This window comes from Pseudoalteromonas sp. SCSIO 43201 (assembly GCF_023716725.1).
GTDB lineage: Bacteria > Pseudomonadota > Gammaproteobacteria > Enterobacterales > Alteromonadaceae > Pseudoalteromonas > Pseudoalteromonas peptidolytica.
The window spans coordinates 445,001-502,671 of sequence record NZ_CP072683.1; the positions used below are offsets into that span (position 1 = coordinate 445,001).

Genomic DNA, 57,671 nt, shown 5'->3' on the forward strand with positions numbered 1-57,671 from the left:
CGTAAGATGACGTATACGGTGTGACACCTGCCCGGTGCCGGAAGGTTAATTGATGGGGTTAGCTTAGGCGAAGCTCTTGATCGAAGCCCCGGTAAACGGCGGCCGTAACTATAACGGTCCTAAGGTAGCGAAATTCCTTGTCGGGTAAGTTCCGACCTGCACGAATGGTGTAACCATGGCCACGCTGTCTCCACCCGAGACTCAGTGAAATTGAAATCGCAGTGAAGATGCTGTGTACCCGCGGCTAGACGGAAAGACCCCGTGAACCTTTACTACAGCTTGGCACTGAACATTGACCCTACATGTGTAGGATAGGTGGGAGGCTTTGAAGCGCAGACGCTAGTTTGTGTGGAGCCGACCTTGAAATACCACCCTTGTAGTGTTGATGTTCTAACTTAGGCCCCTGAATCGGGGTTGAGGACAGTGCCTGGTGGGTAGTTTGACTGGGGCGGTCTCCTCCCAAAGAGTAACGGAGGAGCACGAAGGTTTGCTAAGTACGGTCGGACATCGTACGGTTAGTGTAATGGTAGAAGCAAGCTTAACTGCGAGACAGACACGTCGAGCAGGTACGAAAGTAGGTCATAGTGATCCGGTGGTTCTGAATGGAAGGGCCATCGCTCAACGGATAAAAGGTACTCCGGGGATAACAGGCTGATACCGCCCAAGAGTTCATATCGACGGCGGTGTTTGGCACCTCGATGTCGGCTCATCACATCCTGGGGCTGAAGTCGGTCCCAAGGGTATGGCTGTTCGCCATTTAAAGTGGTACGCGAGCTGGGTTTAGAACGTCGTGAGACAGTTCGGTCCCTATCTGCCGTGGGCGTTTGAGAATTGAGAGGGGCTGCTCCTAGTACGAGAGGACCGGAGTGGACGAACCGCTGGTGTTCGGGTTGTGATGCCAATTGCATTGCCCGGTAGCTACGTTCGGAATCGATAACCGCTGAAAGCATCTAAGCGGGAAGCGAGCCTCGAGATGAGTTCTCACTTTGACTTAGAGTCAACTGAAGGGCCGTTGAAGACTACAACGTTGATAGGCGAGATGTGGAAGTGCTGTGAGGCATTAAGCTAACTCGTACTAATTACCCGTGAGGCTTAACCATACAACGCCAAAGTGGTTTAGCGACAGAAGTTAATAGACTGAAGTAGACAAAAGAATTTAATAGCTTTTCTAGATTTAAGAATTAAACAAGGTGACCAACCTCAGCGATATAGCAAATCGGTTCACCTTGCGCAAATGGAATGCTCGTGCGAGGCACGATGTCATTAAACATTTGCACCCAGATTTCCTGGTGACTATAGCGTTTTGGAACCACCTGACCCCATGCCGAACTCAGAAGTGAAACAAAACAGCGTCGATGATAGTGTGGGCTTCCCATGTGAAAGTAGAACATCGCCAGGGCCTTATTAGAGAAACCCGTTGCAGCAATGCGACGGGTTTTTTGCATTTGTAGTAAAGTACTTCCATGTAGTATTTCCCCTTCGCGTATCCATGCGCTCACTTCCTCGAACTGGAAGCGTTGCTTCGGTTTCTTGTCACCCAAACTCAGAAGTGAAACAAAACAGCTCGAAGGCGAGCCCCGCGAAGGGTCGGCCCCGGTCAATGATAGTGTGGGCTTCCCATGTGAAAGTAGAACATCCTACTTCGTAGCGAGCCAGGGCCTTATTAGAGAAACCCGTTGCAGCAATGCGACGGGTTTTTTGCTATGTGGGATTTGAAAAGAAAATCTCACAAGATAATCAACACCTCACAAAACAATCAACACCTCGCGAGGTAAACTCGCTCCCACCACGACACTAACAAAGTGCAGCACTGGTAGGAGGCGGTTTACCCGCCGAAAAGAAACCCGTTGCTGCAATGCGACGGGTTTTTTGCTGTGTGGGATTTGAAAAGAAAACCTCACAAGATAATCGACACCTCGAAAAGCAATCAATACATTACAAAACAATCAACACCTCGCGAGGTAAACTCGCTCCCACCACGACACCACCATAGTGCTGCACTGGTAGGAAGCGGTTTACCCGCCGAAAAGAAACCCTTTGCAGCAATGCAGCGGGTTTTTTGCTATGTGGGATTTGAAAAGAAAACCTCACAAGATAATCAACACCTCGAAAAGCAATCAATACATTACAAAGCAATCAACACATCGCGAGGTAAACTCACTCCCACCACAACATCAACATAGTGCAGCACTGGTAGGAGGCGGTTTACCCGCCGAGCTGTTGGGCTTCAAACAAAAAGAATAAAAACATCCTACTTTGTAACATCACGAGGTAAACTCGCTCCCACCACAACACCACCAAAGTGCAGCACTGGTAGGAGGCGGTTTACTCGCCGAGCTGTCGGCTTCAAATAAAAAGAATAAAAACATCCTACTTCGTAACATCTCGAGGTAAACTCGCTCCCACCGCAATATCAACATAGTGCAGGACTGGTAGGAGGCGGTTTACCCGCCGAGCTGTCGGGCTTCAAACAAAAAGAATAAAAACTAACTACATGCACTCACCTCAATGAAAGCAATCAATCTATGAATATTTACCTGTTTTAATAGCTGCTTAATTTACAGACGTAAGTCGAATGCTACGGTGTTAAAAACTCATTATCAATACTTCAGATTGAGAAGAAAAGAGCAAAGCTGTGGCGTTATTTTTGGCTAATTAGGTAAGTACCATTCGGTATTTTTGATACCGAATGGCTAAAATGAAGTAACTTGAAAGGTAAGGGCTAAATTACGCGTGAGAAGCGTGTTGTTTTAATTTGGCTTTGTAAATAAGCGTCAAAGCACATACAAATAATGCGGATAAACAGGTTTCCACTACTGGTGACTTTGATGGTGTGTTTAGTTAGCGTCACGAGTCCATCTGCTGCTAGCGGCGCTAATGCGGTGAGAGCTTGAGAAAAATATTCATCAAAATTAATATCAAAACGTTGTTCGAACTGCCCTTTATCTAATTCAAAATGACAAATAAGCTGTTTTATCACCGAGGCACGAATTTCATCATCATCACTTAATGTGATGCCTTTGCTAATAGCGCATTGCTTAGCTTCAATAGCTTGGTAGTAAGGCTTTAAATCTTTCTCATTTTGCAAGATCATATGACCAATTTGTGAAATAGAAGAAACACCTAAGCCTAATAAGTCGCAGTCACCATGGGTTGTATAGCCCTGAAAGTTGCGGTGAAGATGGCCTTCATTTTGCGCCATAGCCAGCTCATCGTCTTTTTTAGCAAAGTGATCCATACCAATGAATTGGTATCCTGCTGTAGTCATCTGCTCTAGCGTTTGTTTAAAGATAGCCAGTTTTTCGTTTGCACTTGGCATATCGATTTCCTTTAGCTTTCGCTGAGCTGCAAATCTATCAGGAAGGTGGGCGTAATTGAACACTGATACTCTGTCAGGAGACAGTGCGATAAGCTGTTCAATCGTCTTTTTATAGCTCTCTACCGTTTGAAATGGTAACCCGTAGATCATGTCCATGTTGATAGACTTAAAGCCAAGCTCTCTTGCCTCAGTTAACGTAGCGAGCACTTCATTAAGGTGTTGTGGGCGATTTACTGCTGTTTGAACTTCGTCATTAAAATCTTGTACACCGAAAGACACACGATTAAATCCGAGCTGATGTAGGTGACGCATCATGTTCGGTGCGAGGGATCTGGGGTCTATTTCGATACCACGCTGTGCACCATCTGAAAACGTAAAGGCGTTATTCAACATGGTGATTAACCGAGTCATTTGCTGTTCGGTTAAGAAAGTGGGTGTACCGCCGCCTAGATGTAGCTGTTCTACCGTATAATGCTCAAAGAAAAGTGCTTTTGCGACAATCTCCTGGGCTAAATAATCAAGATACAGATCGGCTTTTGACTGATGGCGGGTGATGATCTTATTACAACCACAGTAATAACAGAGCTGATGACAAAAAGGAATGTGAATATACAAGGAAAGCGTTCGAGAGTTTGACCCCATTATTGCCGTTTGCAAGTCATTGTGGGAATAGCCTGTCTCTAGCGATAGCGCTGTTGGATAGGAGGTATATCTCGGACCTGAGATATTATACTTGCTGATAAGGGAGTCATTCCAAATAGGTAAATTAATCACGATACGCACTCTCGAGTTATAGTATTGACGAGAGTGTACTGCGTCCAAGCCGATTTGGGTTTGCCTCAGATCAAAGCATGCCGTGGTTACGGCATGCTTTAACGTATAGATTATAACTTAAATTGATTAACGGTTGAGTTAAGCGCTTTAGCCAAGTCATTTAAATCTCGAGCCTCATCAGCCAATACGTTAGCGTGGTTGGCAGTGCTATTAACTAGCTCATTGATTTGATTGAGGCTGTTATTTATATCTTCTGCCACTACCGTTTGTTGCTCAGTTGATGTAGCTATCTGATGACTTTGATCTTGGACTGTTTTTACTGACTCTGTAATTTCTGTTAAAGCGTTAAGGACTGCTTGAGTTTCTTCAACAGTACCTTCTGCACGCTCTTGTCCTTGTTGCATCATAACAGAGGCTTTTTGCGCAATTTGCTGCAAACGGGAGATCATATTACGAATATCGTCGGTTGATTCTTGTGTCCGGCTTGCAAGTGATCTTACTTCATCTGCTACAACGGCAAACCCTCTACCTTGCTCACCTGCACGAGCTGCCTCTATTGCAGCGTTGAGCGCTAGTAAGTTGGTTTGCTCAGCAATACCATTGATCACATCTATCACTGCTCCGATGTTGCTGGTTTCTTGCTCAAGACCTGCTACCACTTTTGCTGCCTCACCAATATGTAGTGCCAATTCAGTCATTACGTCTTGTGCTTGTGAAGAGCGGCTTGCTCCCTCATTGGTTACGCGTTGCACGACGTCAGCAGCTTGATTTGTTTCTTGTGCGTTGCGAGAGATCTCCGTAACGGTTGCGGCCATTTCAGTAACCGCAGCACTGACGCTATCTACTTGCTCTTTCTCACGCTGAATTTCACTATTTGTGTTGTTTGATACTTCACGCAGTTGTGCCGATGCGCTACTTAGTTGCTGTGCTTGTGCTGCGGTATCCAGCATCATGGCTCTTAACTTATCAATAAAGGTATTCATATGATGGGCAAGTTGGCCTACTTCATCTTTACTGGTAATGTCGATGCGCCTTGTTAGATCTCCTTCTCCAGATGCAATATCACGCATGGTTTCTGTCAGCGCCACAATCGGCCTTGTGATCATCTGTGTAGCGATAAAAATCATGACTACAATAATCATTATAATAACAATCAAAATGGTGATGATACCCATCACCGCTTCGTCGACAGGTTCGTTAATTAAAGAAACAGGTATAAGGATGCCGACATGCCAATCTAAAAGTGGGTTGTCTAGTTTTACATTATCGTAAACAACATAATATTCCTGTCCTTTGAAAGTGACACTTGCAAAGCCTACAGGGTTACTTTTTATTGCATTATTAAGAGCTGCAAAACCATGGGTATTATTAAATTGGGATTCCAGTCCATCTAGTCCTTCTTTTCCCTTAGCGCCTTCGTCTGTTGTTGAAAGTGAATGCCCCGTGCGCTCGGATAAATGTACCACTTTTAAATCACCATCGAGTAAGAAGCCATAGCCCTTACCTTGAAACTGGATTTGCTCCACCATGTCATTTAATTTATTAATTTGCAGATCAACACCACCCATAGCGACTAATTTACCATTACTGCCATAAATAGGTTGGCGGATCACGGCTGAAACAGCCCCTGTGTTTATATCTGTGGCAATTGGGCCAACATACAACTGACCGACATCAAGTGTTTCTTGCCACCAAGGACGCTTGTAAGCGTAGTAAGGCCTGCCATCAGAATAAGCTGAAGTTCGGTCGTTTTCTTTAAAGTACTCACCGGTATTGGCAGACGCGATGAAAGCCGAGAGAATATTTTCATCACCACGGGCTATCCGAACTAAGTCTTCGTTAACCTCTTGATAATCTTTATCGCGACTAAGATCAGCACCGCGTGTTTTGTAATTCTCGAACCAATGAATGTTATGTGGGGTAGAGACAAAGGTTTCAACGACTTTGCCGTACTGACCAAAAAATGCTTCCATGGCAAGTTTTTCAGCCTGAATATAGCTTTGTGTTTCCCGTTCAATCCCCTCTCTTGAGAGTGTTGCAATATGATTTACAAAAAAGCTTGATGCGATGATTAACAACATCGAAATAGTGCCGCCGATCAACAGCAATATTTTCTTTCGTAGGGATAAATTCTCGAGCATGACAGTTCTTATTTTTAGCTTATGCAAACAATAATAAACCATAGATAAAAACAGAACGCTACCGTTTGCGTTGACTTGTTTTACATAGATAATACAAGTGAACTCAAAGGGTAAGGCTATATTAAGATGAAAGTATTAAATTGTAATGTTGTGGTATTAGGTGCAGGATGGCTAGGTCAGGCAATATGTCAACACGCTCAGCTACAAGGTTGGCAAGTTGAGGGGACGAGAACACAATTGCATCATACTCACCCTTGGTCTAGACAATTCGTGTTGACGGAGCAAGGCCAAGTTGAGCACTCTGTGACCCTAGAACATGCTTATTGGATCTGTGCTATCCCGCCAAGAGCCAGACAGGTTGATAGTAATTACCTTAACACCTTAGAGCAGGCTTTATCTCTGGCCAAGAAAATGTCTGCTAAAGGGTTTTTGCTTTGTTCTAGCACTGGGGTTTATGACACAGCTGACGCGGAATATGATGAGCAAGGCGCACTTGCTGACAAGTCAACTTTACGAGTTAGTATACTTAGAGATGCTGAAGAGCGGGTGCTAAATAGTGGCGGTAAGATTGCACGCCTTGCTGGTTTACAAGGGCCAAACCGAGAGCCTGGCAGGTTTGTTGCGGGTAAAGCGTTATCAAGCTCAGCAAATGCTCGAGTCAATATGGTACATAGGGATGATGTCGTTGCGGCGATAACTAGCATTGTTGCTCACTGGCAGGAAGCAGCAGATATCTATAACATTTGTTATCCGTCTCATCCAACACGAAAAGCGTTTTACCAACGCCACTGTAAACAGTTGGGTAATCCAGAGCCGACGTTTGCATCCTCTGCAACTCAGGATCGCATTATAAAAGCCGAGCGTATTACTGAGCTCGGCTTTGAGTATCGTCATGCGATTTATTGAGATTATGTAACTGGAGTTGACGGTAATAGCTGAGCTGGCAGTAGGTGTGCCAGCGCTGCTTGCTCCAGTAAATTATTTGCAGCTTCGATATCTGGCGCGAAATAGCGGTCTTTATCATAGAAAGTCACCACTTCACGAAGAATATGGTGGGCTTCTGTTACTTTACTCGATGGTTTAAGTGGCGCTCTAAAATCCAGCCCTTGTGCGGCTGCTAGGTATTCTACTGCCAACACTCCTTGAGTGTTGTCGGCCATGTCTTGCAAACGCCTTGCTGCAAATGTGGCCATTGAAACATGGTCTTCTTGGTTGGCTGAGGTTGGCAGACTGTCAACACTGCCTGGGTGTGCGAGTGTTTTGTTTTCAGAGGCCAATGCGGCTGCGGTGACTTGTGCAATCATAAAGCCAGAATTTACACCGCCATTGTTAACTAAGAAGGGTGGTAATTTTGATAAACTTGAGTCGATGAGCAGGGCTATACGACGCTCAGCTAAGGCACCAATTTCAGCAATCGCGATCGCTAGGTTATCAGCAGCCATAGCAATAGGCTCTGCGTGGAAGTTGCCGCCTGAGATAATGTCACCGGCATCTGCAAAGACCAATGGGTTATCAGTAACACCATTCGACTCAATAAGGATAACCTCAGCTGCTTGGCGGATCTGAGTTAAACAAGCACCAAGGACTTGTGGTTGACAGCGTAAACAATATGGGTCTTGAACTTTTTCACAGTCTACATGGGCGTCACTGATTTCAGAACGAGCTTGCAATATATCGCGAAACGCAAATGCAGTATCTATTTGACCTTGTTGACCGCGAACCTCATGGATACGTGCGTCGAATGGTGAGCGACTTCCCATCGCCGCTTCTATACTCATTGAACCAACTACGCAGCTTTGGGCATAAAGATCCTCAGCTCTAAACAGGCCTTGCAATGCAAAAGCAGTGGATGCTTGTGTACCATTTAATAGCGCTAGGCCTTCTTTGGCAGCTAATGTAAGTGGCGCAAGTCCAGCGATCCTTAAGCCTTCTTTAGCATCAATGAGTTTGCCTTGGTGACGTACTTGGCCTTCCCCTAATAGCGGTAAACACATATGTGATAATGGTGCAAGGTCGCCAGATGCACCGACCGAACCTTTCTTTGGTACGCATGGATAGACTTGCGCATTCAACAAGGCTGCCAAAAACTCAATCACTTTAAGGCGGATCCCAGAAAACCCTCGAGATAGCGAGTTGATCTTCAACACCATCATGAGTCGGACAGTACTATCGTCCATCAGCTCGCCAATGCCAGCTGCATGCGACAGTACAATAGAACGCTGCAATAACTCCAGCTCATCTTTAGCAATCTTTGTGTTAGCAAGTAGTCCAAAGCCGGTGTTGATCCCATACACAGTGCGACCTTCTTTAATCACTTGTTGTACAGTTTCTGCACTGTTTTCAATGGCCGCTTTTGCTGACTCATCAAGGCTTAAAGATACAGGGTGTCGGTTGATTTGGCGCAAAATACTCAGCGTCAACTGGCCTGGGAGTAAATTTAGTGAGTACATGCTTACTTTCCTTCCAGCATTGGTAAATCAAGTTTCTGTTCTTTTGCACAGTCTTTTGCAATGTCATATCCTGCATCTGCGTGGCGCATCACACCGGTGCCTGGATCGTTCCATAGTACCCGAGATAAACGAGCGTCAGCTTCGTCTGTGCCATCCGCCACAATGACTACGCCAGAATGTTGGCTAAAGCCCATACCAACGCCACCACCGTGATGCAGTGAGACCCACGTTGCACCACCTGCGGTATTTAACAGGGCATTGAGTAACGGCCAGTCTGATACTGCATCGGAGCCATCCATCATTGATTCGGTTTCCCGGTTTGGACTCGCTACAGAGCCAGAATCTAAGTGATCACGGCCAATAACAATTGGTGCTTTGAGTTCCCCATTTTTGACCATTTCATTGAATGCTCGTGCAAGGCGTGCTCTATCTTTTAGCCCAACCCAGCAAATACGAGCAGGTAGACCTTGGAATTGAATACGTTCGCGTGCCATGTCTAACCAATTGTGAAGGTGTGGGTCGTCTGGAATAAGTGCTTTAACCTTCGCGTCTGTTTTATAAATATCCTCAGGATCGCCAGATAACGCAACCCAGCGGAATGGACCTATGCCTTGGCAAAACAGTGGGCGAATATAAGCAGGAACAAAACCCGGGAAATCAAAGGCGTTATCGACCCCTTCCTCTAGCGCCATTTGGCGAATGTTATTCCCGTAATCAGTTGTTGCAGCTCCGCGCGATTGCAGCGTTAGCATGGCTTTTACTTGCACCGCCATAGATTGTTTTGCCGCTTTTACAACCATTTGTGGATCGCTTTGACGAAGTGCAGCTGCCTGAGCCATAGTCCACTCTTGCGGTAAGTAGCCGTTTAGTGGGTCGTGCGCAGAAGTTTGGTCGGTCACTGCGTCAGGCGTGATGTTGCGCTCAACCAACTCAGCATAAACATCCGCAGCATTGCCCAACAGACCAACGGATACTGGTTGTCCAGAAGCGTTAGCTTCATTAATGATAGCTAACGCTTCATCAAGTGTGGTTGCCTTTCGGTCGACGTAGCGTGTGTTAAGACGAAAATCAATTCGTGACTCATCACATTCAACAACGAGGGCGCTAAAACCAGCCATTGTTGCTGCGAGTGGCTGCGCACCGCCCATGCCGCCAAGGCCACCGGTTAGGATCCACTTGCCTTTTGCTTCACCATTGAAGTGTTGTTTTGCCATCGCGACAAAAGTCTCGTATGTGCCCTGTACAATACCTTGTGAGCCAATATAGATCCAAGAGCCTGCGGTCATTTGGCCATACATCATCAGACCTTTTTTATCCAGCTCGTTGAAGTGATCCCAGTTCGCCCAATGTGGTACTAAATTTGAGTTAGCAATTAAGACACGAGGCGCATTACTGTGAGTTTTGAATACGCCGACCGGTTTACCTGATTGCACCAGTAAGGTCTCATCTTCTTCTAAGCGGTCTAACGTTTCAACGATTTTATCAAAACATGCCCAGTCGCGAGCGGCACGACCAATACCACCATAAACCACCAGTGCATTAGGGTGCTCAGCCACTTCAGGGTCAAGGTTGTTCATCAACATTCGCTTTGCGGCTTCGGTAAGCCAGCTCTTTGCGGTGATCTCTGTTCCCCGCGGTGCGCGGATCTCGCGATTTGTGTCTAATCTTGGGTTTTCACTCATTCTGCTCTCTCCTGTTGTATATACAACCTAAGTGAGAAGTCTAGTGGAAAGCATAGTTGAACTTCGCTTCGTTAGGTTGTGTGCTTATTTTTTACATAATAAGCGCGTTATTATGTGTGTTGATGATGCTGCCGTAGCGCTTTAGCCACGGCGTATTGTATTTATTGTTTCTGTTTAAAGGTGAGGTGCCCACCTAGTCGGTATTTACTGCCCGGTGAAATGAGGCGTGCAAAGCTGACAATCCCTTTTGCTGACCAGGTTCTGCGAATCATTTGCAGACAGGGTTCCTCATTATACAGTCCAAGCCATTGGCAAACTTCTTGTGATGGCATAATGGCTTCCACCGTATGCCTTGCTTCAGTCAGCGGTGCAACGTGAGATAAATACTCATGTGGTGTGATCTGTTCAAAGTTTTGGTCAAGATATTCAGGCGCTGACAGCGGATTTACAAAGCGCTCTTCAACTTGCAGCGGTTGCTCATTTTCATTATGAACGATAACGCTTCTATACACAGGTGCATTAGCTTCAACACCAAGAGCGATAGCAATAGGTGCAACGGCTGCAATTAATTCTAGCGTTAATACTGTACAGGTATACTTACCATTACGTGCATTCACCTCATCAGCAATGTTTCGGATCTCCAATAGGGAAGACTGAGATTTAAAGCTTGCTACAAAAGTACCTAACCCTTGGCTACGAGTTAAAATTCCAGCTTCAGTGAGCTCGCTTAGTGCACGCCTTGCAGTCATTCTACTCACTGTAAACTGATCCGCTAATTCATTCTCCGAGGGAACCCGGTCGTTCTCGTGCCAACGAGCTGCACGAATGTTGTCGATAATATACTGTTTTATCAACGCAAACTTTGGAAGATCGGCCACTGTTGTTATCTCGAGTTAGTATTTATGTAAATAAAGATGGCACATTTATCTTGTATATACAAGTATGCCTGTTAGACTCAGGGCATAAATTTATGGTCTCTATACTTCTCTTATTGAGCAATTGCGGACTGTTTCACCTCAGAGTATTCAGGTTTAGATAGGAAAACGATAATGTTAGAAGCTGATTTATTGATTATTGATGTTAACCTCGCAACCATGGATCCCACCCTCGATAACCCTTATGGAGCAATAGAAAACGCGGCTATAGCTATCAAGGACGGTAAAATCAGCTGGCTTGGCCCTTGTTCATCACTGCCTGAAACCGATGCGCTAGCGACGCCCATTCACAAAGCGAATGGCCAATGGTTAACACCAGGGTTAATTGACTGCCATACGCATATTTTATTCTCAGGATCTCGAGCCAACGAATTTGAACAAAGGTTACTAGGCGCATCCTATCAGGAGATTGCAGCGCAAGGTGGAGGGATCGCAAGCACGGTCAAAGCAACGCGTTTAGCCGATAGAGAGTCCTTATTTGTAAATGGCAAAGACCGTCTCAACAGCCTTTTAAGAGAAGGAGTGACCACAGTTGAGAGTAAATCTGGCTACGGTCTTGATGTTGATAATGAACTGAAATTATTGGAAATCAATCAACTACTGAATGATCACCACCCAATTGATGTCCATAGCACATTTTTAGGTGCGCATGCGCTACCGCCGGAATATAAAGATAATAGCCAAGCTTATATTGATTTAGTATGCGATACGATGTTGCCTTTAGTTGCGGAGCGCCAATTGGCAACTGCTGTGGATGTATTTTGCGAGAATGTTGGGTTTTCATATCAGCAAACCAAACAAGTTTTTGAACGAGCACAAGCTCTGGGACTAAAAATAAAGTGTCATGCCGAGCAGCTATCTAATCAGCATGGGAGTGAACTGGTTGCCGACTTTAAAGGGTTATCTGCTGATCATATTGAGTATCTGGATGAAGCGGGGGTTAAGGCGATGGCGAAAGGTGACGTGACAGCTGTGTTGCTGCCCGGCGCTTTCTATTTCTTGAGAGAAACACAAAAGCCCCCGATTGAATTACTCAGAAAACATCAAGTGGCTATGGCAATAGCCAGTGATTTTAACCCAGGGACTGCACCACTTTGTTCACTTAGGTTAATGCTAAATATGGCCTGTACCTTGTTTAGAATGACGCCAGAAGAATCCCTCTGTGGTGTGACGAGAAATGCAGCCAAAGCACTGGGTCTTAAAGACCGCGGTATTTTAAGGATTGGTATGCGTGCAGATTTAGCGTTATGGAATATTACTCACCCTGCTCAGTTAAGTTATCAATTTGGCATAGCTGACCTGTCAAATTTGTGGATCTTGGGTAAACTTAGTCAGTAATGAAACTTTTATAAGCAGTTAATTATGCTCTCAATTTCAACAGCAAATGGCAGTGTCACAGAAATATTGCTGTCTGAAGGAATCGTGCTACTCATTACGCCATTGACGGCGGGGATCGTTGGCGCAGTGCTAATGGGAGCACTTGCTCTATTACTCACGCGCTCCAGCGCAACGCTAAAAATCGCGCATGTGACAAGCGCGATTGTTGCTGTGTTACTGGCCCTGACTGGTGACACCACTTTTTTATACCTGCTGACTTTGGTATTGCTCTTATATTTGTTCGAAGGCTTACAAACTCACAGAAGCGGCATGCTATTAATTAGTATGACGGCTATCATTGCGCTTATTACATGGGTTGTGTCTGAATATGTGTGGGTTAGTGCTGCTCAATATAGTGCTATTGCTATTGTTGTTATGTACGTTTTGCTGCTGATTTATCAGACATATCAACAAACAGAGATGCTAAATCGGGAGGAGGAGGATAGCGATGACATTGAGCATGAAAGCTTAGGGTTGCCAGGAAGACAAAGTTTTAAGCGTGCGTTTAATGAATACAGGCAAACGAATGGCCATTCTTGCATGCTTGTACTAGTTCGACTGATGGGCTTTGAACAGGTTAACTTTCACTTAGGTCGTGAGTTTGGCGATCTGCTTTTAGCTCAGTCAGCGAACCGTGTTGCTCAATGTTTGCAGTCCGGCGACGTGATGGCGATCACTCATGGTAATGAAACGGCTAAAATGGCACATTTGGGCGGTCTCAACTTTGCGTTTGTATGCTCTTTGCAACACGGCAATCATTTACACGAGCAGCTTATCGAAGAAATCGCAAACAGCACCTTAAAGCCATTTAATGTTGGTAGTTGTACTTTAGAAATCACAATGAGAGCAAGCTATGTCAATTGTGATGAGGAAATGGGTCAATTAGAGAATTTGATCTCCTGTGTATTTTTGGCACTCGATTCCCAAATTGCAACCCACCAACAAAGCCTTCAACAGGTAGTGCCTTATCAACAACGCATGCAGATCCATCGCCTTGAGCAACAAGTTAGGTTATCGGAGCTTGCTAAGATCAATTTTAGATCTGAGTTTGAGCTTTATTTTCATCCAGTTATTCGCCATGAAGATAATGGGATCGAGTTTGTTGAGTTGTTACTGCGCTGGCAACATCCCAAACAAGGGATCTTAAGTGCACATGAGTTTATTGATGATATTCGTTTAGTCGGGCTTGCCATTCCTGTCGCTCAATATGTATTGGAGCGAGCATGCGAGATAGCATTGGCGCTCAAGATGGAAGGGATCGCTGTACCGATCAGTATTAACGTTTTTGGTGCTGAGCTGTTAAGTGAAAGTTTTATCGAATTTATTGATTATACCTTGCTACATCATCAGTTAAGTCCAGGGGCTATTATTATTGAATGCCCAGCGAATATGCTTGCTGAGTTAAATGAGCAAGAGATTGCGATGATCAGTAGGTTGAAAAACCTTGGCGTAAAAATGTGTGTTGATAGCTTCGGGGATGCTCCGCTTGTTTTGGCTAAGGTACCCGCATTACGATTTGATTATGTGAAACTCTCTCGAAGCATGACTCAGGATCCTGAGTCGATGGGACATACAAAATCTTTGGTAAAGGGAATTGTTGAAATGCACCAAGAAAAAGACTGTTTAGTCATCGGTGAGGGGATTGAATCTGCGGGGCAGCTAGAGTTTGTTAAGAGCATCGGAACAATCGCAGCTCAAGGTTTTTACTTTTCTAGACCACAAAATAGTAATGTATTGATTAGTTGGCTGAAGCAAAACCTGTAATACCAATTTACTTGCTTCAGCTAATTGGTATTACGTGTGTCGCGTGCTGATGTAGGCGTTAGCAAGACTAGTTAACACTTGGCCACAATGCGCTAACCCAGTACGCTCTCCAAGTGGATGCTGGGCCGGTGCTGCTTCACAGAGGTGGACGTACTTTGTATTCGGATGCTGAGCTAAACGGTAGACAAAATACTCTGCATCATCACAGGTAAAGCCTTGATAAGTAAGTGCACTAGCTGGCATTTCAATAATTGCATCGACATCTAACTCGACACCCAGAGGGGCATGATGAGGAAGTTGTGCGAGTGCTTTGTCTAGCGCCTCAGGCAAGCTCAAAGTTCGCCGTGTTTTTATTGCTTGATAGCTCGAAAAACCAAACCCAGCTTTACCTAACTGCTCCAAAATCGTTTGATTATTTTTATGCTCATGCAAGCCGATAACATGATAACTAGATAAACTGCCTGCTTGGTACGCATAGTTAAAGCCATTTCCGCTATGCCTTCCCTCACATGCTCTAAAATCGGCGTGAGGATCAAAGTTAATAGCGCACGCCGCTTGTTGAGTTGCACCGTGATATGCCTGTAAAATACCATAAGCGTTGTTGTGGCCACCACCTATGATTATAGGCTCCAAACCGGCTGCAAAAATCGGAGTCAGTGCGCTAATCACTTGCTTGTCGACCTCTGAGCACAACTGTCTTAATCTATCTAGCTGTTCAGTATCTTGATTACTTAACTCGCAAGAGGCTGCTTGTATTTCTTCTATATTCACTTCACCGAGTAGAAGAATTTTATCGCCACCAAGAAATTGGTTATTAGGTTGGTTGAGAAAACGTTGGAGGAACGCCTGCCAGCCAAGTGCCGCGCCACCTAAACCGCAATTAGCTCGAGGGCCAATGTCTTCGGGAATACCGAGCAATACGTAGCGGATCCCAAATTGTGCAGCATCTTTTAGTGATGCTGCATAATCATGCTCACATTGTAAAAAGCTGATATTTTGCCAAAGGCGCGTTTCCCCAGCTCTGGCTTTTACAAATTGTGAGATATGGCTTTCATCATATATACGAACTGCAGTATTCATGACTTATTCTTCTGATGTTTAATCTATTTCGTTTTCGTCTTCTAAGACCAGCTCTTCTGCTGAGATGATGATGCCTGTCGAGTCGGCATAGACGAAGTCATCTTCATAAAACGAAACACCAGCAAAGTTTACAGGGATCCCGACTTCACCACTGCCACTACTGTCTGCTGCCACTGGAATAGATGCGATCGCTTGAATGCCAATATCGCTCTCTTCTAATTCATCGACATGGCGAACAGCACCATAGACAATAATACCTTGCCAATTATTCTCAACAGCGAGCTCTGCTAAATCAATATCAATTAAGGCGCGTCTGGTAGAGCCGCCACCGTCAACGAGTAAAACGCGACCTGTGCCATCTTGTTGCAGCACATCTTGGATTTGCTCGTTATTCTCAAAACATTTGACGGTAGTGATTCGACCACAAAATGATATTTGGCCGCCAAAGTTGATGAACATAGGCTCTAGCACGTCCACCACATCGGCAAAGTGGTCGCAAAGATCAGAAGTGCTGTATTCCATATTGGATCCTCGAATATTGATTATCATTACCCAGTATACTCTCATACTTGTGCTTAGCAATGCTTTGATTCAACTTACATATTTGTGTCTTAAAAGTGTCACCGATTTGTTATTTTGCTCTTCTATGCTGATATTGTGAGCAATTAAGCGTGACCCAAGTAATGAAGGCAAAATTAGCAGAGTTAGACACTGCACTTTATTTTGTGGTGTTTTGCCCAAAACCGAGAAATTGGTTTAGGTTAATAGCATTAGGCTTATCGAAAAGTGGTAATGGTGGGCTGTATGTGTTGGTGGCGATTGCATGTGCGCTCTTTTTAGAGCCCCTGGGTCAGCAGTTTGCGCTAACGGTAATGGTGGCTTTTGTAATAGAGAGACCGCTTTACTTTTATTTTAAAAATCGCTTTGCTCGACTGCGCCCCTGTGATTGCTATGCAGTAAAAGCATTACTCACACCAAGCGATAAGTTTAGCTTGCCATCAGGGCACAGTGCAGGTGCTTGGCTATATGCGACTTGTCTAATAGAACATCTTCCTCTGGCTACTTTTCCGTTAATGATATGGGCAACCGGAGTGTCTTTGTCACGAGTGATTGTTGGCGTGCATTACCCGCTTGATGTCGTACTTGGTGCCATAATGGGCATTGCATGTGCAAGTGTAGCGATTTTGATGTTAGGAAGTTTATGAAAATACTATATGGTGTTCAAGGAACAGGTAATGGCCATACCACTCGAGCACGGGTGATGGCGAATTGCTTTCGCGACATGGGTGTGTCAGTGGACTACTTTTTTACCGGTCGCCCGTCGAAGAACTATTTCGATATGCATGACTTTGGAGAATACCGTAGCTGTCGTGGTTTATCGTTTGTGACTGAGCATGGCCAACTGAATCGTTTAAAAACATTGCAATCGCTTAAATTTGGAGAGTTTATTCGTGATGTTAAGCAGCTTGATGTGTCAGGGTATGACCTCATTTTTAATGACTTTGAGCCAGTGAGTGCTTGGGCTGGAAAAATGGCAAAAGTACCTGTTCTTGCGATGAGTCATCAAGCTTCTTATCTATATAGTGCGGTGCCACAATTCGCTATTCAACCTTGGCACCGTGCGTTGATCCGCTATTTTGCACCTGCTGATATCCATTTAGGAGTACATTGGCAGCCTTTTGATAAGCACATTATTCCTCCCTTCATTCCGTACGAAGCAGAGCAAGAGCAATGTGCATCAATCGCCAATAAAGTACTAGTTTACCTTCCATTTGAAGCGCTTGAAAGTGTGATTGAATTGCTAAAAGACTTCCCTGACAAAGAGTTTTATTGTTATCACCCAGAAGCCCAAAATAGCTCACGGCAGCATATTCACCTTAGAAAGCCAAGTAGAGCGGGGTTTATTCAAGACTTAAAAAATACCAGCGGCGTGATTGCGAATGCCGGATTTGAACTTTCAAGTGAAGCGTTAAAGTTAGGCAAAAAACTATTATTAAAACCGCTAGAAGGGCAGTTTGAACAACAAAATAATGCCCAGACTTTAGCCTCGCTTGGGTTGGCGCAAGTGATGAATTATTTAAATGCTGGCGCCTTGGAAGAATGGCTGAACTCATCAATGGAGCATTCGATTTTCTTTCCATCAGATCCTCACTTCCTAGTTGAGTGGTTGGTAAAAGGACAATGGCATGACGTCGCATCGCTACATCAGCATTTATGGCGCGATGTTAATTTAATGTTTAAAAAGGTGGCTTGAATATATTATTTTGTAATATCAGCCCAGAATAACTAATTAGAATGAGGTAATCCGTTTCGGCTTCAACTATACTGACTGTGATCATTTCATATTGTAGGTAAGCCAATGGCGGTATTAGAAAATCTAACTATCAGACGTCGTTTGCAATTGAATGCATTAGTGGTAGGGATGGCCTTAATCGTAATGTTATTTATGATCATGTTCGAAGCTCGAACTATGCTCAAATTGAATGAGTCAATTCAATATGCAGAAGAGCTCGAAATTCATGAATTAGCAATGCGTAAGCATGAGAAAAACTTCCTGTTCTATAAAGAGGAAGAAGCGCTAGAAAAGTTTGAGGCAGAATATCGCCTACTACAGACAAAACTTGATTTACTTCAAACTACTTTTACTGAGTTTGGTATTGATTTAAGTGAAACCAATCAGCTTGAGGCGATTACGAAAAGTTACTTTACCGACTTTCAAAAGGTTGTAGAGCTTCAAAGAACGATAGGTTTGCACCCAAAAGATGCGCTATATGGTGAGCTTAGGGGAGCAGTGCATGAAGTCGAAACTTTGCTAAAAGAGCAGCAAAATTATCAGTTGCTTGCGACTATGCTGCAACTTCGCAGAGCCGAAAAAGATTTTATGCTTCGCCTCGACACGAAATATTTGACACGATTTAATGACCTAGTCACCCAGTTTGCTAAAGAGATCCGTGCAGCTGGCTTTAGCTCGCAATATCAATCTCAGCTACTTACTCTCCTTAATACTTATCAAGTTAAATTTGCAGGTTTAGTCGCAGCTCAAGAAAGGCTTGGTTTAGATCTGGATAGTGGGGCATTAGGGAAGATGAAGGCAATCGTTGAGAGAAGCGATGCGATTGTGAATGCTGTGGTGGAGCAAGCCAAAAGCGCGATTAAGGAAAACGTCGATCAAACACAAATGGTTGCGATAGGTGTGTTTATAGTTGCCAGTATCATTGTAATGACATTGGTGCTTTCAACCAGCCGCTCCATCATTCAACCAGTTGAACGGGTGTATCAGACGATTGAGCGGATCCGTCGTGATAATAATTTAAGTTTGCAGATCGAGCAAAGTGGTAACGATGAAATCACAATTATGACGCGAGACTTCAATAGCTTAATAACGGACTTTAGACATTTAATCGCGGATGTAAACGGTGCGTTGGCGACAATAAATGAAGCCACCAATCACCTCACCGAGACGACGGCACAGACCAGCGCTGGTATGTCTGAGCAACTTCATGAAGCTGATATGGTGGCAACCGCAGCAACTGAAATGCAAGCGACAATTCAAGATATCTCTCATAATACAGGTGAGGCTGCACATAAAGCAGAAACCACAAACGAAAATGCCCAGCAAGGCCGTCGTGAAGTGACTGCTACAATTGAGCATATTATGCAGTTATCTGAGTCACTCGGGGGGGCTTCAAGCGTTGTTGCTCAACTTGAGCGTGATGGTGAGACTATTGGCTCAGTACTGGATGTTATTCGTGGTATTGCCGAACAAACTAATTTACTTGCACTCAATGCTGCCATTGAGGCTGCGCGAGCTGGCGAGCAGGGCCGAGGCTTTGCGGTTGTTGCAGATGAAGTTCGCTCTCTTGCTCAGCGTACCCAAGATTCAACACAAGAGATTGAAAGTATTATCTCCACGTTGCAGCAGCGCACACGAGAGGTAGTTAACATCATGGATCAGTGCCGTGAACAGGGTAATGAGAGTGTTTCTCAAGCTGAAAAGGCCGGCGAGCTACTTAGTATGATCACGCAAGATGTGCAAACGATCATGGAAATGAGTACGCATATCGCCACTGCTATTGATGAACAAAATCAAGTTGCTTCTGAAGTGAATAAGAATGTCGTTAAAATTAGAGATATTGCACAGAGCGCTTCTGAGCATGCACATTCTAATGCACAAAGTAGTGAAGAAGTGGCAGAGCAAGCGCGCGTGTTACATGAGGCGGTTGCGAAGTACACAGTATAAACGCTGAAACCACTGCTTATTTATACCAAATCCCCACTGATTGATAGTGGGGATTTTTGTTTTTGACTCTAAGGTATAACCTGAACTGCGGATAATTAATGCCTTTTTAGCAGCCAGTTTTAGCGTTAACTGCGTTGAGCTCACTTCCAATAGGCACCTACTGGTGCGTAAATTCGCCTCGTCTACAGGATGAGGTACCATAGCGAGAGCTGGACGCGGAAGCGGTGTTTCCACTAAAACTCTCTAGCTAGACAAGGTGGTAAGTTAAGCTGTACTTTAACAACAAAGAGCTAGAGCATTCCTTATCCAAACCTCAGGTTAATTACATTTTCAGATATTGCGAGGCAATATGCTAGGGTAAAGCAAGAAGTTGTATACGTCTGTAATCAAAATATGGAGACGTACATTGTATTTCAGAAGACTTTACTCAGTACCATGAGCTGCAGGCATTGTTATGGAAGTTTGATTAAGGCACAAACTTGATAGGTACGCTGTCCTTTTTGGCGTGATGCTTTTCTACCGCATCCAAGTATTCCTGCCATAATTTATCGTGTTGTGTGGCTATGGTATGTAGGTATTGCCAACTAAAGAGCCCTGATTCATGACCATCATCAAAAATAAGCCGTGCGGCATAATGGCCAATGGGCTCAATCGCTTTGATGCTCACACTTTGTTTGTTTAGTACCAACTGTTTTTGTGCAGGAGTGTGCCCTTGAACTTCTGCAGATGGGGAATGTGTTCGTAAGTATTCGGCTTTTAGGCAGTAGTAGCTGCCGTCCTCAAAATAAACGTCGAGTACTTTGCTTAGCGTGTGATAGTGAAGTTTAGTTACCTGATACATACTGTTCCATACCAATGAAATTAACTCTTCAAGCAATATGAAGGGTAGTGCATTATACAGCCATTCCTGAACCAAAATAGCTGCTACCAATTTACTTAATACTTGTTTAATGTGAAGGCGTAAATCTGACGCTAACTACGTTGAATTCACTTCCAATAGCCATGCCTTGCCTACAGGATGTAGATACCTTAGTGAGAGCAGGACGCGGAAACGGTGTTTTCCCTAAAACTTTCTGGGTAGACAAGGGAAAAACTAAGTTGTGCTTTAGCAACAATGAGTTGAAACACTCCCTATCCAAGCCTCAGACTAAATAGAGAAATTCTCCCTAGTTATTGAGAAGGTTTTCTCGCCTCAAAATAGGCCAATCAATTAAGATAATCGGTATAACTTAACTTGTCTTTATTCATAAAAAAGCGGAGCTTTGCTCCGCCTTTTTGACTTTCTTTTACAAGATGAAGCGGCTTAGGTCTTCGTCTTGAACAAGCATATCTAAATGTTGTTCAACATAAGCAGCATCAATCGTTAAGGTGTCACCGGCCTTTTCACTGGCATCGAATGAAATCTCTTCCATCAGCTTTTCCATCACAGTGTGAAGGCGACGTGCACCGATGTTTTCAGTTTTCTCGTTGACCTGATATGCAGCTTCAGCCAGTTTGGTGATGGCATCATCGGTAAAGTCGATAGTAACGTCTTCAGTTTTAAGTAGTGCCTGTTGCTGCTCTGTAAGAGAAGCATTTGGCTCAGTTAGAATACGTTTGAAGTCACCAGCAGTAAGCGCTTCTAGCTCAACGCGAATGGGTAAACGACCTTGTAGTTCAGGGATTAAGTCCGACGGCTTAGCCATTTGGAAAGCACCTGATGCGATAAACAAAATATGGTCAGTTTTTACCATACCGTGCTTTGTATTAACCGTAGAACCTTCGATAAGTGGTAGCAAGTCACGTTGTACACCTTCACGGCTAACATCAGGCCCTGAAGACTCTCCGCGCTTACAAATCTTATCGATTTCATCAATAAACACGATACCGTTTTGTTCAACCGATTCAATAGCTTGCTCTTTAAGCTCCTCTGGATTAACCAGCTTTGCAGCTTCTTCTTCAATTAGTAGCTTAAGTGCTTCTTTGATTTTTAGCTTGCGGCTCTTTTTCTTATCACCTGACATATTTTGGAACATGCTCTGTAGCTGATTGGTCATCTCTTCCATACCAGGAGGTGACATAATTTCAACGTGAGGAGCCGTTTCAGCGATGTCTATCTCAATCTCTTTATCATCTAACTGTCCTTCGCGTAGTTTCTTGCGAAATACTTGACGTGTCGATGAGTTTTCATTTGGTTGAGACTCACCCCAGGCATCTTTTGCAGGTGGTAAAAGTGCATCTAAAATACGCTCTTCTGCTGCTTCTTCTGCGCGAAACTTAAACTTTTTGGTTTGCTGTTCACGGGTCAGTTTAAAAGACACTTCAACCAAGTCACGAATGATGGTTTCAACTTCTTTACCAACATAGCCCACTTCAGTGAATTTGGTGGCCTCGACTTTAATAAATGGTGCATTTGCCAGCTTTGCTAAACGGCGGGCGATTTCAGTCTTACCAACACCGGTTGGGCCAATCATCAGAATATTTTTTGGTGTAACTTCTGCACGCAACTCTTCATCAAGCTGCATACGACGCCAGCGGTTACGTAGTGCAATCGCAACGGCTTTTTTAGCTTTATCCTGACCAATAATATGTTGATCAAGCTCGTGCACAATCTCTCTTGGAGTCATAGCTGTCATGACGAGTCCTATTACAATTCTTCGATAGTTTGGAAATTATTAGTAAATACGCAGATGTCGCCTGCAATCTTTAGGCTCTTTTCTACGATCTCTTTCGCACTCAAGTCTGTATTCTCAATTAGTGCAGTTGCTGCCGCTTGTGCGAAATTACCACCACTGCCGATAGCAATAAGGTCATGCTCAGGCTGGACAACATCACCGTTACCAGTGATGATAAGTGAGGCGGTTTCATCGGCTACTGCAAGCAAAGCTTCAAGCTTTCTCAGTGCTCTATCTGTGCGCCAATCTTTTGCCATTTCTACGGCTGCTTTGGTGAGATGGCCTTGGTGCATCTCAAGCTTAGCTTCAAAGCGTTCAAATAATGTAAATGCGTCTGCTGTACCGCCAGCGAAACCAGCTAGTACCTTACCATTGTATAGGCGGCGTACTTTACGCGCGTTGCCCTTCATAACTGTGTTACCAAGTGAAACTTGGCCATCACCGCCGATAACCACTTTGTCATCTCGACGAACGCTAACGATGGTAGTCATAGTAATCCTTATCCGGGTTTGTACCCGTGTAACTCAAGATTAGTAAGAAATATGGGTAGACTGATAAAAATCAAGTCCAGCCCCAAATCCCACAGCCAAATATCCCGACTCGCTGTAGCTTGTTTTTGTCACTTTCAGCCAAACGCTTAGTATCATAAGGCCCTAAACGAACGCGATACCACACACCATTGCTGCCTTCGGTACGGCGGATCTCAGCGATTAGACCCGCAAATGCCACTTTAGCCTTCATTGCTTCAGCTTGAGCATGGGTCTTAAATGACCCGCATTGCATTTGATAGGGGCCTTTACTTTCGATTTCTTTGACTTCTACCTTGATTTCATGATTTTTGATTTCTTCGATGAACTCAGGTGGGCGCGGTTTTGGTTTAACCACGGTTTGCTCTTGAGCAGGGTGTGGATTTTTAGCTTGCTCTACTTCTTTAGGATCCGCATTGGTCTTGATAAACCATAGACCATAAGCAAAACCACCAATTAACAGTAATGCAGCGATAGTTGCTACAACAGGAAATTTTGTGGTTTTCTCGGGTTTTGTTTTGCCTTTCCCTTTGGGTTTTTTATTGATGTAATCGTGCTGTGCCATGAGTCATTGGTTTCTAATAGCTATCCATTGGATCTACATCTATGCTCCAGCGAACTCGGTTGGCAGACTCGTGCGTTGAAATATAGCGCGCAAGTTGCGAAAGATAGTTGCGAAGCACAGTGCGTTGTTGTGCGTGTATATGTAACTGATACCTGAACTTTCCTGCAATTCTTTCAAGCGGCGCAGGAATTGGACCTAGCAATTGTATACCAGGATAGGGGGTAGCTGGAACCAAATCTGATAAAAACTGCAACACAGTGTTGATGTTTGTGGCTTCGGCGCGAATGATAGCCAGGTGTGCAAAAGGAGGGAGCATGGCTTCTTCACGCTCTTTTAGTGCATATCTTGCAAAGTCACCGTAACCATTGTTGATTAAATCTTGTAATAGTGGGTGCTCTGGAAAATGGGTTTGTAGTAGCACGGTTCCTGCTTCACCGGCTCGACCTGCACGTCCTGCAACTTGCGTGATTAATTGAGCCATCTGCTCAGTCGCTCTGAAATCACAAGAATACAAACCAGAATCTACATCTAAGATCACGACAAGGCTGACATCGGCAAAGTGGTGCCCTTTGGCTAGCATTTGCGTGCCAACTAATATACGTGCCCCTCCTTGGTTTATGTCTTCTAGTGCACTTTCAAGGCTACCTTTGCGGCGTGTCGAATCGCGATCAATCCGAGTGACGGGAATATCCGCAAAGCGTTCGGTTAAAAAGCTTTCTAGCTGCTCAGTACCTAGCCCAGTAGGCATAATTTGAGTACTACCACAGTCAGGGCATTGCCTTGGCACAAAATCTTGTTCACCGCAGTGATGACATACCAAGCGATTCATATTTTTATGATATGTGGCGCTGGTGGAGCAGTGTTTGCAGGTGTTAAGCCATCCACACTCATGACACATTAATGTTGGGGCGAAGCCGCGTCGATTTAAAAACACCATCACTTGCTTTGCGCGGTTAAGTGTTTTTTCTATCCAATGTAAACTCATTGGTGAAAACCCGCCTTGCTCTGGTTGACCTTTCATATCGACTAGGTGAAACTGGTTATCATGTTGAGTTTGTGCGCGTTTACTTAGCGTCACCAATTGATATTTGTTATTAATGGCTTTGTGTAGCGTTTCCAATGCGGGCGTTGCTGTTCCTAAAAGCAGAGGGCAGTTTATTTGGTGAGCACGAAATGCAGCGAGATCTCTGGCGTGGTAACGAAGACCTTCTTGTTGTTTAAAAGAGTTGTCATGTTCTTCATCAACGATGATCATACCAAGACTCTTAAACGGTAAGAAAATGGCTGAACGAGTGCCGATTACTAATGCGCTTAATCCCTTTTCGGCGCGTCGCCACGTATGTAGACGTTCGTTATCGGTTAAATTGGAGTGCCATAGATCGATAGGAAGATCAGTAAAACGCTTCTTAAAACGGTTAACGGTTTGCGGTGTGAGGCCAATTTCTGGGACCAATACCAGCGCTTGTTTTCCAGCCTTAAGTATATTTTCAAGACTTTGCAAATACACTTCGGTTTTCCCGCTGCCCGTTACCCCTTCTATTAAGAAAGTCCGGTAGCCAACTTGTGCATTAATTGCACTGCAAATGGTAGCCTGTTGATCGTTTAGGCGTGGCTTGTCACCTAGGTGCAATTCGTTTTGTGCCCAGTCGCTGTCATGTTCAATAGACTGTACTATTAGTGCTTTGGTCTCGAGCGCTTTGATGGTTTGACTCGCAAACCCAAGTGCCTTGAGTTCGCTTAACTTTATTGCGCCACCTTCATATAACTGAGAAAGCAAAGCTTGTTGTTTTTTGGCGCGTAGTGTAGGGAGTGTTTGCCCTTTTTCCGTTAATCTTACCACAGGGATCTGGGTTTTATCTGGGTGGCCACCATCTCTTAACACGGCAGGGAGTGCTGTGAATAATGTATCACCAATCGGATGGCAATAGTACTGTGAGACAAAATGCAAAAAATGTAATTGTGCCTGATTTAAAACAGGCTGTTCGTCGAGTACTGCGATAACCTGTTTAAGTTTCTCTTGTGGCACATCAGTGCGCTCTTTTATATTGAGTGCGATAGCAGTACAGCGACGGTTAGAAAAATTAACTGTTACTCTCATCCCAGTTACAACGTGCATCGTTGCTGGTAGCAAATAATCGAATGTGCGGTGTAATGGTAGCTTCAAAGCTACTTCAAGAATGAGCATATATTTCAATCCCATAAAGTGAGCGCAGGCTCGAAGTATATACCTAAGATTATGGTATTGGAAAACAGCCCCAGCAATGACGATAAAAAACTCTGAAATATTGCTTGTAGATTGTCCAGTTAACCACTAAAATACGCCTCCACAATTTTGTATAACTACGTATGGTGCCAGACTTCGGGTTTGGAGAGCGATACGGCCTTAACTAGAGGTTGCTATGAAAGAAGGTATTCACCCTAATTACGAGACGATCACAGCATCGTGCTCTTGCGGTAACAAGTTCGAAACTCGTTCAACGCTTTGTAAAGATATTCACCTAGACGTATGTTCTGCGTGTCACCCGTTCTATACAGGTAAGCAGAAGATCCTTGATACAGGTGGCCGTGTTGATCGCTTCAACAAGCGTTTCGGTGCACTTAGCAGCAAGAAGTAATCTTGCTGGTCTAGTCGAAAAAAGCACCCTAGGGTGCTTTTTTTGTGCCTACGGTTCAATAGCAATTATAATAATGTATACAAATAGGCAGTGTTTGATTGCTTGTGCTTGGTACACCCCCGCCTTTTAAATCTTAAAATCAACTGATTTGGCAGCAAATCTTTACTGTAACCTAGAATAGAGTAATAGCTCTATTTCGCATGTTAATATTGGCTATTAATGAGCTTAAGTTGTGCCTAGGCAGAAAACGAATATATTTAATTATATTACTAGACACTATGCTTCGTAGTGGTAAATCGTGCTTTGTGCTTCTAAATGTCTCAATTGTGCAGTTAAATTTAGTAATAATTATAAATATTGCTCTTTAGTCATGGTATTTTACGCTAGTGCTATTTTTCATCACTTTGACTTGTCTTTAACCACTTACTTGCTTACTTTTGCAGGTCTAAATTGTGAAATTTTTCTTAAAATTGAAGAGAACGTCGAAGAAAATACGAATAAATACCGTGTAAGTGGATAGACCTGATTTTACTTGAATAATGAAGAAAACTCGGTATTGTGTGATGACGGTCGATTACCTATATGTCCTATTGACATCTGCTTAAAGCACTGTGCTTTTGAGTACTTTTATGTCGTCGCTCATATAGTTAATCGCACTGTTTGTGGTTGTAAATATGGAAGCAACCGACACTCAGAATGCGAATGTTTAGCACACTCTCACATTAACTTCGTAGGAAAATATCGCGCCATGACAGATTTTCGTCAACAAGCTCTAGATTATCACGAGAAGCCCGTTCCAGGTAAAATCAGCGTAGAGCTGACTAAGCCTGCCGAGACCGTAAAAGACCTAGCACTCGCATACAGCCCTGGTGTTGCCGAGCCAGTACGTGAAATCGCGGCAGATCCTGCGAATGCCTATCGTTATACAGGTAAAGGGAACATGGTAGCTGTGATCAGTAATGGTACTGCTATTTTAGGACTAGGTAATTTAGGTCCTTTGGCTTCGAAACCAGTTATGGAAGGTAAGGCTCTGTTATTTAAACGCTTTGCTGGACTGGACTCGATTGATATTGAAGTTAAACATAACACCACTGAAGACTTCATCAATACAGTAGCGAATATTGCAGATACTTTTGGCGGGATTAACCTTGAAGATATCAAAGCGCCTGAGTGCTTTGAAATTGAGCGCGCGCTTATTGAACGCTGTGATATACCCGTTTTCCATGATGATCAACACGGTACTGCAATTGTGACTGCGGCTGGTATGCTCAATGCACTTGAGATCCAAGGTAAAGATATTCATGATGCGATCATCGTGTGTTTAGGAGCTGGTGCCGCTGCAATAGCGTGTATGGAGCTACTTATAAAATGTGGTGCACAAAGAGAGCATATTTATATGCTAGACAGAAAAGGCGTGATCCATACTCGTCGTGACGATCTTAACGAATACAAAGAGCTGTTTGCAAATAATACGGATAAGCGCACGTTACAGGATGTGATTGCAGAGGCTGACGTATTTGTTGGCGTTTCAGGCCCAGATCTTCTATCTGCTGAAGATTTAAAATTAATGGCTGATAAGCCAGTTGTATTTGCATGTTCGAACCCAGATCCTGAGATCAGCCCCGATGTTGCACATGGTGCTCGTGATGATTTGATTATGGCAACAGGTCGTTCTGATTATCCAAACCAAGTGAACAATGTGCTATGTTTTCCGTTCATCTTCCGTGGTGCACTAGATGTACGTGCTACAGCGATCAATGACGAAATGAAGATTGCGGCAGTTGAGGCTATTAGAAGTATTGCAAAAGAGCCAGTACCTGCAGAGGTGTTAAAAGCAGCTGATGTCGACAGCCTTGAGTTTGGTCCGCAATACATTATCCCTAAACCGATGGATCCTCGCTTGTTACCTCGAATAGCAAAAGCGGTTGCTACTGCTGCGGTTGAATCTGGCGTAGCGCAAATCGAGATGCCCTTGGGTTATATGGAATAAAATAACCTAAACTGGGATAATAATTTGTTCTCTAGCAGTTGTTATCCCTTACTCTTTCGGTAAATTTGTTTGTAATAGGCCAGCTATTGACGCACAAATTTGCCTTGTATTAAGAAATAACTGCTTGTAGCGATTCCAGCTTAAGTATGAAAAAAGCCTCGATTGAGGCTTTTTTGTGTCTTTATTTCCGTGAAAAATGAAGAGTCGATATTATACCAATTTGACTTAATACTTGCTCAATTTGAAGGAGTAAATCTGACGCTAACAGCGTTAAAGATTTCTCATTTAGAACAACTAAATAGCAAAATTTTTGCCTAGTTATCGACAAGATTTTCTCGCCTCAAAATAAACCACTTAATTAAGAAAATTGGTATTATTCTTCGTTTATTTCAGGGATCTCTAAACCACGCTCTTCCATTATTTGTCTTACTTCTAACGGAATACGTTCTGGGTTGTCTTTTCTCAGGTCTTCATCACTTGGAAGTGGTTGACCCGTGAAAGCATGTAAAAAGGCTTCACATAATAGCTCGCTGTTTGTTGCATGGCGCAAGTTATTTACTTGACGACGTGTACGTTCATCAGTAAGTACTTTGAGCACGTTCAAAGGGATACTCACTGTGATTTTTTTTACTTGCTCTGCTTTTTTACCGTGTTCTGCATATGGGTGAATATACTCACCATTCCATTTTGCCATAATTGTGTACTTGCCTCAGTTACATCAATGCCAATATGACTGGGTTCTGATTGATATTGTTCAGCTAAGCAGGTGGAGCAGGGAAATCTTTAAAGAGTAAAGATAAAACCTGAACTTGAATAGTTGAGCAAATTAATCCGCTATGGCGAGAACTATAGATCTCTGCCATAGTTTTCAATAACTCAGTCGTATTAGCAACGCCTTAAGTGGCGAAATTTTATCGGTTTAAAAAAGATAGTCAAATACTAGTTATTTAGCCATTTAGCAGTATAAATGTTTTGACTTCTAGTTGTCGTTGCTCTAACCTTTTAGACGTCTAAACATCCAACTATCTAGGTGACCCTATGAGTCAAATTAACAAATCGACGGTTGCAGTGCGTCACGGTATAGAAGCTGATAAAGCACATGGTGCAGTGGTTCCGCCCCTTTATCTGTCGACGACCTATTCATTTGCAGATTTTGATACCAAGCGTGATTATGACTATGGCCGCAGTGGTAACTTTAATCGTGATGTGTTGGCACAAGCGTTAACCGAACTTGAAGGAGGTCAACGTGGCATTATTACCGCAACAGGTATGTCGGCTATTCACCTAGTAACTCAATTATTAAACCATGACGACACTTTAGTGATCCCCCACGATTGCTATGGTGGCAGTTATCGTTTATTTACGTCATTGGCAAAGCGTGGGCTACTCAAAGTAGAAGTAGTGGATTTAACCCAGCCAGAAAGCCTTGAGAAACTAGAAAAAATCCAGCCTAAACTTGTGTGGATAGAAACACCAAGTAATCCAATTTTACGATTAACCGATATTGAAGCAGTTGTAACCGCTGCGCATGCGGTCGGTGCTTTAGTTGCGGCAGACAATACCTTCTTGTCACCAGCATTACAAAACCCTATCGCTTTTGGAGTCGATATTGTTGTTCACTCAACCACTAAATATATTAACGGTCACTCCGATGTGGTAGGTGGTGCAGTGATAGCGCGCACGCAAGAGCTAGGAGATGAGTTGGCTTGGTGGGCAAATAACATTGGTATTACGGGCGCGCCTTTTGATAGTTATCTGACATTGCGTGGACTGCGCACACTTAACGTACGCTTACGCCAACATCAAGAGAATGCGCAACAGATTGCTGAATACTTAGAGAAGTCGCCGTATGTGAGTCAAGTATACTATCCCGGTCTCAAGTCGCATCCACAGCATGAGCTAGCAAAAAAACAACAACTAGGCTTTGGTGGTATGGTGAGCTTTGATATTAAGGGTGATCTACAGACATCGGCTAAATTTTTAACTTCGTTAAAGCAGTTCTCGCTCGCCGAATCACTAGGTGGAGTTGAAAGTTTAATCTGCCATCCTGCGACCATGACACACGCAGGAATGGAACCTCAGGCACGTCTCGAAGCTGGGGTTGGCGATACCTTAATTCGCATTTCAGTGGGCATTGAAGATGTGCAAGACTTAATCGCAGATCTTGAAGCCGGATTTTCCAGTATTGATGACAGCCAGGCAAGTGATGACGCGAAGTCATTTAAGCTTACGCCTGCACATACCGTTGCGTTGTGGTGAGTAAATGGCAAAAGTAGTACATAAGTTTGGTGGTTCTAGTTTAAGCTCTGCAGAGCGCTATCAGGCTGTTGCTAAGATAATATTAGAGCAGTGTCAGTTAGGTGATAGCGTAGTGGTTTCAGCTGCGGGAAAAACAACCAATACTTTGGTGAAGCTATGGCAGAGTTTTGAGCAGCAAGATGTGCGCGCTTTTAACGACGTCTTGTTACAAGTTGAAAACCATCAACGTGAATTAATAGATGCGTTGTTTACCGGCGATAGGCATGCTGCTTTGCTCAAGCAGCTCGTGAACGAATTGCAGGCCCTTGCGCAAGCGCGTGAAGCACGCACACTTCACTATGCCAGTCTACTGGCGCATGGGGAGTTGTGGTCGGCTCGTGTCCTAGCCAATTACTTAAGCTCACAAGGTATTGAAGCTCGGGATATTGACGCTAGAAAACTATTTGTGCAACAGGATGGTGTATTATTACATGCGTTGAATAAAGAGGTGTGTTACAGCGCAATTGGTGACAATGCTGTGCATATTGTTACCGGCTTTATTGCAGCAGATAGTCAAGGTGAAACTGTGACTTTGGGGCGCAATGGAAGCGATTACAGTGCGACTTTACTGGCCAATTATATTGATGCCACTCAGGTATCGATTTGGACAGATACCACAGGCGTATTTAGTACCGATCCACGTAAAGTCAGTAGTGCAATAAAATACGCTAAAGTATGTCGAAGTCAGGCTGAATTATTAGCACGTTTGGGGAACCCTGTCCTGCATGCAAAAACACTCTCTCCCTTGAAAGGTACTGATATAAAACTACAAGTGCGAAGTAGTTTTGACTCAGACGCACTAGGCACTGAAATTGTTAAAGCAGGTTATAGTAAAGAGAAGCGCTTTATCACTACTTTTGGACAACTAGATTTACTGCGTGTTGAAAAATTAAATAGTGGTGAAGTAAAACAGCTTAGCCAACTAATACAGCATAGTATTCATCATTTTATCAAAGGTGGAGAGGCGCATTTATTGGTGCCATCCGAGTTTAGCCATCTGGTTATCAATGCCTTAGAGCCTCGTGCAAATATCATTGAATCACAAGTGCAAGGCTTTGCTGTCGTTGCGCCAAGCCAAGATATCGCAGGGTTACATCTGCAAGCTTTAGAATTGCTAGACGACAATGCGATAGTGACCCGTTTTGTATTACAAGCACAAAACTATAGTTTAGTGCTGACTGATCAGTCTATTGATAGTGATGTTTTGGCAGTATTACATGAACGGCTTGTCAATAAAGGCAGAGAGCTCGCGGTCATCGTTGCAGGTGTTGGCAATGTGGGTGAGGTTTTTATTGAGCAGTGTAAAGATCAGTTTGACAAACTGAGTGAGCACTTTGATCTGAAGTTGGTAGGATTGTTGCGCTCAAAACAAATGTTGTTTTGTCCAAGCGGATTAAACTTAGCCCAATGGCAGCAGCAATGGCAAAATGAAGCCATAGAATATAACGAAGCTGAATTATTTACTCGCATCAAAGAGCTTGATTACGAACATAAAGTAATTATTGATATTACCGCAAGCGAGTGCTTTAGTGCATTATATCCACAGTTTGTAGAACATGACTGTCATCTGATCAGCGCCAATAAATACGCTGGTACAGCGAAGCACAACTGGTACACACAACTACGGCAAAAACTGCAAGAACGTAACTTATTATGGCGTTATAACACCAGTGTTGGAGCTGGGTTGCCTGTTAACTTTGCCTTAGCGGATCTGCAAAATAGCGGCGACGAAATTGTGAGAATCGAGGGGGTTTTCTCTGGTACTCTATCTTGGCTGTGCAGTCGTTATGACGGCTCTGAGGCTTTTTCTGAGTTAGTACTGGGCGCACAAGCGCTTGGGTTTACCGAACCTGATCCAAGAGAAGACCTGTCTGGTCGTGATATGCAGAGAAAGTTGCTAATTTTGGCAAGAGAGTTGGGTATTGAACTTGAGTTAGATGAGATTGAACTAGAACCATTAATGCCAGATAATCTGGCGCAAGGCTCGTGGTTACAATTTTTGGAAAATCGCCAACAGCTTGACGACTTTTACGCTGAACACGACGCCAAAGCCCGTGAAAATGACGCTGTACTACGTTACACCGGGGCGCTGGAAATTGCGAACAATGGTCATGTCTGTGCAAAAGTTGGGATTGCACATGTACCCAATGGTGCCGCCATTGCTAATTTAACGCCCGGTGACAATATTTTTGTGATCCACACAAAATGGTATGAGCAAAACCCGCTGGTGATCCAAGGCCCTGGTGCCGGTAAAGAAGTGACCGCTGCTGGGATCCATTCAGATTTGTTCTGGTTGACGCAAAATTTGAAATAACCTGAACTTCAGCTAGTTATACCAATTTGCTTAATTAAGTGGTCTATTTTCTCGTCTTATAATAGACCAATTGATTAAGATAGTTGGTTCTAAATGTAATCCGTCAGTCCACTCTGTATCCTGGTCTTAACTACTAACAAAAATGCCGATACAGGCATCGGCATTTTTTGTTTAGAACAATTCTTCGTGTGTTGGTAGCGGCGCACTATTGTCAAATGGTGTGCTGCTATCAGTATCTAACACGTACTTAGTGGGAGCTGTACCTTGCTCGAAATACTCAAAGCGAGAGGTATGATCGTTCTTGCGAGACAAAAGTCCAGTTTTTAAATCAATGCGGGTTGAAATAAGACCCGGTGGCGGCTCTATTGGTGCTAAAGGTTCATCTTTGAGTGCTTCGCGCATAAAGTCTATCCAAGCTGGTTGCGCTGAAATCGCCCCTGCTTCGGCACCAACGAGCTGGTTTTTACCCAGATTAGCATTATACGCAGCGCGACCTAGTGATTTGCTAGCATCATCAAAGCCAACCCATACTGTGGTGAGAACATTTCGATTAAAGCCGGTAAACCATGTATCAACTGAGTCATTCGTTGTACCTGTTTTGCCTGCGAGATCACGGCGCTTTAGCCATTGACCACGCCAACCTGTACCACTCCATCCGGTCTTGTGTTTCCAGCTACCACCGCCCCAAATTGCACTGTGTAAGGCATCGGCAATCAAAAAAGCATTTTGTTCAGAAATAATTTGTGGCGCACAGCGCTCAGGCTGCTCTTCTAGTTGTTGCTCATCACAAACAATCAGTGGTACTGCAGAGCCTAATTCAGTTCCAAATGAATCTGTGATCTTATCAATAAAATACGGTTCAATCAGATGCCCACCGTTAGCAAAAGTTGCCATTCCTCTTGCCATTTCAATGGGAGTGAGTGCTGCGCTGCCGAGCGCTAACGACTCGCTACGATTAATATCAGCATCTTGAAACCCAAATTTGAGTAGATGGTCTGCGGCCGTATTGATCCCAACACCTTTGATGAGACGCACCGAGACAACGTTTTTGGATTGAGCCAAAGCACGGCGGATCCGAATAGGTCCATTGTAGACCTCTGGGCTATTTTTTGGTCTCCACGCGACACCAACACTCTTATCCCAATGGTTAATTGGCGCATCATTGATAATAGTAGCAAGAGTGTAGCCCTGCTCTAATGCTGACGAGTAGATAAAAGGTTTAATATTTGAGCCAACTTGTCGTTTAGCTTGGGTTGCTCGGTTGTATTGGCTAAGTTCAAAACTATAGCCACCGACGATGGCTTTTACACGGCCATCATTAGGGTCGAGCGATACAAGCGCACTGGAAGCTTGAGGCAACTGACTTAACATCCAAAGATTGTCTTGCTTGCGCACAAATACTTGCATACCAGGTGCAAGAATATCCGCTGTCGTTTTTGGTGGTAAACTTTGTCGTGTCTCGCTGATGTATTGTCGTGCCCAGCTTAAGCCTGGCCATGTTAGAGTTATTTGTTCACCACTTTTAAGCAGGACTTCAGCGCTTTGTTCAGTAATACTTAACACCACCGCAGCTTTTAATGATCCGATTTCATTGACTTTTCTGAGGCGGCTTACAATTCCTCCATGGCTTAACGGTGATTCACTCTGTGCGTTCCAGTAAATGGCTTCTGGGCCTCGAAAGCCATGACGCATGTCATACGCATGTAAGTTGTCGACTAACGCATGCTGCGCTGCTAGTTGTACTTCTGATTCAACACTTGTGTACACTCTCATGCCCGAGTTATAGGCTTTGTCTGTCCCGTAGCGCTCTACCATGTACGCGCGAACCATCTCTGAAATATAAGGGGCATACAGCTCGATTTCTGCACCATGAAATTTTGCCGTGATAGGGGCTTGAGTCGCTGCATGATATTCTGCTTGGGTAATATATTTTTCAGCTAACATACGGCCTAGTACAACATTGCGACGACTTTTTGCGCGCTCTGGATTACGAATGGGGTTCAGTGCCGAAGGTGCTTTGGGTAACCCTGCTATCATGGCCATTTCAGGTAGAGTTAGTTCAGAAAGTGTGCGGCCATAATAAACCTGGGCTGCCGCACCAATACCAAAAGCACGATTTCCCAGCTCGATTTTGTTCAAATACAGCTCGAAAATTTCATCTTTTGTTAATAACTGCTCAATATGCAACGCAATAAAGATTTCCTTAACTTTACGAATATAGGCTTTCTCTCGTGTTAAGAAAAAGTTTCTCGCAAGTTGCATGGTCAATGTGCTTGCCCCTTGTTTCTTTTGACCGGTTGTGATCAGTACTAATGCTGATCTGACAATTCCTATTGGGTCTATTCCGAAATGATCATAAAAACGGTTATCTTCTGTGGCCAAAAAAGCGTTACGCATCGGTTCAGGAACATCTTGTAGACGTACAGGTATTCTGCGCTTCTCACCGAATTGATTGATTAATTTGCCGTCCCGTGTGAAGACTTGCATAGGGGTTTGTAATTGAACATCCTTCAAAACCTCTACACTTGGTATGTCAGATTTGACATAATAATAAAGGCTGATAAGTGTCAATACGCCTAAAAGGGTACAAACAAAAGCGAATTGTAAAAATCTTTTCAATAATTTCACGGAATTATCCCTAGTTAGACTCCCAATTACAGGTAGACACTGCTAGTATATCTTGATTAAAAAACGATTAATATTTTTGTGTGCTAAATTTTTATAGAACACAAACTGAAAAGGAAACGAGCGCTTCACATGCTGAGCAAACTACTAAAAAAACAAGCACCTCTGATGATTGGGATCGACATTGGTTCTCATTGTGTCAAAGCGGTGTTGCTGTCTAAAACCAGTTCCAGCTATCGTGTCGAAGCCGTTGCCATTGAGCCTATTCCTAAAGGCGCAGTAAATGAAAGAGCCATTCAAGATATTGAGGCTATTGGCAATGCGATCACTAAAATGAAGCGGCGCATTCCAAAACTTACACAATCTGCTGCAGTTGCTGTATCTGGTCAGACTGTCATTACCAAAGTGATCTTTATGGACGTGTCATTAACTGATGCTGAACTTGAGTCTCAGATAGCAATTGAAGCAGATAGCTTAATTCCATACCCATTAGACGAAGTAAGTCTAGACTTTGAAAAGATAGGTGTAAACGAAGCGGATCCCTCTAAGGTAAATGTCTTGTTATCAGCAGCACGAACTGAGAGTGTGCAGGCACGAGTTGGTGCTTTGGAGGAGGCTGGATATAAAGCGAAAGTCGTGGACGTTGAAAACTATGCGTTGAGTCGAGCGATGGATGTAATTTACCCTGAGTTACCAAACGATGCTTTTGATAAAGTCGTGGCGATGATAGACATTGGTGCAGTACTTACGCTCATCAGCGTTATTCAATCAGGAAAAACGATTTATACCCGAGATCAAGTGTTTGGCGGAGAACAGTATACCAATAGTATCGTGGCTTATTATAATAAGACATACGATGAAGCTGAACTTGCGAAAACGACAGGGGATTTGCCTCCTAACTATACGTTCGAGGTTCTGGCCCCTTTTCAAACCTCATTACTTCAACAGATACGTCGCGCAGTTCAGATGTTTATGACCACTAGTGGTAAAGATCACATTGATTATATTGTGTTAACTGGGGGGACGGCGCTGGTGGAAGGGCTAGATAAACTATTGATCGATGAGTTAGGTATCCACACGATTGTGGCTGATCCATTCACAGAAATGGAGATCGCACCTAAAGTGGACAGGCATGTTCTACAAAAGCACAAGGCTCAATTTGCGTTGGCTACGGGCTTGGCACTACGGAGCTTTTCATCATGCCACATATAAATCTACTTCCCTGGCGAGAGCAACAAAGACAAGCATCTCAGCAGATCTTTTTGACCATTATTGCGGCGATTATTGCAACTTGTTTACTTTTTATGTATCTAGCCGGTAGCTTCTATGATGGTTTAAAAACAGGACAAGAAATAAAAAACCGTTATCTAGAAAGTGAAATATCATTATTGGATACGCGTATTGTAGAAATTAATGATCTAAACAAGCAAAAAGAAAACTTGCAACGCCGTATTAGACTAATCGAAGAGTTGCAGCTAAATCGCAGCTTAGGGACACAAATCATAGATGAAATTGCTCGGGTTGTGCCCGCTGGGGTCTACCTCACTAGTCTTGATAGGCAAGGTAATATGATTAAAGTGATAGGTCGCAGTGAGTCTAACAACCGTTTGTCACAAATGTTAAGACAAGTTGAATCATCATACTTGCTTGAACGGCCAGTGATCCAAGGGATTGTAGCTGGCGAGCAGAGTTCAAAACTATTAAGTGATTTTACGATGCACTTTTATGTCAAATCTCATGATGACATTAGCCTAGCTGATAAAGCGAAATAGGGTGGAGGGTAAGTAGATGAGCTTTGACTTAAATAGTTTAAAAGAAATAGATTGGAATGAATTAGAGCTTGATAATATCGGTCACTGGCCGTTTCCTGTTAAAGTTTTATGTTCTATTTTGGTGGTCATTTTGATGATCATTCTAGGGTATAACTTGATGGTCTCAAGCTCCATTGATCGATATGAACAAGCGCTGAAAAAAGAGCAAGAGCTTAGAACGAGTTATCGTATCAAGTATGCAAGAGCAAATAACTTAGAGTTATATAAACAGCAAATGATTGATATGGAGGCGCAATTTACTGAGTTGTTAAGACGCTTACCAAGTTCAAATGAAACCCCAGGATTACTTGACGATTTAACTTATGTTGGCACTTCTAGCGGTTTAACGTTTTTAAAAATCGGCTGGATGCCTGAAATACGTAAAGAGTTTTACACCGAATTACCAATTAAATTAGAAGTTATTGGTAAATACCATGAGTTTGGCGAATTTGTCAGTAAAGTGTCAGAATTACCTCGAATTGTTAGCTTACATGACTTTAGAATTGAGAATGCTGGCAATGGGGAGCTGGTTTTTAGCGTAGTGGCTAAGACGTACCGCTATGAACAAGGAGGCCAGAGATGATCCGACTGTTGCTCTGTACATTGTCGGTGTTGTTCATGTCAGGATGCAACGATAGCACTGCTGAACAAAAGGAGTTTATCGACCAAGTTAAGGCCAGCTCGATACCAAAGATAGAGCCTATTCCTGAAATGCAAAACTACGAGCCTTTTAAATATAGTGCATCTCAATTACGTAGCCCATTTGTAGCGCCGCAACCAGAAGTGATTGAGAACAAGATGGTTCAGGTCAAAAACTGTTTACATCCAGATCCTGATAGAAATAGATACCCACTAGAAAAGTATCCTTTAGACAATTTAAGAATGAAAGGGATAATTGCAAAAGAGAATGGTCGTTGGGCGCTAATCGAAGCGGCAACACAAGGCTTATATAGAATACAGCGCGGTGAATATATGGGACTTTACCATGGTAAAGTGCTCAGTGTACAAGCGGATCATTTAGAGCTGTTAGAATTAATTCCTGATGGAACGGGATGTTGGAAAGAACGACTAACCAAAGTGGAAATGTTAGAGGCAGAACAAGGTGGCTCGAGTGAATACTAACAATAATCAAAGAACATTAACGTATAGAGGCACTCGAACGATAATTCAGTCAGTGCTAGGAGCTGCATTTGTTTGCCTGTCATCAATTGCTCAGGCTATTCCAATGTTATATGACATTCGCTATAACCCGGTTCCAACGGGGGAAACTCAGCTTCAGCTGGTATTTGATGAAAAGCTGAGCGGTGAACCGAGTGTGAGTGTTAATGGTGAAAACACAAGTCTTGAACTGTTCTTTCAGCAAGCTGAATTTGAAGAAAGCTTAAAGATGCTGGAAATTAACAAAGCAGGTATCAAAGGTATCACCAGTCAACTGCGTGATGGCGGATTTACTGTTGCGATTAATATGGACGAACTCAAGCTCTACAAGACGGAAGTGAAAAATAATTTGGTGATTGTAGAGGTTTCTGGTCAACCTATTGTTTCAGAGCAAGATCAAAGCGAAAAAGTAACCTCTTTTATCAATCAAATTCAAGCGATTGACTTTCGCCGTGGTGAACAAGGCGAAGGTAAAATTTTAGCTTTTCTTGAACATAATCAAGCCGCTATTGATGTCCAAGAGCGTGGTGGCAAAATTATCGCTGATTTCCATCATATTGATATTGCAGAGGATCTGTTATACGAACTAGATGTATTAGACTTCGGTACTGTGGTGTCGCGCATTGAGACTTTCAAAGAAGAGAATAAAAGCCGCATCGTCATTGAACCAAATGCGGCATTTAAGTTCTCATATCAGCAGCTTGATAATATCTTTACATTGGCCGTAGAAAAAGATGAAGGTAACAAAACGTTTGGAGATCAGAAAGAGTATAAAGGTCAACCTATTACTTTGAATTTTCAAGATATTCCTATTCGTTCTGTGCTACAAATTATCGCCGATACTAATAACTTTAACTTAGTCACCAGTGATACTGTTTCTGGGAACATCACACTGCGCTTAGATGGGGTACCATGGGACCAGGCGCTTGATGTGGTGTTGCGGGTAAAAGGGTTAGATAAACGCATGGACGGCTCGATCTTAATGGTGGCACCATCGGAAGAGCTAGCTGCGAGAGAGGCGAAAGAGTTACAAGCACGTCAGCAAGTTGAAGAGCTGGAGCCATTATATAGCGAATATATTCAGCTCAATTACGCAAAAGCGGAAGAATTTGCTGATTTGCTGAAAACCGACATTAACTCTATTATTAGCCATCGAGGCAGTGTCTCTGTGGATAAGCGTACCAACACCCTATTGATAAAAGACACATCGCGTAGTATTGAAAGCATCCGCCGTATGGTTGAAACTCTGGATGTACCTGTGAAGCAAGTGCGGATTGAATCGCGAATGGTGACGGTGGATGATACCGTACAAGAAGATTTAGGCGTACGTTGGGGGTTCAGCGATCAGCAAGGGAGTGATGCTATCTCCGGTACACTCGAAGGGGCCAACTCACTTTCTAATGGCATTATTCCTTCGTTAGATAACCGCCTAAATGTAAACTTGGGGGTTAAGGGGGTACCTGCAGGTAGTATCGGTATGCATATCGCAAAGCTTGCTGATGGCACCTTGATTGATTTAGAGCTGTCAGCCCTAGAACAAGAAAATAAAGGTGAGATAATCGCAACCCCAAGCATTACAACGGCGAACCAGAAAAAAGCGCGGATTGAGCAGGGAACAGAAATACCCTATGTGGAGGCATCTTCTAGTGGAGCGACCACGGTTAGCTTTAAAAAAGCGGTACTCAGCTTAGAGGTAACACCACAAATTACCCCTGACAACAAAATAATTCTCGACTTAGTGATTACACAAGATACTAAAGGTGATACTGTGCAGACGCCAAATGGCCCAGCAACAGCAATCAATACCCAAGAGATCCAAACACAAGTTCTGGTTGAAAATGGTCAAACTATCGTTCTTGGTGGTATTTATCAGCAAGAGGTAAAAACAGCAGTAAGTAAGATCCCGGTGTTGGGCGATATTCCATATTTAGGTCTATTGTTTAAGAATTCTCGTGATATTAACGAGAAGCGGGAACTGTTGATATTTGTAACACCTAAGATCATTCAAGACAGTTTATAGGCCCGTAACAATAAAAGTATTGCGCTTTTTGCGCAGTTTGACTTGAAATTGTTCACGGATTACTGAGATAATCCCCTCCTTAATTTTGGGGCCAGGTCGTTAGGCGGGGTTTTATTTCAAATTTTAGAGTTCGTTTGTACTAAAAAGATATGGCTGAGAAACGTAATATATTTCTAGTAGGCCCGATGGGGGCTGGTAAAAGCACGATTGGTCGTCACATTGCAGATCAATTACACCTTGAATTTTTCGATTCAGATCAGGAGATAGAGCGTCGTACTGGTGCAGATATTTCTTGGGTTTTTGATATCGAAGGTGAAGAAGGGTTCCGCAAGCGTGAAGAAAGCGTCATCTCTGATCTGACAGAAATGCAAGGCATTGTGTTAGCGACAGGTGGCGGTTCAGTGATCAGCAAAGAAGTGCGCAACAAATTGTCTGCGCGTGGTATTGTTGTTTACCTAGAAACGCCAATCGAAAAACAGGTAGCTCGTACTCAGCGTGATAAGCGTCGTCCATTACTACAAACCAGTGAAGACTCACGTGACGTACTAGAGCGCTTAGCCGATGAGCGTGAACCACTTTATAGAGAAGTGGCCGATCACGTTGTTCGAACGGATGAGCAAAGCGCGAAAGTAGTTGCAAACCAAATTATTGAAAAGTTAGATTTCTAATTAAAACACCGTAGGAGGGGAAGCCATGCTTGAATTAAAGGTTGATTTAAACGAGCGCAGCTACCCCATCTTTATTGGTGAACACCTCTTATCTGACGAAGTGCGACTTAAGCAATATGTCGGTCAAAATCGTCCTGTTATTATCACTAACTCTACTGTTGCTCCTATATATTTGGACAAGCTACTTGGTGTTTTTGATACACAATCTCCGCTGCACTTCATTATTCCGGATGGCGAGCAGTTTAAATCGCTTGAGTGGTTTGAAAAGATTTCCGCTTTTTTACTCGAGCACAATTGTGGACGAGATACGTGTTTAATTGCACTCGGTGGTGGTGTCGTTGGTGATTTAACGGGCTTTGTTGCCGCTTGTTATCAACGTGGAGTCGCGTTTATACAAATACCAACGACGTTATTATCACAAGTCGACTCTTCTGTCGGTGGCAAAACAGCAGTAAACCATCCTCTTGGTAAAAATATGATTGGCGCTTTCTATCAGCCAAAAGCTGTTTTTATTGATACCAAGACGTTATCTACTTTGCCTGCAAGAGAATTTGCTGCGGGTATGGCTGAAGTCATCAAATATGCGTTGATTTACGATGCTGCGTTCCTTGATACGTTAGCTGCGCAGCATAGCCAGTTAAACGCATTGGATACAGAAACCCTACAGCAAGTGATTTATAAATGCTGTGCAATAAAAGCTGAAATTGTAGCCAAAGATGAAACAGAGGCAGGGCTTCGCGCATTACTAAACTTAGGTCATACCTTCGGTCATGCGATTGAAGCGCAAATGGGTTATGGAAAATGGTTACATGGCGAAGCGGTTGCTGCAGGCATGATGATAGCTTCACGATTGGCATGTCGACGAGACTGGTTGAACAGTGAAGAGGTAGAAAAAATCGCTCAGGTCATTGCCTTATATCAGTTGCCAATAGAGCCACCAAGCGAAATGACCGCAGAGCAGTTTTTACTCCACATGCGTAAAGATAAGAAGAATAAACAAGGTAAAATTCGCTTTATACTGCCAACACAGCTGGGACAATGCGCTTTGGTTGATGACGTAAGCGATGAAGATGTGGTCACTCTGATAGGGCGTTAAATGCAGTCGCAAATTTTACCAAGCAGATCTGCGTTGGTAGATAGAATTGCTATGCAGTTCGATTATGGGCAAAACCTGATAACCTTAGTCGGGTCGTCTGGTCTTGGCAAAAGCTATCTTGCTGAGTCATTTCTTACTGATAAATATCCAGAGTTTAATAAAGCTTTTGTAAAACTCTCTGCCAATACCAAAGAGTTTGATGTTATACATCAGCTACTTGAGCATAGTTTTCGCAGTCCTCTTATCGATCAAAAACTTTCTCTTAGCGAAAACTTTATGTTGCTTCATGACGAGCAGCCTTGTGGGCCATGCTTATGGGTTTTAGACAATGCTCGGCATTTGACTGAAGAGTTGGCGCTACAGTTACAAAAACTAGCAACAACAGCCCGAGAAACTATTTATATTTTAGCGACAGCACAGCAACCACAACTCCTTCCAGGTAGCCTAGACATTCATATAGAGCCACTTTCATTATTTGAGAGTAAGCGCCTGATGACGATGTTTTACAAAGATCTTCCACCTGATGAAGATCCTATTTTCAACACCTTTGTAGCAGAAGCACGGGGTAACCCCAGTATTTTGTTATCGTGGCAACCGGAATCGCAGCGTTTGGATCTACGTGAGACGGGGTCAAAAGATCGCGTAAAAACACAGTGGCAGTGGTATATCATCGCACTATGCTTAGTGTTGACAGCTTCTATGGTCGCTTTGGTCTATCAACAAGAAATAAAGCAATATTGGGCACCGACGCAAACGAACACGCAAAGCGTCGCAACAGCGCTCAATGCACAATCTGTTTTTGAACCGTCGAATACGTCTCAAAAGGAAAGTGAAGTGCCAGGCACGACATTACAGGAGCAACCACCGGCTGCCCTTAATACTGATGAAGGGGAAATCGCTGCCGTTGGGAGTATATTGTCGGCGTTAATGGAAGCTGAGAAGAAAGAGAAAAAAATGCTACACAATGAGGCGCAAGTTAACCAAAGTATGGAGCCTCAAGATGATGAGCTCAAGGTTGGCACCTCTGAAAATACCACCGCTATTGTTAGTGCTGAGCGCCAACCGGTAGCATCTGAGCCTATTTCAGGTAATGAATGGTATAGCAATCGAACGGATGAAGAGTGGGTCATACAACTACTTGCAGTGACTGAGGTTGGGATAGCCGCTGCATTCATGGCGGAGCATAATGATGTGGTTATGCGGCAGTTTTCAGTGATAAGAAATGGGCGAACTTGGTTTGTTGTTACATCAGATGTGTATCCTAATTTAGACATGGCAAAGCAAGCGAAGGCTGAATTGCCCGAAGCATTGCGTAAAGGGCAGCCGTTTTTTAAAAGAGTCAGTAAAATTAAGCAAGAAATTGCTCAGTCTCTCGGTAATTAGCCACATTTAGTGTAAAATCGCGCAACCACTCACGACATAGAACGAGCATGCAACAAAAGACTAGAGCCTTCTTAAAATGGGCAGGCGGAAAATACAGCTTAGTAGAAGATATTTCTAAGCGCTTACAATTAGCCAGTTATGAAGCTGATACACTAGTTGAGCCTTTTGTTGGAGCGGGATCTGTTTTTTTGAATACGCAGTTTAAACACTATGTACTCAACGACATTAACGCAGATCTGATTAATCTCTATAAAGAGTTAAAGCGAATTCCTGATGAGTTTATTGCTGATGCTAAACGTTTATTTGTCGACCTAAATAATCATCCAGATGCGTATTACGCCTATCGTCAACAGTTCAACGAAAGCATTGATGTATATGAGCGTGCAATCTTATTTTTGTATATGAATCGCCATGGCTATAATGGTTTGTGCCGCTATAACCTTAAAGGTATTTTTAACGTGCCCTTTGGTAAGTATAAAAAACCTTATTTTCCAGAGCATGAACTATACGTGTTTGCTGAGAAGGCGCAGCGTGCGACTTTTACTTGTAAGAGCTACAGTCAAGTATTTGAGAATATACCCAAAAATGCGGTAGTGTATTGTGATCCCCCGTATGTTCCATTGAGTAAGACGGCTTCTTTTACGAGTTACGCAAAAGGTGGATTTAATTTGGACGATCAGGCTGAGCTTGCAAACTTAGCGGAAACTGCGGCTTTTGAGCAGCAAACGCCTGTGCTCATATCAAATCATGATACAGTGTGGACTCGGAAGATTTATAATCAGGCCAGTTTAGATGTGATTAAAGTAAAACGAACCATTAGCCCCAAAGGCAATGGGCGTAATAAGGTCAACGAGCTAATGGCGCTGTATCACCAACCAAAAAAATAAGCCGGTCAGCTAGGCTAAAACCACGCCATTAACAAACCAAATAAGACCTACCACAAACAAAAAGACAAACAAAACACCAGCCAAAGCAAATGGCCAAAAGCGCTTTTTACTAAAGTCATACTCTTGTTTTTGGCCACTCTGCACACCAAACATTGCTGCGCATACACTTTGGACTAGTGCGAGTTTATTAGTAGAAGAAGCCATAGTGTTTACCTCTCAGACCAATGGTCGATTAATAAGGAGATGAAACTTTACTACTGCTTTGATTGTCCTTAGAACCAATTAATAGCTCTAACAGATCTAAGTAATGAAATTGACCATTGGCACTGCCACCTGTCAGCCACGCAGCCCAACTTGTATGTGCTTCACGTTGACACTCTGAAGTACTAACACGTTGGCTTAAACTATTTGAATTACATACACATGCGTTGTAGTTGGTGGCAAACTCTTGGCTATTATCAAAAGAAAGTACCCCTGCTGATACGGCGAGCACTGCCGACAGCAGAGCAATCCGTGCTTTATATCTAGAAACCATAACCCTATCCCCAGAAAATAGATATTGGATAATAATACACAATGTTCGTTTATTGCACAATCTTAAAAGGTCGTAATTCGCAGACTTTCTAGCCAATTTACGGTACAGTATCGGGGTCTTACGTTTAGGGGTAAAGTATGTCTGATTTTTTAATTGCACCGTCGATTCTATCCGCAGATTTTGCAAGGCTTGGAGAGGATGTTGAAAAGGTATTGGCAGCAGGCGCTGATGTTGTCCATTTTGATGTGATGGATAACCACTATGTACCTAACTTAACTTTTGGTCCAATGATTTGTGAGGCACTGAGAAATTACGGTGTGACTGCGCCAATTGATGTGCACTTGATGATTAAACCTGTCGACAGTTTGATCCCTGAGTTTGCCAAAGCAGGTGCAAGTATTATCACTTTTCATCCTGAAGCAAGTGATCATATTGATCGCAGCCTAGCATTGATCAAAGAATCTGGATGTAAAGCGGGCTTGGTGTTTAACCCAGGTACGCCGCTTCATTATCTCGATCATGTTATGGATAAAATAGATCAGATCTTATTGATGTCGGTAAATCCAGGTTTTGGTGGGCAAAGCTTTATCCCGCACACGCTAGAAAAGTTAAAAGAAGCGAGGGCACGTATCGAGTCTTCTGGTCGTGATATTCGTCTTGAAGTTGATGGTGGCATTAAAGTCGATAACATTGCTGAGGTTGCGGCTGCAGGTGCTGACATGTTTGTTGCTGGTTCTGCGATTTTTAACCAGCCCGACTATAAAGCCGTTATCGATGCAATGCGTCAAGAACTGGCAAAGGTAAAATAATGCGTTTTGAGGGGATTCTATTTGATCTCGATGGCACACTAGTTGATAGCGTCGAGGATATGTACATGGCGCTCAATTTAACGCTTTCTGAGCTTGCCCATCCTATTGTTAGCCATGCGCTGGTTCGTGAATGGGTCGGCAATGGTATCGATATGTTGGTAAAAAGAGGTCTCAGCGGTAGTAATGAGGTCAGTGAAAACTTATCGGAAAGTTTGGTGCACACCGCCGTTGAGCGTTTTAAAGTACACTATGATGAATTAGTGGGTCAGTATGCTGGATTATATCCACATGTTGAAACGGGACTATCTGCATTTGCGAATGTGCCAAAAGCCGTAGTGACCAATAAAAACCGCGCATTTACATTAAAACTGCTGGATAAATTAAACCTCACATCGCACTTTACTTGTATTGTGTGTGGTGATGATACAGACAAAAAGCCCTCACCAGCACCACTAATGCTGGCAGCAGAACGCTTAGGGATACCGACAGATAAGTTGATTATGGTAGGCGATTCCAAAAGCGATATTTTAGCGGCACAGGGTGCCAACATACCTGTGATTGCGCTTAATTATGGGTATAATCAAGGATTCGATTTGAAAGAGTTCAATCCACAGTACCTTTGTGATGGATTCTTAGATATTATTCCCATTATCAATCAACGTTAATTCAATGAAAAAATAAAGGAACGACATGAGTAAACCTGTAGTATTAAGTGGTATTCAGCCAACCGGTGGTATGACAATAGGCAATTACGTAGGTGCCATAAACCAGTGGCTTAAACTACAAAATGACCATGATTGTCACTTTATGCTAGTTGATTTACATGCTATTACTGTGCGTCAAGACCCTGCTCAATTACGCGAGCGTGTACTTGATGGTGTTGCGCTTTATACCGCATGTGGAATAGATCCAGATAAATCAGCGCTGTTCGTACAGTCACAGGTACCAGAGCATGCGCAGTTGGGTTGGGTGTTAAACTGCTATGCCCAGATGGGCGAGTTAAACCGTATGACGCAGTTTAAAGATAAGTCAGCAAAACACTCAAACAACGTTAATGTAGGATTATTTGCATATCCTGTTCTACAAGCGGCAGATATTTTATTGTATCAAGCTGATCAAGTGCCTGTGGGCGAGGATCAAAAGCAACATCTTGAACTGACACGTGATATTGCGACGCGCTTTAATAACCTATACGGTGATGTGTTTAAGGTACCTGAACCTTATATTCCTGAGGTTGGCGCGCGAGTGATGAGCCTGCAAGATCCGTTGAAAAAGATGTCAAAATCGGACGATAATCCAAACGCTTTTGTGATGCTGCTTGATGAGCCGAAAAAAATTGAGAAAAAGCTGAAAAAGGCTGTCACCGATTCTGATGAACAAGCGCGTATCTACTTTGATCGTGCTGAAAAGCCGGGTGTATCTAATTTATTAACTTTGCTGAGTGTTGCAACGAAACGTTCTGTTGAGGAATTAGTGCCGGAGTACGAAGACAAAATGTATGGACACTTGAAAAAAGATACAGCAGAAGCCGTTGTTAATATGCTAAACCCAATACAAGCCCGCTTTAAAGAAATCCGTGAAGATCGTGCTTTGTTGGACGAAATTATGCGTAAAGGTGCTGAGAAAGCAGGCGCTCGTGCAGAGCAAACGTTAAAAGCGGTATATAACGCGGTCGGGTTTATTCCAAGAGGCTAAACCTATTTTCACAATGGTGTGATTGGTATTGAGAGAAGCTAGGGTCTGCTTAATGTAGGGCTTACTGTACATGAGGGTACAATTCTACTGCAATACCAATCATATACTACCTTGTATGCTTAGTGCATTTACATTTACTATATTTAATCAATACTTTTTTGTTGTTTTTGTTGTTTTTGTTGTTTTTGTTGTTTTTGTTGTTTTTGTTGTTTTTGTTGTTTTAGTTGTAGGGGTGCTTGCGGCTAACAATGAAATAGTAAACTTACCCTCATCAAGAATTATTCTAAAAAAATACATAAAATCACCTGTAAAGGACTAAATCCTTAATTTCCCATTAACTTTTGATTTGTATTAACAATTAAAATAATTTGAAATTTTGTATTTTTAATAATGTCTATTAGCAATAAGTCTTATATAAATTTATGGTTTTTATATAGTGATAATCTTATCCTTTCAGTTATAAAACTTTATATTACATAGCTATTTTTATTCTTTTATACAATAAAAATATATCAACAAGTTCTTATCCTTTTCTATCAGGCTATGGCTAAAGAAGTTCGCTATACTCTATGGCCGACAATACGAAATCCCCAAAGTGCACTTACAGCATAGCTCCTCTTGCTTTTTCAATTGATATTCACGTGCAGCCACTCTATCAAATTAATAAAAACTCAAAAAGCAAATAATAATTATTACTAATTGAGACTTGTTTAGTCTTTTTTAGAAAGCGCTGTATAACCTGAGAAATAAATACTCTGGATTAATAAAGTATTCCAAATTTTACCTCATGTACCAGAAATATTTCACTATGTACTACTTTTGGTACATCACTGAGAGGGATATGAATAATTTGCTATCTACAACGTGAGGAAATTTTAAAAAGTGCTAATAAAGTCTTAAGAATGACTCTTAAAGTTAATAGAGTAAGGTGGTCATTTATGTCGGATTTCATAAGTAATTCAATATTTAAATAGATAAATTTTCTCCGTTAAGAATGAATAATAGCTAACAAAAATTAGTTTTTTATTTACATGGCGTGGTTTTTGCTGCGGCGAGGTTGGTTTTAACCAAAAATAAGGAAAATTCAGAATGAATTTAAAATCTCTAGCATTAATCGGACTAATCTCAACTTCTGCTTCAGCAGCAACTCAGTTAGTCGAAAATAAATATCCAGTAACAAACCCTGAAGTATTCGGGAAGCAAGTCTTCGATGATGGCATGCATACTCTACGAGTATATGGTGAAGTGATGCACCTTGGTGGTGGTACTGTTAATACATGGATTTCTCTCGCAGCAGGTGGATACTATAAAATTGGTATGACTTTCTCACCAGAAATTCTTGATATTAATAATCTGCCTACTGAAGCGACGCACCATGATGCTTACTTAGACTTTCCTCGTCTAGCTGGAAGCCCATTCAAGCATTCTTATTTCTCATGGAATCCAGCGGGTCACGCGCCAACCAACATCTATGACATTGCACACTTTGATATTCACTTATCATTCTTTGAAAAAGAAGAGTTAGCGGCTATTCAGTTTGCAGATCCGGAAGGTCAAATTCTGCCTCCAGCAGAATACATGCCACCAACATCAATTGCGCAAACTTTCCCTGACGGCAGCTATATCAACGTGCCAAGTCAAGGTGTTCACTGGTATTACGAAGATACACCTGAATACAACGGTGGCGTATTTACAGAAACTATGTTGTGGGGTTCGTACAACGGCAAGCTTAGCTTTGTTGAGCCAATGATCACGTTCGACACAATTATGACTGAAACGTTCTTTGAAAAAGAGATCGATATGCCATTGTGTGTAGAAGCTACAGGCTTCTATCCAAAAGTGTACGGTTGGCAGCATAAGCAAAATGCGGAAGGACAAACATACATTGACGTGTATATGAAGGACTTCGTATTTATGCGTGCTAACGCACCTGGTTGTAGATAATAGGTGTAAAGGTGGCCGTTAGGTCACCTATTTTCACTTCAATGTTCCATCTTGATTAAAGTGCAGTTTTTATGAACAAAATATTCCATTGGATAGTCGTGATCTTAGTATTTATTTTAATAATGAGTACTTCATTCTTAGTTTATGCTTTTTATTCCGATACTTCAGATATTGATGAGACACTATCTACTCCAAAAGTTGCTAATAACGTTGTAACAAAGCAACCCGTGTATATCTGTCCGATGCACAGTCACATAATAAAAAACCATCAAGGTGAATGCCCGGTATGCGGCATGAAGCTAGAAGCTGTAACTCATCAACACGCAGAGGCTGATGCAAAAGCTGAAATTACCCTCTCAGGTTTAATGCAAGCCAATGTTTCTCTCTCTACCTCCAGTGTAGAACGTTCCACACTATGGAAATATATCGAGACACTTGGTCAGGTGGATTATGACCGCAATCGTGTACTTGACCTACACACTAAAGCGAAAGGTTGGATTGAAACTTTAGCAGTAAACACAGCGGGGGAGAGAGTTTCCAAAGGACAGTTGCTGTATAAAATCTATTCGCCCGATTTAGTGGCTGCTCAGGATTATTATCTCGGTATTTTTAATAGTACCCGAATGAATAAGAAGCTACTTGAGCGCGCGTATTCTCGTCTGCTTTTATTGGGGATCACTGAAGATATAATCAAAGAAATAGAAAAGCTTGGTGACTCTATCGATATTTTACCGTTTTATGCGCCTTTTGACGGTGTCGTTTCTTCAATGAATATGCAAGAAGGCTCTTACGTTATCCCAGAACAAAAAATGATGACACTCTCTGATGCCTCAAATGTATGGGTAGTCGCTAATGTCTACGAACATCAAATCGACTGGGTGCGCTCAGGCAAGTGGGCAGAGGTTGATATACCTGCGTTAGGTATCGAAAAGCTAGAAGCTAAAATTGAGCACATCTATCCTGAATTAGACCCTGTTACTCGAACGCTGCGTGTGCATCTCTCGTTGGATAACGCCGAAAATATTATCAAAAAAAATATGATAGCGAATGTTCGTATCTATGGCGGTGGTAAAAAAGACGCAATCCATGTTCCTGAAAGTGCAGTGATCCGAACTGAGCATGAAAATAGAGTCATAGTTAAAGAAGGTGATAATCGTTTCATTCCCAAAGTCGTTAAAGTTGGCATTAGTACCCAAGGAAGAGTAGAGATATTACATGGGTTACAAGAGGGAGAAAAAGTCGTTACCTCAGGACAGTTTTTAATTGACTCGGAGTCTAGTATCAAAGAAGCCATATTACAAATGGCTCAAAGAGACGATTTAAGTAGTAACGAGAACTAACATGTTAGCGCAAATAATAATTCAAAGTTTAAAAAATAAATTTCTTGTTATGCTGGTGTTTTTGGGGCTGGGCTTAATGGGCTTTCGTGCACTAGATAAAATCCCATTGGACGCAATCCCTGACCTTACTGATGTTCAAGTCATCATTAAAACTTCTTATCCAGGTCAAGCTTCCGAAATTGTTGAGCAACAAGTGACTTATCCACTGTCAACTTGGTTACTGTCTGTGGCTAAAGTGAAGGCTGTGAGAGGATGGTCATTCTTCGGTGACTCCTATGTCTATGTGATCTTTGAAGATGGAACGGATCCTTATTGGGCAAGAACACGGGTACAGGAATATTTAAGCCGTGCAGAAACCATTTTACCTGACGCTGCAAAACCTAGTATGGGGCCTGATGCTTCAGGTGTAGGTTGGATCTTTCAATATGTACTAAAAGACACAACAAACTCTCGTGATCTTAGTGAAATGAGAGAGTTGCAAGATTGGTTTTTAAAATTTGAACTGCAATCTGTGCCTGGTGTAAGTGAAGTTGCCACCGTTGGTGGCATGGAAAAAACCTATCAAGTTGTGCTTGATCCACTTAAATTGATGCAATATGGGCTCACCATAGCGCAAGTAAGAAGTGCAATTCATAATGCCAACAGTGAGCAGGGTGGCTCTGTGATGGAGGTCGCTGAGGCGGAATACATGATCCGCGGCCGAGGATATTTAAGCACATTAGATGATTTCGATAACATTGCATTGGGCATTGTAAATGATGAAGGTATGCCGCTGACTTTGAAGCATGTGGCCACGATAAAAACAGGCCCACAGTTGCGTAGAGGAATTGCAGATCTTAACGGGCTAGGGGAAGTGGTTGGTGGTATTGTTATCATGCGAGATGGTGAAAATGCCTTAACGACTATCAATCATGTAAAAGCAAAGATTGCACAGTTAAGCTCAGCGTTACCTGATGGCGTTGAGTTTGAAGTGGTGTATGACAGAAGTAAGTTAATCACAGCCTCGGTCGATAATTTACAATCCAAAATACTTATAGAAATGGCTGTAGTCGCGGTTGTTTGTTTTGCCTTTTTACTACACATCCGCTCGACCTTAGTAGTGGTGCTGTCTATTCCCTTTTCGTTATTAATTGGCTTTTTAGCGATGCAGTGGTCAGGATTAAATGCAAATATCATGAGCCTTGGCGGGATCGCGATTGCCGTAGGTGCCTTGGTCGATTCGGCCATTGTGATGGTTGAAAATGTGAATAGACATCTACTAAATCATCAAAAGCGTACAGGCATACAACCTTCAAATCGAGAGAAATACAAAATAATTGAAACCGCAGCGACAGAAGTCGGGCCTGTTTTATTTATTTCACTGCTGATTATTACAATTGGTTTTTTTCCGGTGTTTGCCTTAGAAGGTCAAGAAGGGAAGCTATTTACGCCATTGGCACTGACGAAAACATTTGTGATGGCAGCTACCGCATTGCTCAGCGTCACTTTAGTGCCGGTATTAATGAGCTTGTTGATCAAAGGGCAGATCCCAGATGAAACTCGCAATCCACTGAATGCCATACTGATCCGCGGTTATACGCCGTTTATTAATTTTGCTTTGGCATCTCCCAAGCTTGTGATGTTTATTGGCGGAGTAGTAGCAGTATCAATGGTATATCCATTGATGAAAATGGATAGCGAATTTATGCCTGATCTATACGAAGGAGACTTGCTGTATATGCCCTCGACATTACCAGGGGTATCTATCGCCGAAGCGGGATCTATCTTACAAAAAACAGATCAACTGATAAAAACTGTCCCTGAGGTTGAGTCTGTTTTCGGTAAAGTTGGCCGTGCAGATACCGCAACCGATCCTGCACCACTCACTATGCTAGAAACGACAATTCAATTAAAACCTGTAGAGCAATGGCGTGCAGGTATGACACTTGAAAAGATCATTGCAGAGCTGGAGAGCAAAGTTAAGTTGCCTGGCGTGACAAACACTTGGGTACAACCGATTAAAACTAGAATTGATATGTTGTCTACTGGCGTGAAAACTCAGCTTGGTATAAAAATATCCGGTGAGAGTCTGACCGAGCTTACCGCGCTTGGTGAGCAGATAGAAGGGCTACTCAATCAGCTTGAAAGCACAGGATCTGTGTATGCAGAACGTACTCAATCTGGCAGGTATATAGATATTGAGCCAAATAGAGTCGAAGCTGCGAAATATGGCTTAATGATCTCAGATATTCAAGATGTCGTTAAATTTGCCTTAGGAGGCGCGAATATTTCAGAAGTAGTCGATGGACGCACGCGTTTTCCAATTAATCTGAGATACCCAAGAGTCTATAGAGATAATATAGATGCCTTAGAAACGGTGCCATTTCTGACTCCAACTGGGGCTTGGGTGACTCTCGGGCAGGTTGCAAGCATTGAGGTCAAAGACGGACCTGCGGTAATAAAAAGTGAAAATGGCTTAATGAGCGCATGGGTGTTTATTTCTGTTACCCCGGACGTTGCTATTAGCGATTATGTCGATGAAGCAAGTGCTCTATTGGCAAGTAACATTGATTTACCTGAACGTTATACATACACGTTTACAGGCCAATACGAGCACATTGAACGACTAGAGAAAAAGTTACTAGAAGTTATCCCTCTGACGGTATTGGTTATCTTCGTGTTGCTTTACATTGCGTTTCGTTCGAGCGCGCAGGCTTTGCTGGTGCTCTGTACATTGCCTATCGCAATTTCAGGTGCACTTTGGTTTGTTTACTTTTGTGGTTATCCAATATCTGGCGCGGTCGTTGTCGGAATGATTGCACTAGGCGGTGTTGCAGCTGAGTTTGGTGTGGTGATCACCTTGTATTTAAATCAGGCTCGCGCAGAGCAAAGTAACCTGGTTGAAGCTGTTAGAGAAGGTGCATTATTGCGCATACGGCCAAAAGCGATGACTGTTTTCACTATTGTTGCAGGGTTGATCCCCATTATGTTTAGTATGGGAAGTGGGGATCAAATTATGCAGAAAATTGCTGCGCCAATGATAGGTGGAATGTTGGTCAGCCCAATCATGTCTATGTTGGTTATTCCTGCGGGATACCTAGTTTTATATAGATATAAACAAAGGAAATTGGAGGAATAAATGAAACTAAAAGACTTTGCATTGGCCATTCTCGTCACTGCGATTTGGGGCTGGAACTTTTCCATTATTAAGTTGGGACTAGATACTTTAGACCCGTTCATGCTGGCAGGACTGAGGTTTTTATTTTGTGCTATCCCATTGATTTTTTTCATTGAAAGACCGAATACCTCAATAAAGGCCATTGCTTTTTATGGGCTGTTATTTGGCACCGGCGTTTGGGGAATGGTGAATCTAGGGGTTTACCTTGGCGTCTCGGCAGGTGTTGCTTCATTGTTGTTACAGTTTAGTGCTTTCTTTACGGTCTTCTTTGGGATGATCTTTTTTAAAGAAAAAGTTGGATTACAACAATGGATAGGTTTCTCGTTAGCAATGCTAGGTTTGCTGTTGGTATTAAACTTGACCGATGGCAGTGTTTCATACCTTGGTGTCGCTTTTGTGTTACTGGGTGCGCTGTGTTGGGCGTTAACGAATGTAGTGGTGAAGCAAGTGAAACCGAACAATGTGTTTTCATTTGTAGTGTGGGCGTGTCTGTTTTCTGCTTTCCCGCTATTTTTGTTAGGTTATTTTGTCAATGGTGCAGAGGCAATGCTATTAATGACCAAAAATATCAATAGCATGGCGCTATTTTCTATTTTCTTCCAAATATATCCAGCCACGCTGTTTAGCTTCTGGATCTGGAGTTCATTAATGAAACAATATCCTATTTCTACGGTTGCACCGATCTCTTTGGTTGTACCTTTATTTGGATTGATGGGGTCAATGGTGATCTTTAATGAAGAGATAAATGCGGAAAAGATCATCGCATTTGCCTTGATCTTGACAGGATTGATCGTTGGACTATTCGGTAACAAGTTTTATCGCATGTTGGTGCCAGCACCAAAACAAGCATAAGCTTCACAAGAAGCTTTCACACTATGAAAAACCTTTGAAACAGTATGCTAGGCAGCTTAAATAAGGTTTTCAAGCTACCTTTTAAAAGCCATTGATCCGATAAGCATCAATGGCTTTTTAGTTTTTATTAATTCGTACTTTATCGTTGCTGGCGCGAATGACCCCGTACTCGCGTAGTCTTCACTCGATAAAAGTGGGTATCGGATAATCATGAGCATGCGCTGAGTTTAATTGGCTGTGTAACTCCCCCAAAAATGAAACGGTTCATAAGTAGAATTTTCTATTACCTAATATAAGAAAGAGCCGGGAATTCAACTCCGAAGTACACCCCCGTTAAAGTTGGCTGTCTGAGAGTATCAATTATCCGATGCTCAGGTTTTATAGGTGTAGGTACTTTAGTGAATGTAGGGCGCGGGTAACTTTGATGGATTAAAGGCTGATATTATAAGCGAAAAAGCCACAGCAAAGAGTAGGCTTTGTTGTGGCTTCAGCAGTTAGAACTTAAAATTAAATAAAGACTTTTATTTCACTTTGGTCGTCATGACGAAGTACACGTTTAAGTACTTTGCCAGTTACCCCTTCTGGCGCATAGGCATTAGCGTTGGATACCACAGAGATACTGTTGAGTGATATCACGTTGTGCGCTTGTAACCAGGCATTTATTTGGGCTAACAAATCATACAAGTATGATTCTTGCGTATTTTCAGTGACCAAATCAACTCGGATTGCGACCTTAGTTGCTTGTTTGTCATCTAAGTATGTATAGATTGAGCAGTCAAAGATCTCATCAAAACGTTTGAGGATCAGCTCTTCTGTTAATAAGCTATACAGTGTTCCATCTTGGGTTTCAATTTTGTCGGTGATCCTATCTAAATGATAGAAATAACCAAGTGTATCCTTACGCACCAGATCGCCCGTGATCCAGTAGCCATTGACACGTGATTTCTCACTGATCAACGAGCTATTCCAATATCCAGGTGTAAGCGAAGGAGATTTAATACCAAGCCGGCCAACTTGACCTGCTGGAAGTAAATTACCATCATCATCCAATACCTGTGCATCAACCCAAGGTTGTGGCTTACCAACGCAACGATCATAGTCGCGCTTACCGCGGTAATGATTTACGGTGAAAAGGGAAGATCCCATTTCTGATGAACCCAAGCCGTCAATGTAAACAGAGCCTGGCTTTCGCTCTGCATTGTTAAAGTGGCTGCCCCATTCAGTTAAATGCTTTACATGTCTCTCATGTGCGGCATCTCCTGTACTACGCCAGTAATTAACGCTTTGTAGCAACTCAGGGTTGGGCTCATCTCTTACTAGTTCAACGAAAATCTTTGGAAATGCAACAACAAAGTTTGGCTTAAAGCTATCAATTTGCGCCGCTAAGCTCTTTGGTGATTTATCGCTCAGTACCAAAGTTGGACAACCGCGCATGCTGGCTTCCATTAGGTATGCCAATCCCGAATTATGGGAGTGTGGCAACGCCGTTAAGTAACGGTCCAAATTGTCGATTGGATTACCCAACCTGAATCGAATACCATGAAAATATGGCTTATGTGCAGCGATAACAGCCTTTGGAATACCGGTCGTACCTGAGGTATGAGTTAGGAGTACAGGATCTAACGCATTGTGTACAAAAGGATAAACCGTAGGCAATTGTGTTGTCGCTTTTTGTTTGACTACTTCATCAATGATGAAAAACTGAATATCATCATGTTTATCAACAGCTGTGAGCTCTGATAATCGATTCTCAGTAGTTAACACAAGTTTTGCTTCAATATGTTGAATGTATTGAATGGCAATACTTGGTGCAAGCTTACTGTTGATCAGTGCTGGAACCGCACCTAAGCTTGATAGCGCAATAAACTGGATGAAATAGTCTATCGTATCATCAATAAATACCGCAATTACATCTTTAGCAGTAACCCCTTGTGCATGATAAAAAGCAGACCACTGCTTTGCAGTATTAAGCAAACTCTGATGTGAGAAGCTAAAAATTTGCGTATTATCAAAACCAATAATTGGTCGCTCTAAAAAGATATAATCATGATCTTTATAGCTGTTTTCTCGCAGTAAATAGTGCAGGAAATTACCTGCACCTAACTGATCATTTTGAAGTAATTTGCAAAGTTCAAAAGGATCTATTTGGCTCATTGATTACTCCTTAACCGGCATAACTAACAGACTCTTGCTCATCCACAACGCTCATAGATGGTTGTGAAGCGCAAGGAGTGTTACGCAATACTTTTGCGAGGCGAGAGAGTAAAAAGTCTTTGTTATCGCTTTGGAATACACCTCTACCAATACATAGACCTTTCGCACCATATTCCATCGCTGATTGTGCCTTATGCAATAGAATATTTTCGTCACCTTTCTCGCCGCCGGCAAAAAATATTGGTGTGCCATCGTCAGAAGCACTCAGAAGATCAGGAAGGTACTCATCTTTCTCAGGAAAGCCAATTTTGAGTGCATCACTACCAAGCTCAACACCCATGCGGATAAATGAGCGCATGCGATCAACAGCCTCAAGACCTTGAGCATTTGCTTTGTCATATACCATGCTTAGCAAAGGGATCCCAAGGGCGTGTGCTTTATCAGCAACAGCGCCGAGTAATCGCGTATTATGTGCAGCGTTGCTTTCGGTAAAGTTAACCTGGATTGATACCGCATCTGCTCCCAATTGAACCGCATAGGCCAAATCAGTAACTAGTTGCTTAGTATCAGCATCCTCAAATAGGCTATTCATACCATTCAAGTGAACCATCACTCCCGTTGAGGAGGGGATTGCATCCGCTAAGATTAGCTTCTCAATCATCCCTTTATGCGCGATGATTGCACTAATATTTGCATTGCTTACCCAGCTTTGAATTGCTTGAGTAGACTCAATTCCTTTGATAGGACCTACAGTAAGGCCGTGATCAATGGGCACAATAAGCCCCGCAGATTGCTCTGGATAGAGCAGTCTG

44 protein-coding genes and 2 rRNA genes (2 of these 46 running past the window's edge) are annotated in these 57,671 nt (G+C 42.8%); 28 read left to right on the forward strand and 18 right to left on the reverse strand.

The window, feature by feature from the left end; all coding sequences use genetic code 11:
* Both J8Z24_RS01935 and rrf read left to right on the forward strand, forming a co-directional pair.
* Positions 1-1,100 (forward strand): 23S ribosomal RNA (locus tag J8Z24_RS01935); it begins 1,785 nt to the left of the window's first position.
* Positions 1,101-1,285: 185 nt separating this feature from the next.
* Positions 1,286-1,399, forward strand: a 5S ribosomal RNA gene (rrf, locus tag J8Z24_RS01940).
* A gap of 1,323 nt (positions 1,400-2,722) precedes the next feature.
* Here rrf and hemN read toward each other — a convergent pair.
* Positions 2,723-4,093, reverse strand: a complete 1,371-nt coding sequence (gene hemN, locus J8Z24_RS01945; RefSeq protein ID WP_252095169.1) for an oxygen-independent coproporphyrinogen III oxidase — start codon at positions 4,091-4,093, stop codon at positions 2,723-2,725.
* A gap of 110 nt (positions 4,094-4,203) precedes the next feature.
* Entirely contained in the window at positions 4,204-6,234 is a 2,031-nt protein-coding gene (locus J8Z24_RS01950) for a methyl-accepting chemotaxis protein (RefSeq protein ID WP_252095170.1), read from the reverse strand.
* A gap of 126 nt (positions 6,235-6,360) precedes the next feature.
* Between J8Z24_RS01950 and J8Z24_RS01955 the strand changes: the two genes are divergently transcribed.
* Positions 6,361-7,140: a Rossmann-fold NAD(P)-binding domain-containing protein gene (locus J8Z24_RS01955; RefSeq protein WP_252095171.1), complete on the forward strand. Its 780-nt coding sequence runs from the start codon at positions 6,361-6,363 to the stop codon at positions 7,138-7,140.
* Positions 7,141-7,142: 2 nt separating this feature from the next.
* Here J8Z24_RS01955 and hutH read toward each other — a convergent pair whose 3' ends face one another.
* The 3 genes from hutH to hutC all read right to left on the reverse strand — a co-directional run bounded on the left by hutH (position 7,143) and on the right by hutC (position 11,244).
* On the reverse strand, positions 7,143-8,684 hold the full coding sequence (gene hutH / locus J8Z24_RS01960; RefSeq protein ID WP_252095172.1) for a histidine ammonia-lyase: 1,542 nt from the start codon (positions 8,682-8,684) through the stop codon (positions 7,143-7,145).
* A 2-nt stretch (positions 8,685-8,686) separates the two neighbouring features.
* Complete coding sequence (hutU, locus tag J8Z24_RS01965) at positions 8,687-10,366, reverse strand: urocanate hydratase (RefSeq protein ID WP_252095173.1); 1,680 nt, start codon at positions 10,364-10,366, stop codon at positions 8,687-8,689.
* A gap of 161 nt (positions 10,367-10,527) precedes the next feature.
* Positions 10,528-11,244, reverse strand: a complete 717-nt coding sequence (gene hutC, locus J8Z24_RS01970) for a histidine utilization transcriptional repressor HutC (protein ID WP_252095174.1) — start codon at positions 11,242-11,244, stop codon at positions 10,528-10,530.
* Between the two features lie 171 nt (positions 11,245-11,415).
* Here hutC and hutI point away from each other — a divergent pair, with 171 nt between their 5' ends.
* Together hutI and J8Z24_RS01980 are read left to right on the forward strand one after the other, a co-directional pair.
* On the forward strand, positions 11,416-12,639 hold the full coding sequence (gene hutI, locus J8Z24_RS01975) for an imidazolonepropionase (protein ID WP_252095175.1): 1,224 nt from the start codon (positions 11,416-11,418) through the stop codon (positions 12,637-12,639).
* Positions 12,640-12,663: 24 nt separating this feature from the next.
* On the forward strand, positions 12,664-14,442 hold the full coding sequence (locus tag J8Z24_RS01980; RefSeq protein WP_252095176.1) for an EAL domain-containing protein: 1,779 nt from the start codon (positions 12,664-12,666) through the stop codon (positions 14,440-14,442).
* A 30-nt stretch (positions 14,443-14,472) separates the two neighbouring features.
* Here J8Z24_RS01980 and J8Z24_RS01985 read toward each other — a convergent pair whose 3' ends face one another.
* Complete coding sequence (locus J8Z24_RS01985; RefSeq protein WP_176032450.1) at positions 14,473-15,522, reverse strand: formimidoylglutamase; 1,050 nt, start codon at positions 15,520-15,522, stop codon at positions 14,473-14,475.
* An 18-nt stretch (positions 15,523-15,540) separates the two neighbouring features.
* Positions 15,541-16,044 carry a ribonuclease E activity regulator RraA gene (gene rraA / locus J8Z24_RS01990; RefSeq protein ID WP_252095177.1) on the reverse strand — a complete coding sequence of 168 codons (504 nt, stop codon included), beginning with the start codon at positions 16,042-16,044 and terminating at the stop codon, positions 15,541-15,543.
* Between the two features lie 161 nt (positions 16,045-16,205).
* Here rraA and J8Z24_RS01995 point away from each other — a divergent pair, with 161 nt between their 5' ends.
* From J8Z24_RS01995 to J8Z24_RS02005, 3 genes are all read left to right on the forward strand, one after another.
* Positions 16,206-16,727, forward strand: coding sequence for a phosphatase PAP2 family protein (locus J8Z24_RS01995; RefSeq protein WP_125252321.1), 522 nt, complete (start codon positions 16,206-16,208; stop codon positions 16,725-16,727).
* Entirely contained in the window at positions 16,724-17,776 is a 1,053-nt protein-coding gene (locus J8Z24_RS02000) for an MJ1255/VC2487 family glycosyltransferase (RefSeq protein ID WP_147390277.1), read from the forward strand. Before J8Z24_RS01995 ends, J8Z24_RS02000 begins: the two co-directional genes overlap by 4 nt.
* Before the next feature lie 105 nt (positions 17,777-17,881).
* On the forward strand, positions 17,882-19,762 hold the full coding sequence (locus J8Z24_RS02005) for a methyl-accepting chemotaxis protein (RefSeq protein WP_125252305.1): 1,881 nt from the start codon (positions 17,882-17,884) through the stop codon (positions 19,760-19,762).
* A gap of 466 nt (positions 19,763-20,228) precedes the next feature.
* Here the strand turns inward: J8Z24_RS02005 and J8Z24_RS02010 are convergent, their stop codons facing one another.
* The 5 genes from J8Z24_RS02010 to priA all read right to left on the reverse strand — a co-directional run bounded on the left by J8Z24_RS02010 (position 20,229) and on the right by priA (position 25,693).
* Positions 20,229-20,603, reverse strand: a complete 375-nt coding sequence (locus J8Z24_RS02010) for a gamma-butyrobetaine hydroxylase family protein (RefSeq protein WP_147390275.1) — start codon at positions 20,601-20,603, stop codon at positions 20,229-20,231.
* Between the two features lie 445 nt (positions 20,604-21,048).
* Positions 21,049-22,377, reverse strand: a complete 1,329-nt coding sequence (gene hslU, locus J8Z24_RS02015) for an ATP-dependent protease ATPase subunit HslU (RefSeq protein WP_125252303.1) — start codon at positions 22,375-22,377, stop codon at positions 21,049-21,051.
* 11 nt (positions 22,378-22,388) lie between these two features.
* Positions 22,389-22,907, reverse strand: a complete 519-nt coding sequence (gene hslV, locus J8Z24_RS02020; RefSeq protein WP_125252302.1) for an ATP-dependent protease subunit HslV — start codon at positions 22,905-22,907, stop codon at positions 22,389-22,391.
* A 70-nt stretch (positions 22,908-22,977) separates the two neighbouring features.
* Positions 22,978-23,508, reverse strand: coding sequence for an SPOR domain-containing protein (locus J8Z24_RS02025; RefSeq protein WP_128731805.1), 531 nt, complete (start codon positions 23,506-23,508; stop codon positions 22,978-22,980).
* Positions 23,509-23,521: 13 nt separating this feature from the next.
* Entirely contained in the window at positions 23,522-25,693 is a 2,172-nt protein-coding gene (gene priA, locus J8Z24_RS02030; protein WP_176032449.1) for a primosomal protein N', read from the reverse strand.
* A 214-nt stretch (positions 25,694-25,907) separates the two neighbouring features.
* On the opposite strand from priA, the gene rpmE reads away from it, so the two are divergent.
* Positions 25,908-26,123 (forward strand): 50S ribosomal protein L31, encoded by a 216-nt coding sequence (rpmE, locus tag J8Z24_RS02035; RefSeq protein WP_010607053.1) that lies wholly within the window; start codon positions 25,908-25,910, stop codon positions 26,121-26,123.
* A 748-nt stretch (positions 26,124-26,871) separates the two neighbouring features.
* Positions 26,872-28,113, forward strand: coding sequence for a malic enzyme-like NAD(P)-binding protein (locus tag J8Z24_RS02040; protein WP_125252319.1), 1,242 nt, complete (start codon positions 26,872-26,874; stop codon positions 28,111-28,113).
* Positions 28,114-28,486: 373 nt separating this feature from the next.
* On the opposite strand, the gene metJ is transcribed toward J8Z24_RS02040, so the two are convergent.
* A complete protein-coding gene (gene metJ / locus J8Z24_RS02045) occupies positions 28,487-28,807 on the reverse strand; it encodes a met regulon transcriptional regulator MetJ (RefSeq protein ID WP_010368921.1) in 321 nt (106 codons plus the stop codon).
* Positions 28,808-29,151: 344 nt separating this feature from the next.
* Between metJ and metB the strand changes: the two genes are divergently transcribed.
* Both metB and metL read left to right on the forward strand, forming a co-directional pair.
* Positions 29,152-30,372 carry a cystathionine gamma-synthase gene (gene metB, locus J8Z24_RS02050; protein ID WP_147389375.1) on the forward strand — a complete coding sequence of 407 codons (1,221 nt, stop codon included), beginning with the start codon at positions 29,152-29,154 and terminating at the stop codon, positions 30,370-30,372.
* Between the two features lie 4 nt (positions 30,373-30,376).
* Positions 30,377-32,725, forward strand: a complete 2,349-nt coding sequence (gene metL / locus J8Z24_RS02055) for a bifunctional aspartate kinase/homoserine dehydrogenase II (protein WP_252095178.1) — start codon at positions 30,377-30,379, stop codon at positions 32,723-32,725.
* 171 nt (positions 32,726-32,896) lie between these two features.
* Here metL and J8Z24_RS02060 read toward each other — a convergent pair whose 3' ends face one another.
* Positions 32,897-35,353, reverse strand: a complete 2,457-nt coding sequence (locus J8Z24_RS02060) for a penicillin-binding protein 1A (protein WP_252095179.1) — start codon at positions 35,351-35,353, stop codon at positions 32,897-32,899.
* Between the two features lie 129 nt (positions 35,354-35,482).
* Here J8Z24_RS02060 and J8Z24_RS02065 point away from each other — a divergent pair, with 129 nt between their 5' ends.
* The 9 genes from J8Z24_RS02065 to J8Z24_RS02105 all read left to right on the forward strand — a co-directional run bounded on the left by J8Z24_RS02065 (position 35,483) and on the right by J8Z24_RS02105 (position 44,373).
* On the forward strand, positions 35,483-36,562 hold the full coding sequence (locus J8Z24_RS02065) for a pilus assembly protein PilM (RefSeq protein WP_125252296.1): 1,080 nt from the start codon (positions 35,483-35,485) through the stop codon (positions 36,560-36,562).
* On the forward strand, positions 36,550-37,122 hold the full coding sequence (locus J8Z24_RS02070) for a PilN domain-containing protein (RefSeq protein WP_125252295.1): 573 nt from the start codon (positions 36,550-36,552) through the stop codon (positions 37,120-37,122). Before J8Z24_RS02065 ends, J8Z24_RS02070 begins: the two co-directional genes overlap by 13 nt.
* Before the next feature lie 16 nt (positions 37,123-37,138).
* Positions 37,139-37,744: a type IV pilus inner membrane component PilO gene (locus J8Z24_RS02075; RefSeq protein ID WP_125252294.1), complete on the forward strand. Its 606-nt coding sequence runs from the start codon at positions 37,139-37,141 to the stop codon at positions 37,742-37,744.
* On the forward strand, positions 37,741-38,283 hold the full coding sequence (locus tag J8Z24_RS02080) for a pilus assembly protein PilP (protein WP_125252293.1): 543 nt from the start codon (positions 37,741-37,743) through the stop codon (positions 38,281-38,283). The genes J8Z24_RS02075 and J8Z24_RS02080 overlap by 4 nt, the downstream gene beginning before the upstream one ends.
* Positions 38,273-40,339 carry a type IV pilus secretin PilQ gene (locus tag J8Z24_RS02085; RefSeq protein WP_252095180.1) on the forward strand — a complete coding sequence of 689 codons (2,067 nt, stop codon included), beginning with the start codon at positions 38,273-38,275 and terminating at the stop codon, positions 40,337-40,339. The genes J8Z24_RS02080 and J8Z24_RS02085 overlap by 11 nt, the downstream gene beginning before the upstream one ends.
* A gap of 149 nt (positions 40,340-40,488) precedes the next feature.
* Positions 40,489-41,007 (forward strand): shikimate kinase AroK, encoded by a 519-nt coding sequence (aroK, locus tag J8Z24_RS02090; protein ID WP_010607062.1) that lies wholly within the window; start codon positions 40,489-40,491, stop codon positions 41,005-41,007.
* A gap of 25 nt (positions 41,008-41,032) precedes the next feature.
* A complete protein-coding gene (gene aroB / locus J8Z24_RS02095) occupies positions 41,033-42,103 on the forward strand; it encodes a 3-dehydroquinate synthase (RefSeq protein WP_176032447.1) in 1,071 nt (356 codons plus the stop codon).
* The gene (locus tag J8Z24_RS02100) at positions 42,104-43,486 is read left to right on the forward strand and encodes an AAA family ATPase (protein WP_252095181.1); all 1,383 of its coding nucleotides are present in this window, start codon (positions 42,104-42,106) and stop codon (positions 43,484-43,486) included. It abuts the gene before it with no gap.
* Positions 43,487-43,533: 47 nt separating this feature from the next.
* Positions 43,534-44,373: a Dam family site-specific DNA-(adenine-N6)-methyltransferase gene (locus J8Z24_RS02105; RefSeq protein WP_125252289.1), complete on the forward strand. Its 840-nt coding sequence runs from the start codon at positions 43,534-43,536 to the stop codon at positions 44,371-44,373.
* 9 nt (positions 44,374-44,382) lie between these two features.
* Here J8Z24_RS02105 and J8Z24_RS02110 read toward each other — a convergent pair whose 3' ends face one another.
* Both J8Z24_RS02110 and J8Z24_RS02115 read right to left on the reverse strand, forming a co-directional pair.
* A complete protein-coding gene (locus J8Z24_RS02110; protein WP_125252288.1) occupies positions 44,383-44,577 on the reverse strand; it encodes a DUF2970 domain-containing protein in 195 nt (64 codons plus the stop codon).
* Between the two features lie 28 nt (positions 44,578-44,605).
* A complete protein-coding gene (locus J8Z24_RS02115; protein ID WP_176032446.1) occupies positions 44,606-44,908 on the reverse strand; it encodes a hypothetical protein in 303 nt (100 codons plus the stop codon).
* A gap of 137 nt (positions 44,909-45,045) precedes the next feature.
* Here J8Z24_RS02115 and rpe point away from each other — a divergent pair, with 137 nt between their 5' ends.
* The 7 genes from rpe to J8Z24_RS02150 all read left to right on the forward strand — a co-directional run bounded on the left by rpe (position 45,046) and on the right by J8Z24_RS02150 (position 54,705).
* Positions 45,046-45,717: a ribulose-phosphate 3-epimerase gene (rpe, locus tag J8Z24_RS02120; protein WP_125252286.1), complete on the forward strand. Its 672-nt coding sequence runs from the start codon at positions 45,046-45,048 to the stop codon at positions 45,715-45,717.
* A complete protein-coding gene (locus J8Z24_RS02125) occupies positions 45,717-46,382 on the forward strand; it encodes an HAD-IA family hydrolase (protein ID WP_125252285.1) in 666 nt (221 codons plus the stop codon). Before rpe ends, J8Z24_RS02125 begins: the two co-directional genes overlap by 1 nt.
* 25 nt (positions 46,383-46,407) lie before the next feature.
* Positions 46,408-47,412, forward strand: a complete 1,005-nt coding sequence (gene trpS / locus J8Z24_RS02130; protein WP_252095182.1) for a tryptophan--tRNA ligase — start codon at positions 46,408-46,410, stop codon at positions 47,410-47,412.
* Between the two features lie 1,089 nt (positions 47,413-48,501).
* Positions 48,502-49,356, forward strand: coding sequence for a hypothetical protein (locus J8Z24_RS02135; RefSeq protein WP_125252283.1), 855 nt, complete (start codon positions 48,502-48,504; stop codon positions 49,354-49,356).
* A 71-nt stretch (positions 49,357-49,427) separates the two neighbouring features.
* Positions 49,428-50,696: an efflux RND transporter periplasmic adaptor subunit gene (locus J8Z24_RS02140; RefSeq protein ID WP_252095183.1), complete on the forward strand. Its 1,269-nt coding sequence runs from the start codon at positions 49,428-49,430 to the stop codon at positions 50,694-50,696.
* 1 nt (position 50,697) lies between these two features.
* Positions 50,698-53,814 (forward strand): efflux RND transporter permease subunit, encoded by a 3,117-nt coding sequence (locus J8Z24_RS02145; RefSeq protein ID WP_252095184.1) that lies wholly within the window; start codon positions 50,698-50,700, stop codon positions 53,812-53,814.
* Positions 53,815-54,705: an EamA family transporter gene (locus J8Z24_RS02150; protein WP_125252281.1), complete on the forward strand. Its 891-nt coding sequence runs from the start codon at positions 53,815-53,817 to the stop codon at positions 54,703-54,705.
* Positions 54,706-55,212: 507 nt separating this feature from the next.
* Here the strand turns inward: J8Z24_RS02150 and J8Z24_RS02155 are convergent.
* Both J8Z24_RS02155 and J8Z24_RS02160 read right to left on the reverse strand, forming a co-directional pair.
* Complete coding sequence (locus J8Z24_RS02155; protein ID WP_176032444.1) at positions 55,213-56,859, reverse strand: class I adenylate-forming enzyme family protein; 1,647 nt, start codon at positions 56,857-56,859, stop codon at positions 55,213-55,215.
* A gap of 10 nt (positions 56,860-56,869) precedes the next feature.
* A protein-coding gene (locus J8Z24_RS02160) for a class I fructose-bisphosphate aldolase (RefSeq protein WP_125252279.1) crosses the window boundary here: on the reverse strand, positions 56,870-57,671 show its 3' portion. Its footprint extends 32 nt past the window's final position; the window shows 802 of its 834 coding nt (coding positions 33-834); its start codon lies off the right edge, out of view; the stop codon is at positions 56,870-56,872.

What these genes read in the sequence shown, in the direction of transcription:
- J8Z24_RS01955 (WP_252095171.1), top strand. Translation starts at nt 6,361, where the DNA reads ATGAAAGTATTAAATTGTAATGTTGTGGTATTAGGTGCAGGATGGCTA.
- metB (WP_147389375.1), top strand. Translation starts at nt 29,152, where the DNA reads ATGAGTCAAATTAACAAATCGACGGTTGCAGTGCGTCACGGTATAGAA.
- hutI (WP_252095175.1), top strand. Translation starts at nt 11,416, where the DNA reads ATGTTAGAAGCTGATTTATTGATTATTGATGTTAACCTCGCAACCATG.
- metL (WP_252095178.1), top strand. Translation starts at nt 30,377, where the DNA reads ATGGCAAAAGTAGTACATAAGTTTGGTGGTTCTAGTTTAAGCTCTGCA.
- J8Z24_RS01980 (WP_252095176.1), top strand. Translation starts at nt 12,664, where the DNA reads ATGCTCTCAATTTCAACAGCAAATGGCAGTGTCACAGAAATATTGCTG.
- J8Z24_RS02105 (WP_125252289.1), top strand. Translation starts at nt 43,534, where the DNA reads ATGCAACAAAAGACTAGAGCCTTCTTAAAATGGGCAGGCGGAAAATAC.
- J8Z24_RS02140 (WP_252095183.1), top strand. Translation starts at nt 49,428, where the DNA reads ATGAACAAAATATTCCATTGGATAGTCGTGATCTTAGTATTTATTTTA.
- J8Z24_RS02075 (WP_125252294.1), top strand. Translation starts at nt 37,139, where the DNA reads ATGAGCTTTGACTTAAATAGTTTAAAAGAAATAGATTGGAATGAATTA.
- hutU (WP_252095173.1), bottom strand. Translation starts at nt 10,366, where the DNA reads ATGAGTGAAAACCCAAGATTAGACACAAATCGCGAGATCCGCGCACCG.
- J8Z24_RS02080 (WP_125252293.1), top strand. Translation starts at nt 37,741, where the DNA reads ATGATCCGACTGTTGCTCTGTACATTGTCGGTGTTGTTCATGTCAGGA.
- J8Z24_RS02125 (WP_125252285.1), top strand. Translation starts at nt 45,717, where the DNA reads ATGCGTTTTGAGGGGATTCTATTTGATCTCGATGGCACACTAGTTGAT.
- J8Z24_RS02065 (WP_125252296.1), top strand. Translation starts at nt 35,483, where the DNA reads ATGCTGAGCAAACTACTAAAAAAACAAGCACCTCTGATGATTGGGATC.
- hslV (WP_125252302.1), bottom strand. Translation starts at nt 22,907, where the DNA reads ATGACTACCATCGTTAGCGTTCGTCGAGATGACAAAGTGGTTATCGGC.
- rpe (WP_125252286.1), top strand. Translation starts at nt 45,046, where the DNA reads ATGTCTGATTTTTTAATTGCACCGTCGATTCTATCCGCAGATTTTGCA.
- J8Z24_RS02070 (WP_125252295.1), top strand. Translation starts at nt 36,550, where the DNA reads ATGCCACATATAAATCTACTTCCCTGGCGAGAGCAACAAAGACAAGCA.
- J8Z24_RS01995 (WP_125252321.1), top strand. Translation starts at nt 16,206, where the DNA reads ATGAAGGCAAAATTAGCAGAGTTAGACACTGCACTTTATTTTGTGGTG.
- hslU (WP_125252303.1), bottom strand. Translation starts at nt 22,377, where the DNA reads ATGACAGCTATGACTCCAAGAGAGATTGTGCACGAGCTTGATCAACAT.
- J8Z24_RS01985 (WP_176032450.1), bottom strand. Translation starts at nt 15,522, where the DNA reads ATGAATACTGCAGTTCGTATATATGATGAAAGCCATATCTCACAATTT.
- aroB (WP_176032447.1), top strand. Translation starts at nt 41,033, where the DNA reads ATGCTTGAATTAAAGGTTGATTTAAACGAGCGCAGCTACCCCATCTTT.
- J8Z24_RS02155 (WP_176032444.1), bottom strand. Translation starts at nt 56,859, where the DNA reads ATGAGCCAAATAGATCCTTTTGAACTTTGCAAATTACTTCAAAATGAT.
- J8Z24_RS01950 (WP_252095170.1), bottom strand. Translation starts at nt 6,234, where the DNA reads ATGCTCGAGAATTTATCCCTACGAAAGAAAATATTGCTGTTGATCGGC.
- J8Z24_RS02135 (WP_125252283.1), top strand. Translation starts at nt 48,502, where the DNA reads ATGAATTTAAAATCTCTAGCATTAATCGGACTAATCTCAACTTCTGCT.
- hutH (WP_252095172.1), bottom strand. Translation starts at nt 8,684, where the DNA reads ATGTACTCACTAAATTTACTCCCAGGCCAGTTGACGCTGAGTATTTTG.
- J8Z24_RS02010 (WP_147390275.1), bottom strand. Translation starts at nt 20,603, where the DNA reads ATGTATCAGGTAACTAAACTTCACTATCACACGCTAAGCAAAGTACTC.
- trpS (WP_252095182.1), top strand. Translation starts at nt 46,408, where the DNA reads ATGAGTAAACCTGTAGTATTAAGTGGTATTCAGCCAACCGGTGGTATG.
- J8Z24_RS02145 (WP_252095184.1), top strand. Translation starts at nt 50,698, where the DNA reads ATGTTAGCGCAAATAATAATTCAAAGTTTAAAAAATAAATTTCTTGTT.
- J8Z24_RS02150 (WP_125252281.1), top strand. Translation starts at nt 53,815, where the DNA reads ATGAAACTAAAAGACTTTGCATTGGCCATTCTCGTCACTGCGATTTGG.
- rpmE (WP_010607053.1), top strand. Translation starts at nt 25,908, where the DNA reads ATGAAAGAAGGTATTCACCCTAATTACGAGACGATCACAGCATCGTGC.
- J8Z24_RS02100 (WP_252095181.1), top strand. Translation starts at nt 42,104, where the DNA reads ATGCAGTCGCAAATTTTACCAAGCAGATCTGCGTTGGTAGATAGAATT.
- J8Z24_RS02110 (WP_125252288.1), bottom strand. Translation starts at nt 44,577, where the DNA reads ATGGCTTCTTCTACTAATAAACTCGCACTAGTCCAAAGTGTATGCGCA.
- metJ (WP_010368921.1), bottom strand. Translation starts at nt 28,807, where the DNA reads ATGGCAAAATGGAATGGTGAGTATATTCACCCATATGCAGAACACGGT.
- priA (WP_176032449.1), bottom strand. Translation starts at nt 25,693, where the DNA reads ATGCTCATTCTTGAAGTAGCTTTGAAGCTACCATTACACCGCACATTC.
- J8Z24_RS02005 (WP_125252305.1), top strand. Translation starts at nt 17,882, where the DNA reads ATGGCGGTATTAGAAAATCTAACTATCAGACGTCGTTTGCAATTGAAT.
- J8Z24_RS02000 (WP_147390277.1), top strand. Translation starts at nt 16,724, where the DNA reads ATGAAAATACTATATGGTGTTCAAGGAACAGGTAATGGCCATACCACT.
- J8Z24_RS02025 (WP_128731805.1), bottom strand. Translation starts at nt 23,508, where the DNA reads ATGGCACAGCACGATTACATCAATAAAAAACCCAAAGGGAAAGGCAAA.
- J8Z24_RS02115 (WP_176032446.1), bottom strand. Translation starts at nt 44,908, where the DNA reads ATGGTTTCTAGATATAAAGCACGGATTGCTCTGCTGTCGGCAGTGCTC.
- J8Z24_RS02040 (WP_125252319.1), top strand. Translation starts at nt 26,872, where the DNA reads ATGACAGATTTTCGTCAACAAGCTCTAGATTATCACGAGAAGCCCGTT.
- rraA (WP_252095177.1), bottom strand. Translation starts at nt 16,044, where the DNA reads ATGGAATACAGCACTTCTGATCTTTGCGACCACTTTGCCGATGTGGTG.
- aroK (WP_010607062.1), top strand. Translation starts at nt 40,489, where the DNA reads ATGGCTGAGAAACGTAATATATTTCTAGTAGGCCCGATGGGGGCTGGT.